Genomic DNA, 56,951 nt, shown 5'->3' with positions numbered 1-56,951 from the left:
GTCGCGCCGGCGGGCGGTGGTGCTCGGACCCGGCGGTGCGGACTCGGGGTCCGGGCGGGCCGGGAGGCGGGGCCGAGGGAGCCGGACGGATCAGAAGGTGAGCTTCCAGCTGTTGATGTAGCCGGAGTCGGTGCGGTAGACGTCCCTCACCCGCAGCTTCCAGGTGCCGGAGGCCGTCTCGGAGGAGGCGTCGACGGTGTAGGACGCCCGGACGTCGTCGCCCGAGTCCCAGCCGGAGTTCTTCAGCCGGTAGGTGCTCCCGTCCGGGGCCACCAGGTCGATGACGAGGTCACCGCGGTAGGTGTGGACGATGTCCACGTCCACCTTCAGGTCGCCGGGAGCGTTGCCGGACCTGTTCACCGTGATCGGCGACTCCACGGTGCCCGGGTCCGGGATGGCGTGGTCGTCGGTGTTCTCGAAGACGTCGCCGTCCGGCGGGGTGGTGGTGCCCGAACTCAGCGTCCACACCGCGTGGGCGGCGGCGTCGCTGTTGCGGTCCAGGGCGGTGTCGTTGATGTTGGCGGTGGTGTCGCAGGAGGAGTGGTAGCAGCGGTCGAAGGACTGCCCGGCGGTGCCGCCCCATTTCTGCGCCTGAGCGCTGGTCTTGACGCGCCCGGCACCGGTGAACAGCCCGCCGACGGGGACACCGGCGCTCTTGAACGGGGCGTGGTCGGAGCGTCCGTCGCCCTCCGTCTCGATCTCGGTCGGGACGCCCTCGGCGGCGAACCAGTCCTTGAAGACCTTCTCGATGGCCGGGTCGTCGTCGTAGACGAAGTAGCCGGCGTTCGGCGAGCCGATCATGTCGAAGTTGAGGTAGCCGTCGATCTTCGACCGTTCCGTGGAGGAGAGGCTGTTGACGTAGTGCCGCGATCCCACCAGACCCAGTTCCTCGGCGCCCCACCAGGCGAACCGCAGGTGCTTGTCGGGCTGGTACCCCGCACGGGCCACGGCGAGGGCGGTCTCCAGGACGGCGGCGGAACCGGAGCCGTTGTCGTTGATGCCGGCGCCGCTGCTGACCGAGTCCAGGTGTGCTCCGGACATGAGGACGGCGCCGGTGTCGCCCCCGGGCCAGTCGGCGATGAGGTTGTAGCCGGTGGTCCCGTTGTAGGTGAACTGCTGGAGGGACGTGGTGTAGCCGGCGGCGTCCAGCTTGCCCCTGACGTAGTCGACCGAAGCCCGGTAGCCGGGGCGGCCGTGGGCGCGGTTGCCGCCGTTGGCGTTCGCGATCGTCTGGAACTGCGAGAGGTGCGCCTTGACGTTGGTCAGCGGGATGTCCGGTGCCGCTGCGGCCGGGGCGGCCTCGGCCGTGGCCGGGGCGGTCGTCGCGGTGAGCAGTCCGGCGGCGAGCGCACCGGCGAGTCCGGCTCCGAGAACGGCGCGGCGGAAGGGGGATCTTCGGGGGAGCCGTCGTCCGGCGGGAGTGGGCATCATGCCTCCTGTGAGGGGTTGACGTGGGCATGATGTTGATAGTGCGTCAGTGCGCCGTCAAGGGCGGAATCCGGACATATGCGTTCGAATATCGGACGGTTCTGCGCTGACGTGCCACCGACTCGCGGCGCGCCTCGAAATGGCCGGTTCCGGCCGTTCCCCCCTTTGGAATTCTCTTAGGGAGGACCGGCCGGAACCGGTCAGACGGCCACGGCCGGCCTCCCGGGATCAGTTTTTCGCGGGGTCCGACGATGTGCCGGCCGCCGCCGGGTGCTCCCCCGGGCGGCCTGCTCCCCCGGGCGCCGCGCTTTTGGCCTCCGCGGCCTCCGCGGCCTCCGCGGCCCCCGCCCGCGGTGCCCGCGCGGACGCCGCCGCGGCAGCCGCCCGCAGGCGTGCCCGCGAACGGCGTGCGGTGCGCAGGGCGTCCCAGGTGAGCAGGCACAGCGCGGTCCAGACGAGCAGGAAGCCGGCCCAGCGCTCGGGCGGCATCTCCTCGTCGAAGGCCAGCAGGCCCAGCAGGAACATCGAGGCGGGCGCAAGGTACTGCAGCAGGCCGATCGTGGACAGCGGCAGCCGTACGGCGGCTCCGCCGAAGAAGATCAGCGGCAGTGCGGTGGCCAGCCCGGCGAAGGAGAGCAGCAGCGTGTGCCCGGTGCCCTCGGTGGTGAAGGTGGCCTCGCCCCGCGAACCCAGGAAGACCAGGAAGGCGACGGCGGGCAGGAACTGCACGGCCGTCTCGGCCCCGAAGCTCGCCACCCCGTCCAGCCGGACCCCCTTCTTGATCAGCCCGTAGAGCGCGAAGCTGACGGCCAGGGCGAGCGAGAGCCAGGGCAGCCGACCGTATGCGACGGTCATCACCCCTACCGCCAGCGCTCCGATGCCGACGGCCACCCACTGGGCGGGCCGCAGTCGCTCGCGCAGCAGCAGGACGCCGAAGGCGATCGATATCAGCGGGTTGATGAAGTAGCCGAGCGACGCCTCGATGACCTTCCCGGCCCCCACGGCCCAGATGAACAGGCCCCAGTTGACCGAGATCAACCCGGCCGCCAGGGCGATCAGAGCGAGCCTGCGGGGGTCGCGCAGCAGCGGGCGCACCCACGCCCAGCGGCGCAGCGCGGCCAGGATGAGCAGGGCGGTGGGCAGCGACCACGCCATCCGGTGGGCCAGGACCTCGGTGGCGCCGGCGGGCTCCAGCAGCGCCCAGTACAGCGGTAGCAGGCCCCACATCCCGTAGGCGGCGAAGCCGAACAACAGTCCTGTGCGCTGCTCGCCCTGCGACTCCAACGTTCCTCCTCGGGGGTGGCCGGTCCGGCCGGACCGGCCTGGCTGACCGACCTCAAGACGGTAGCGCCGTACGCCCCCGCTGTCATTCCCGTTCCGACGTACGGTGCTTACGCATCGTGCTCCGTCCCGCACGCTCGGCCCACCCCGGCCGAACCCCGGCCGAACCCCGGCCGACCCCTGGCGGGGATCCCGCGTCGTCCGAACGGCCGAGAGGCCGGTCCCGCCAGGCGGAACCGGCCCCTCACATGGGCGAACGCGTCGTCAGCCCACGACTGTCCAGGTGTCGCTGCCGGCCAGGAGCGCACCGAGGTCTCCCTTGCCGTTCTGCACGACGGCCTTCTCCAACTGCTCGGCCATCAGGGTGTCGTAGACCGGGCGGCGCACGTCCCGCAGGACGCCGATGGGGGTGCGGTGCAGGGTGTCGGCGTCGGCGAGCCGGGAGAGGGCGAAGGCGGTCGTCGGGGAGGCCGCGTGGGCGTCGTGGACCAGGACGGCGTCGGTGCCCTCCGCCGTGACGTCGACCACCTTCAGGTCTCCGGTGGCCTGGTCGCGGACCACGCCCTTGGAACCCAGGCCGTCGCCTCCCCGCTCTGCTCCGAACGGCGCGCCGAAGCGGATCGGCTGTCCGTGCTCCAGCCGGATCACGGCCTCCTGGGCCTGTTCCTTGTCCTTGAGCGCCTCGAAGGCGCCGTCGTTGAAGATGTTGCAGTTCTGGTAGATCTCCACCAGGGCGGTGCCCGGGTGGTCGGCGGCCGCGCGCAGCACGCTCGTGAGGTGCTTGCGGTCGGAGTCGACGGTACGGGCCACGAAGGACGCCTCCGCGCCGATCGCCAGCGACACCGGGTTGAAGGGCGCGTCCAGCGAACCCATCGGAGTCGACTTGGTGATCTTGCCCACCTCGGAGGTGGGGGAGTACTGGCCCTTGGTGAGTCCGTAGATCCGGTTGTTGAACAGCAGGATCTTCAGGTTCACGTTCCGGCGCAGAGCGTGGATGAGGTGGTTGCCGCCGATGGACAGCGCGTCGCCGTCACCGGTGACCACCCACACCGACAGGTCCGGCCGGGAGGAGGCCAGCCCGGTGGCGATGGCCGGGGCGCGACCGTGGATGGAGTGCATCCCGTAGGTGTTCATGTAGTACGGGAAGCGGGAGGAGCAGCCGATGCCGGAGACGAAGACGATGTTCTCCTTCGCCAGCCCGAGTTCGGGCATGAAGCCCTGGACGGCGGCCAGGACGGCGTAGTCGCCGCAGCCGGGGCACCAGCGGACCTCCTGGTCGGACTTGAAGTCCTTCATGGTCTGCTTGCCGTCGGCCTTGGGGACCAGGGAGAGCGCCTCGAAGGCGGGCGCCTGCGTCGTGGTCTCAGCCATCGATGGCCTCCTTCAGAACGGTGGCGAGTTGCTCGGCCTTGAACGGCAGGCCGGTCACCTGCGTGAACGACTGGGCGTCGACCAGATACCTCGCCCGCAGCAGGGTGGCCAGCTGTCCGAGGTTCATCTCGGGGACGACCACCTTGTCGTAGCGCTTCAGCACCTCGCCGAGATTGCCGGGGAAGGGGTTGATGTGGCGCAGATGGGTCTGGGCGACCTTCTCGCCCGCGGCGCGCAGGCGGCGCACCGCGGCGGTGATCGGCCCGTAGGTGGAGCCCCATCCCAGCACCAGCACCCTCGCCTCGCCGGTGGGGTCGTCGACGAGGGCGTCCGGCACCTCGACGCCGTCGACCTTGGCCTGACGGGTGCGGACCATGAAGTCGTGGTTGGCCGGGTCGTAGGAGATGTTGCCCGTGCCGTCCTGCTTCTCGATGCCGCCGATGCGGTGCTCCAGGCCCGGCGTGCCCGGGACGGCCCAGGGACGCGCCAGGGTCTGCGGGTCGCGCTTGTACGGCCAGAAGACCTCGGTGCCGGCCTCGGTGGTGTGGTTCGGTCCGGACGCGAACCGCACCCGCAGGTCGGGCAGCTCGTCGGGCTCAGGGATCCGCCACGGCTCGGAGCCGTTGGCCAGGTAGCCGTCGCTCAGCAGGAAGACCGGGGTGCGGTACGTCAGCGCGATCCGGGCCGCGTCCAGCGCCGCGGTGAAGCAGTCACCGGGGGTGGCCGGGGCGACGATCGGCACCGGCGCCTCGCCGTTGCGCCCGTACATCGCCTGGAGCAGGTCGGCCTGCTCGGTCTTGGTCGGCAGGCCCGTCGAGGGGCCGCCGCGCTGGATGTCCACGATCAGCAGCGGCAGCTCCAGGGAGACCGCCAGCCCGATCGTCTCCGACTTCAGCGCCACCCCGGGGCCGGAGGTGGTGGTCACCGCCAGCGCCCCGCCGAAGGCGGCGCCCAGCGCGGCGCCGATGCCCGCGATCTCGTCCTCGGCCTGGAAGGTGCGCACGCCGAAGTTCTTGTGGCGGCTCAGCTCGTGGAGGATGTCCGAGGCCGGGGTGATCGGATAAGAGCCCAGATACAGCGGAAGGTCCGCCTGCTGAGACGCGGCGATCAGCCCGTAGGACAGCGCCAGATTGCCGGAGATGTTGCGGTAGGTGCCCGGGGGGAAGGCGGCCGACGCCGGGGCGACCTCGTAGGAGACGGCGAAGTCCTCGGTGGTCTCGCCGAAGTTCCAGCCCGCCCGGAAGGCGGCCACGTTCGCCTCGGCCACCTGCGGCTTCCTCGCGAACTTCCTGCGCAGGAAGGACTCGGTGCCCTCGGTGGGCCGGTGGTACATCCAGCTCAGCAGGCCCAGCGCGAACATGTTCTTGGCCCGCTCGGCGTCCCGGCGGGCCAGACCGGAGTCCTTCAGCGCCTCGATCGTCAGCGTCGTCAGCGGCACCGGATGCACCCGGTATGCGTCCAGCGAGCCGTCCTCCAGCGGGCTGGCGGCGTAGCCCACCTTGGCCATCGCCCGCTTGGTGAACTCGTCGGTGTTGACGATGACCTCAGCGCCCCGCGGCAGGTCGGGCAGGTTCGCCTTCAGCGCGGCCGGGTTCATCGCCACCAGCACGTCCGGCGCGTCGCCGGGGGTGAGGATGTCGTGGTCGGCGAAGTGCAGCTGGAAGGACGACACCCCCGGCAGCGTCCCGGCGGGCGCCCGGATCTCGGCGGGGAAGTTGGGCAGCGTGGACAGATCGTTGCCGAAGGCCGCCGTCTCCGAGGTGAACCGGTCGCCCGTCAGCTGCATACCGTCACCGGAGTCGCCGGCGAAACGGATGATGACCCGCTCCAGCCGCCGAACCTCCTTGGCCGGTGAGCCGGGCGAGGGCTGCTGATCGGCTGGGCTACTGACCTGGCTGGTCACTGGACTGGACCTCCCTTGAGGCGGCGGCTCGTCAGCCATCGTACGTGGGTAAGGGTGACCTTCCTGAGGCTGGTCACATGGTGGACGTTCGGATGAGACGACACTCGGGGACGTGGGTATATTCCGGCGCCGCTCTGGAGCCCTTCTGGAGCCCCCGGCCGGAACCGCCGCCGGACTTACGACCTGAGGTACGTCAGCACGGCCAGCACCCGGCGGTGGTCCTCGCCGCCCGGTGCCAGGCCCAGCTTCAGGAAGATGTTGCCGACGTGCTTCTCCACCGCTCCGTCGCTGACCACCAGCTGCCGGGCGATCGCGGAGTTCGTACGGCCCTCGGCCATCAGACCCAGCACCTCGCGTTCACGTGGCGTGAGCCCCGCCAGCACGTCCTGTCTGCGGCTGCGGCCGAGCAGCTGCGCGACCACCTCGGGGTCGAGCGCCGTGCCGCCGCGGGCCACCCGGACCACCGCGTCCGCGAACTCGCGGACATCGGCGACCCGGTCCTTGAGCAGATAGCCCACGCCCCGGCCGGAACCCGCCAGCAGCTCGGTGGCGTACTGCTCCTCCACGTACTGCGACAGCACCAGCACCGCCAGAGCCGGATGACAGGCGCGCAGCCGGACGGCCGCCCGCAGCCCCTCGTCGGTGTGCGACGGCGGCATCCGCACGTCCGCCACCACCACGTCCGGCAGCTCGCCCGCGTCGGCCAGCTCGCCGACGACCTTCACCAGCGCCTCGCCGTCGCCGACACCCGCTACGACCTCGTGACCGCGATCGCCGAGCAGGCGCGTCAGACCCTCTCTGAGCAGCACCGAATCCTCGGCGATGACCACCCGCACCCTGTCCCTCACGTCCTCCACGGCTCCCCCTTGCCCCCGTCGTCCGAACGCTGTGCACGAAAATCCCGTGCACAGCATTCCAGGACCGGGGCCCGGCGGCGGAGGGGCTGTGGAAAACCGGGGGTCAGCCGTCGGCGGAATCGCGCCAGGGCAGCTCGGCGGTGACGGTGGTGGGCCCGCCGTCGGGGGAGTCCACCAGGAGGAGCCCGTCGACGGAGCCCAGACGCTCGGTGAGGCCGGCCAGACCGGTGCCGCGATCGGCGCGGGCGCCGCCGCGGCCGTCGTCGAAGACCCGGATGAGCAGGCGGTCGCCCGAGCGACGCAGATCCACCGAGGCCCGTGCGGCGCCGCTGTGCTTGCCGACGTTCTGGAGGAGCTCGGAGACGGTGAAGTAGGCGATGCCCTCGATGGCGGGCGCGGGGCGGGCCGGGAGGTCCACGGACACGGACACGGTCACGGGGCAGCGGGCGGCGACGTTGGACAGCGCGGGGCCCAGGCCGCGGTCGGTGAGGATGGCCGGATGGATGCCGCGGGCGAGGTCGCGGAGCTCGGCGAGGGCGAGCTTCACCTCGCCGTGGGCCTCGTCGACCATCCTGGCGGCGGCCTGCGGGTCCTCCAGCAGCTTCTCCCTGGCCAGGCCGAGGCCCATGGCCAGGGAGACCAGACGGGCCTGCGCCCCGTCGTGGAGGTCGCGCTCGATGCGGCGCAGATCGGCGGAGGCGGTGTCGGCCACCGTCCGCCGGCCCGACTCCAGCTCCGCGATGCGCCGCTCCAGCGCGTCCGAGGGCGACAGCAGCGCGCGCACCATCATCCGGTCCACATGGGTCAGCCCGCGGGCCAGCCACGGCAGGACGGGCCAGGCGACGAAGAGCGAGACGAGACAGACGGTGAAGGTGGCGATGCCCCAGGGCAGGCGGACGAAGGAGTAGAGCGCGTGCCGCCAGCCGACCGGGTCCTTCAGGCAGGCCCACAGCCAGGGGAAGAAGCCGCCGTGCGCCCGGTGCCGGATCGGCGTCGGCTCCTCGATCCGCATCCCGAGCAGCAGCCGTGCGCGGACCCGTTCCGCCCTGCCGAACCGGCGGCCGCCCATCAGGCCCAGCACCAGCACCGGCAGCCCCACGACGGTGACCGACAGCAGCAGGCCGCAGTAGACCCACACGGAGACATAGAGGAAGCCCACGATGTCCATCGGCAGGTTGAGCAGGAGATGCGCGATCTCCTTCCAGGTCTGCGCGCCGAGCGGGGCCCGTGGCGGGGGCAGCCGTTCGTCCTCGCGGGCCCCGGGGACGCCGGCGGCCCCTCCGGCCCCTCCGGCCCCGCCGGTCCGTGCGGTCCCTCCCACCCGTGCGGTCCCGGTGGTCAGCGGGGCGCGCGAGGCGTCCGCCGGGTCCGGGGTGTCCGATGCGCCCGGCGCACCGGGCGCATCCGGTGTTTCCGGGGGCCGGGGCGCCTCCTCGGCGGGAGGGACATGCGGGGCGTGCGGGCCGCCGGGCGCGGCGCGGCCGGAGGTCGGGGGGCTCGCGGTCATGGGCACAAGACTGCCGGGCGCGGGGGTGCGCCGCCATGGGGTTCGTGGGCGGTGGGCGGTGGGGCTAACCCCACCATCGGGCGGGGACGCGGCGAAGGCCGGGGCGCGGATGCGGTGGAGGCCCGCTTCCGTGTACGGGCCCAGGGCCTAGACTCCCCTTCCGAACGGAGCGTCGTAACCGATGCGAACACCACGGAGCGAGGGGCGGACGTGCCGGACTACTTCCACGGCTACGCGGTCGTCGGGCTGGTCGCGGTCGTCGGGGTGCTCTTCGTGGCGGTGGCCTTCGGCGCCGGGCGGCTGTTGCGGCCCGTGGTGCCGACGCCGGAGAAGCTGCTGACCTACGAGTGCGGAGTGGACCCCGTCGGCGAGGGCTGGGCGCACACCCGGATCCGCTACTACGTGTACGCCTTCCTCTACGTCGTCTTCGCCGTCGACTCGATCTTCCTCTTCCCCTGGGCGACGGTCTTCGCCGAGCCCGGTTTCGGCGGAGTGACACTGGTGGAGATGTTCGTCTTCCTCGGCTTCCTGGCCGTGGGACTGCTCTACGCCTGGAGGAAGGGCGTTCTGGCATGGACGTGAACCCCGAGACCCCCGGCACCCGCGGGACCCCCGGCCCGGCCGGCCTGCCGGAGCCCCTGCCCGAGCCCCGTCGGCTGGGCGGACTGGCCCGGCTCGCTCCCGAGCCGATGAAGGTGGTCCTCAACTGGGGCCGCCGCTACAGCCTGTGGGTCTTCAACTTCGGACTGGCCTGCTGCGCGATCGAGTTCATCGCCGCGTCGATGTCCCGCCACGACTTCATCCGCCTCGGCGTCATCCCCTTCGCCCCGGGGCCGCGCCAGGCCGACCTGATGGTCGTCTCGGGCACGGTCACCGACAAGATGGCCCCGGCGATCAGGCGGCTGTACGAGCAGATGCCCGAGCCGAAGTACGTGATCTCCTTCGGGGCCTGCTCCAACTGCGGCGGCCCGTACTGGGACTCGTACTCCGTCACCAAGGGCGTGGACCAGATCGTCCCGGTCGACGTCTATGTGCCCGGCTGTCCGCCCCGGCCCGAGGCGCTGCTCCAGGGCATTCTCAAGCTCCAGGAGAAGATCGCCGGCGAGTCGACGGCCGAGCGGTACGGGAACGCTCCCACCTCCGCCTCCGCCCCCAAAGCCGCGCCGTCGAGCCGGCCGGGCCCGTCGGGGGCGGCGCTGACCAGCGGCCTGGTCGCCCCGCCCCCGCCCTCGTCTCCGGGCCCGGCAGCGGGGGAGGGGCGCGCATGACCGGACCGAACCCGAATCCGAATCCGCCGGATCCGCGGCCGTCCCCCGTCGGATGGCTGCCCCGGCCCGCCGGGGAGGTCTTCGGCGAGGGCGCGAGCGCGGCCGAGGCGTACGGGCTGCTGACCGTCGACGTGCCGGCCGCCCGCTGGACCGAGGCGCTGACCACCGCGCGCGACGAACTGGGCTGCACGTTCTTCGACTGGCTGAGCGCCGTGGACGAGCCGGGCGAGGGTTTTCGGATCTGCGCGCACCTGGCCGCTCTGGGCACACCGGTCCGGCGGCTGCTGCTGCGGACCACCGTGCCGCACGAGACGCCCGAACTGCCCACCGCCACCGGTGTGTACGCCGGGGCGGCCTGGCACGAGCGGGAGACGCACGAGATGTTCGGCGTCTCCTTCACCGGACACCCGAACCCGGCTCCGCTGCTGCTGCCCGACGGCTTCGAGGGGCATCCGCTGCGCAAGGACTTCGTGCTGGCGGCCCGTGTCGCCAAGGCGTGGCCCGGCGCCAAGGAGCCGGGCGAGCCCGCGGAGGGCGGCCCGAGGCGGCGGCAGACGCTGCCGCCCGGCGTGCCCGACCCGAACGAGTGGGGTCCGCTCAAGGGACAGCTTCCCGCGCCGGCCGCCCGCCCGGCACGCGGCCGTGCGGCGGGCGCCGCGGGGGAGCGCCCGCCGCGGCGCTCCCGCAGCGCGAGCGCCGGTTCCGCCAGCCAGCGCGCCTCCGGAGGCGCTCCCCCGGAGGCCGCCGCGCCGCGCCGCTCCCGCAGCGCGAGCGAAGGCTCGGCCAGCCAGCGGGCGGAGGGCACCCCACCGGCCCGTAGGCCGCGCCGCTCCCGCAGCGCGTCGGAGGGATCGGCCAGTCAGCGGGCAGCCGCGGAGCCGGGGCGGCGCAGTACGGACGCCCCCTGGCTCAAGCAGCCCGGGCCGTCCGGCGAGACCTCGGACGAGGCCGCCCGCCGCGTCCACGGGACGGACGAGGGGACGGATGTCCCGCTCGGCGAGGGCGGCGGCGCCTCGGCGGCGAACGCCCCCGAGGGCGACGCCCCGGGGCCGGAGCGCGAGGCCCCCCGGAAGCCCGGCACCGGTGACAGCGACAGTGGCGACAGCGGCACCGGCAGCGGCGACAGCGACAGTGGCGGCAGCGGCGGAGCGACGGGAGGCGGTGCCTGATGGACGTGCTCGACGTCGCCTGGCGGCTGCTGGCCGTCCTGCTCGCCTTCCTCGCCCTGCCCCTGGTGGTGGGCCAGGCCGAGCACAAGGTGATGGCCCACATGCAGGGCCGGGTCGGCCCGATGTACGCGGGGGGCTTCCACGGCTGGGCCCAACTCGTCGCCGACGGCGTGAAGTTCGCGCAGAAGGAGGACGTGGTGCCGGCTGACGCCGACCGCCGGGTCTTCCAGCTCGCGCCGGCCGTCGCCCTGATCCCCTACCTCCTCGTGCTGATCGCCATCCCGGTCGGCCCGAACGGCATGGTCGGCCAGGCGATCGACGCGGGGATCTTCTTCGTGCTCGCCGTGATGGGCGTCGGCGTGCTCGGCTCGCTGATGGGCGGCTGGGCCTCGGCCAACAAGTTCTCCCTCCTGGGAGGCCTGCGCACCGCCGCCCAGCTCATGGCGTACGAGCTGCCGCTGCTGCTCGCGGCCGCCTCCGTCGCCATGGCCGCCGGGACGCTCTCGCTGCCCGGGATCCTGGAGGCGTTCGAGTGGTGGTGGGTGCCGTGGCAGATCATCGGCGCACTGGTCTTCTTCACCGCCGGGCTCGCCGAGCTCCAGCGCCCGCCCTTCGACGCCCCCATCGCCGACTCCGAGATCATCTTCGGCGCGTACACCGAGTACACGGGTCTGCGCTTCGCGCTCTTCCTGCTCGCCGAGTACGCGGGCATCGTCATCCTGTGCGCACTGACCACGGTGCTGTTCCTGGGGGGCTGGCACGGGCCGTTCGCCGCCGACCTCGGCTGGCTGTGGACCCTGATGAAGACCTCCGTCCTCGCCTTCGTCGTCATCTGGCTGCGGGTGAGCTACCCCCGGCTGCGCGAGGACCAGCTCCAGAGGCTCGCCTGGACCGTGCTCGTCCCCCTCGCCCTCTTCCAGATCGCGCTCACCGGCGTCGTCAAGGTGGTGATCCAGTAATGGCCGTTCCCGGCAGCGGCCTGGCCAAGGGCCTGGCCGTCACCCTCCGCACCATGACCCGGCGCTCGGTCACCGCGCACTATCCGGACGTCCAGCCCGAGCTGCCCGCCCGCAGCCGCGGGGTGATCGGGCTGTTCGAGGAGAACTGCACGGTGTGCATGCTGTGCGCCCGCGAGTGCCCCGACTGGTGCATCTACATCGACTCCCACAAGGAGACGGTGCCGCCCGCCGCTCCGGGAGGGCGCGAGCGCAGTCGCAACGTCCTGGACCGCTTCGCCATCGACTTCTCCCTGTGCATGTACTGCGGTATCTGCATCGAGGTCTGCCCCTTCGACGCGCTTTTCTGGTCACCGGAGTTCGAGTACGCCGAGACCGACATCCGCGATCTCGTCCACGAACGGGACCGGCTGCGCGAGTGGATGTGGACCGTGCCCGCCCCGCCGCCGCTCGACCCCGCCGCGGAGGAGCCCAAGGAGATCGCCGCCGCCCGCAAGGCCGCCGAGAAGCAGCTCGCCGCCGAGGCCCGCGACCGCGAGGCCGGGCAGCCGGGGACCTCGCGGCCGGAGACGGAGCGGCCGGAGACGGAGCGGCCGGAGACGGAGCGGCCGGAGACGGGCCGGCGGGACGGTGACGCGTGAGCGCCACCGTGAGCCTCGCCGCCGCCTCCGCCGTCTTCACCGTTTCCGGCACCTCCACCGCCTCCGGCACCCCCGGCTTCCTGTCGCCCACCGGCGTCGAGATCCTCTTCCTGCTCGTCGGCCTGCTCACCCTCGGTGCCGCGATCACCGCCGTCACCACCCGGCAGCTGGTGCACGCCGCCCTGTGGCTGGTGGTGGCACTGGGCGGGATCGCCGTCGAGTACCTGCTGCTGTCCGCCGAGTTCATCGCCTGGGTGCAGGTCCTGATCTACGTCGGGGCCGTCGTCGTGCTCCTCCTGTTCGGGCTGATGCTCACCAGGGCGCCCATCGGCCGCTCGCCGGACGCCGACTCCGGCAACCGCCCGGTCGCCCTCGCGGTCGCCGTCACCGCCGCCGCCGTCCTGGTCACCGTCGTGGTGGACGCCTTCCGCACCACCTGGATCGACCTGGAGAGCGGCGCGCCGCAGGGCACCACCGACGTCACCGGCAGGATCCTCTTCCAGCACTGGGTGCTCCCCTTCGAGGCCCTCTCCGTCCTGCTGCTCGCGGCCCTCGTCGGAGCGATCGTCCTCTCCCGCCGGGGAAACGGACGGAACGGGAACGGCGGCGACGACAGCGACGGCGGCGACGGCGGTGCCGCCGGCGCCGAGCACGGAACCGGGGCCGCGGACGGGGGAGAGCGCTGATGCATCTGGCCTACCCCGCCGTCCTGGCCGTCCTCCTCTTCTGCACCGGTCTGTACGGAGTCCTCGCCCGGCGCAACGCGATCCTCGTACTGATGTCGGTCGAGCTGATGCTCAACGCCGTCAACCTCAACCTCGTCGCCTTCGACGTCTGGCTCCGCGACACCCTCCACGCGGGCCAGGCCCTCACCCTCTTCACCATCACCATCGCCGCCGCCGAGATCGGCATCGGCCTCGCCATCGTGCTGCTCGTCCACCGCAACCGGGGCACCTCCCACATCGACCGGCTCCGCGAGCTCGCGGAAACCGGCGGAACCGACAGAACCGCCGGAACCGACAGAACCGGCGGGACCGCTGCGGACAGTGACGATCCAACTGTGGCAGGCACCACTGACAACCCCGCGGACACGCGCCTGACCAGGGGAGAGGCCACCGCGTGAGCACCACGACCCTCGCCGTCCTCGTCCCACTGCTGCCCTTCCTCGGCGCCCTCGCCGGGCTCCTCCTCGGCCGCCGCGCCCCCGCCTACGTCCGCCCCCTGGCCGTCCTGCCCACCCTCACCTCCGCCGTCCTCGCCGCGGCCGTCGCCGTACGCCAGGGCGGGGAGGGCGCCCTGACCGGCGCGACCCGGCTGACCCCCACCGGCGACGACGCCCTCCCCGTCGAGCTCGCCCTCCACCTCGACGGCTTCGCCGTCCTCGTGGCCGTCCTGGTCGCCGCCGTCGCGTCCTGTGTGCAGATCTACTCCACCGGCTATCTGCGCGACGACCCGCGCTACCCCTCCTACGCCGCGCTGGTCTCCCTCTTCACGGCCGCGATGCTGCTGGTCGTCTACAGCGACGACCTGATCGTGCTGCTGGTCGGCTGGGAGGTCATGGGCATCTGCTCGTACTTCCTGGTCGGCCACTACTGGGAGACGGCCGCCGCGCGCTCCGCCTCCCTCAAGGCGTTCCTCGTCACCAAGCTCGGCGACGTGCCGTTCGTCATCGGCATCCTGGCGCTGGCCTCCCAGGCCGGCACCTTCCGGATCAGCACGATCGTGACCCGGCTGACCTCCCCGCTGTCCGGCTTCGAGCTGGAGCACCCCACCGTCATCGCACTGCTGCTGCTCGCGGGGGTCGCGGGCAAGTCCGCCCAGTTCCCGCTGCACACCTGGCTGCCGGACGCGATGGCGGGCCCGACTCCGGTCTCCGCGCTGATCCACGCCGCCACCATGGTCGCGGCCGGGGTGTACTTCGTCGCGCGGCTGCTGCCCGTCTTCACCTCCTCCGCCGCCGCGCTCGCCGTCCTGGCCGCGATGGCGGCGGTCACCATGGTCGGCTCGGCGCTCGCCGCCCTCGCCCAGGACGACGTCAAGCGGGTCCTGGCCTACTCCACCGTCGGCCAGCTCGGCTACATGACCGGCGCCCTGGCCGTCGCCGACCGCGGCGCGGCCGTCTTCCACCTCATCTCCCACGGCGTGTTCAAGGCGCTGCTCTTCCTCGCCGCGGGCGTGCTCATTCACGCGGCCGGCACCAACTCCCTGGCCGCGATGTCCCGCACCGGCGGTCTGGGCAGGCGGGCGCCGGACGCCTACTGGACGATGACCGTCGCCCTGCTGGCGCTGGCCGCCGTGCCACCCTTCGCCGGTTTCTTCTCCAAGGAGGCCGTCCTCGCCGCGGCCGAGCACGCCGCCCTCGACCCTGCCGGCGGGGCCGCCCACGCCGTTCCCGCCGCCGTGGGCTGGACGGTCCTGCTCGCCGGGTTGCTGACCGCCGCGCTCACCGCCGCGTACGCCACCCGGCTGTGGCTGCTGGCCTTCCACGGCCGCGGCTTCGCCGCGCCCGGCGAGAACACCGCACCCGACCGCGCCGGACAGCCCGACCGCGCCGGACAACCGGTCGTCATGAACGCGGTGCTGTGGGCGCTGGCCGGGCCGACCATCGCCGTCGGACTGCTCTACGGCGCCCTGCCCGACTGGTTCGACGGCCGCTCGCTGGCCCCCACCCTCACCACCTCCGTCCTGGGCACCGGCCTGGCCGCCGCCGGCATCGTGGTGATGTACGCGGCCTGGCGGCACAGCACCGCCACCGCCGCCGCCCGTGCCCCGCTCGGTGCCGTCGCCGCCCACCCGGAAGCCGAGCCGGCGGTCTCCGAGGCCGAGGCCATCGCCACCCACCGGGCGGCCTACGGCGACATCGCCGCCGCCGACGACCCGGCCGACCCGGGCCGGCTCCTGCTCGGCCCGCTGCACCGCCACGCCGCCCGCGGCTTCCACCTCGACGCCCTCTACGCGGCCGTCGCCGTACGCCCGGTCCTGGCCGCGGCGCGGCTGGTGCGCTTCCTGGACCGCGAGGTCGTCGACACCTACGTGCGCGGCGCCACAGGCACCGCGCGGCTGCTGGGGGCGGCCGTGCGCCGAGCCCAGACCGGCAACGTGCAGACCTATCTCGGCCTCCTGCTCGCCGGTTCCCTCGTCCTGGCCGTGGCCGCCGCCCTCGTCGCCGCCGGAGCGTGACCAGTGATCCCCCTGAACGACACCGCGATGCGGCTGCTCCTGGCGGCCGTCGTCGTCCTGCCTCTGCTCGGCGCGGCCGCCGCCCTGCTGCCGGCCCCGCCCGGGCTGCGGGGCAGGAGTCCCGAGCAGGCCGTGCTGCGCCACGGGGTCACCGTCACCGGCGCCGTGCTGGCCGCCACCGCGGTGCTCGCGCTCGGCTTCGACCACGACCGGCCCGGCACGGTGCAGGCCGAGACCGACATCGCCTGGATCCCGGCGCTCGGCGTCCGTGTCCACCTGGGCACCGACGGCGTCTCACTGCCCCTGCTCGTCCTGACGGCGCTGCTGACCTTCCTGTGCGCCCTGTACAGCTACCACCGGCCCCCCGAGGGCCCGCGCCCGCAGGCGTTCGTCGCGCTCGTGCTCCTGCTGGAGGCCGGCACCCTGGCGACCTTCGCCGTGCTGGACCTGATGCTGTTCTTCCTGGCCTTCGAGACGGTCCTGATCCCGATGTACTTCCTCATCGCACGCTGGGGCGGCGCGGGGCGGGAGCGGGCCGCGTGGAAGTTCGTCCTCTACACCCTGCTCGGCTCCGTGGTGATGCTGCTGGGCCTGCTGCTGGTCGGACTGGGCGCCGAGGGTGGCCCGACGTTCGACATGACGGTGCTCGCCGAGGACGGTGGCCGGGGGCTGACCCACACCACCCAGGTCGTGGCCGCCCTCGCCATCGGCACCGGCCTGGCCGTCAAGACGCCGATGTGGCCGCTGCACAGCTGGCTCCCGGACGCCCACACCGCCGCCCCGACCGTCGGCTCGGTGCTGCTGGCGGGCGTCCTGCTGAAGATGGGCACCTACGGCTTCGTCCGGATCGTCCTGCCGGTCGTCCCCGACGGCATCCACACCCTCGCGCCGTATCTGGCGGCCTTCGCGGTCACCGGCATCGTCTACGGATCGCTGGCCTGCCTGGCGCTGGCCCTTCCCGGAGCCAGGGGCGACCTCAAGCGCCTCATCGCCTACTCCTCGGTGGGCCACATGGGCTTCGTGCTGCTGGGCGTCGCCACCCTCACCCGCACCGGCGTCAACGGCGCGCTGTTCGCCAACATCGCCCACGGCCTCATCACCGGACTGCTGTTCTTCCTCGCCGGTGCGGTCAAGGACCGCACCGGCACCACCGACCTGGACCGCCTCGCACTCGACGGCGCAGGAAAGGACGACGGGGGCGCGGCGTTGTACGGGCGCGCCCCCCGGCTCGGCGGGCTGCTCGCCTTCGCCGCCGTCGCCTCCCTCGGCCTGCCCGGACTGGCCGGCTTCTGGGGCGAGATGCTCGCGCTGCTCGGCGCGTACCACCCCGCCGACGGGCTCAGCCGGCCCGCGTACCTGGTCTTCATGGCCCTCGCGGCCCTCGGCACCCTGCTGACCGCCGCCTATCTGCTGGTGGTCGTGCGCCGGGTCTGCATGGGGTCGCCCTCCACCCCGGGTGCCGCCTCCGCCCCGGGCACCGCCTCCGCCCCGGGCGCCGTCCCCGCCCCGGGCGCGACCCTGCCGGACGTACGCGGCCACGAGTTCGCCGCCTGGATCCCGCTCGTCGTCCTCACCGTCCTGGCCGGACTGTGGCCCGCGATCCTCCTGGGGCTCACCGATCCGGCCGTGCAGAACCTCCTGCCGGGAGTCAGCCGATGAACGCGCTCGCCCAGGACCCCGTCCGGTCGGTCGTCCAGTCCGTCGACTGGATCGCCATCGCCCCGCCCGCCCTCGCCGCACTGGGCGCGCTGGCCGTCCTGGTCGCCGACCTGTTCCTGCCCGAGCGCCGCAAGCCGCTGCTCGGCCCGGTCGCCGTCGCCGTCCTCGCGCTCGCCGCGCTCGCTCTGCTGCCCCTCCTGGACGGCGACCGCACCACCTTCTGCCTCACCGCCGACCCGGCGGTGTGCTCCTACGTCGCCGACCCGTTCACTCTGGCCGTCCAGTTCCTGGTGCTGGGCGCCGCCCTGATCGCCGCCCTGCTGTCGATGACGGCCGTACGGGACGACGCGCTGCCGGGCGGCGAGTACTGGTTCCTGCTGCTGGCCTCCGCCGCGGGAGCGGCGCTGCTGCCCGCCGCCCGCGATCTGGCGACCCTGATCGTGGCGCTGGAGGTCGCATCCCTGCCGTCCTTCGCCCTGGTCGGACTGCGCCGCGCGGACGGACGCTCCTCCGAGGCGGCCCTGAAGTTCTTCCTCTCCTCGGTCACCGCCACCGCCGTCAGCCTGATGGGCGTCAGCTTCGTCTACGCCGCGACCGGCTCCCTGCACCTGGACCGGGTCGCCGAAGGGCTGCGCGAGACCGCCCCCGGCCTGGAGACCCTGGCCGCCACCGGAGTCGCCCTCACCCTCGTCGGCTTCGCGTTCAAGACCGCGGCCGTCCCCTTCCACTCCTGGGTGCCGGACACCTACGTGGGCGCCCCCTTGCCGGTGGCCGCCTACCTTTCGGTGATCGGCAAGGCGGTCGGCTTCTCCGGGCTGATCCTGGTGACCGTCGAGGCCTTCCCCTCCTACGGCCACGTCTGGGGACCGGCGCTCGCCGTCCTGGCCGCCCTCACCATGACCGGGGGCAACGTGGCCGCCCTGCGGCAGCGCCCGGAGCGCCCGCACAGCGCGGTACGGCTGCTGGCGTGGTCCTCCGTCGGCCAGGCCGGCTACCTGCTGGTGCCCATCGCCGCGGCGGCGTACGCCGCCGAGCCGGGGCGGGCCGTCGGCGCGACCGTCGCGTACGCCCTGATGTACGCCGCCGTGAACCTCGGGGCCTTCGCCGTGGCCGCCCATGTCGGCCGGAGCGCCGCAGCCAACCGGATCACCGACTACCGCGGCCTGTACGCCGCCCACCCCCTGGCCGCCCTGGCCCTGGCCTTCTTCCTGCTCTGCCTGGCCGGGCTGCCGCCGGGGATCATCGGCCTGTTCGCCAAGGTCGCGGTCCTCTCCACGGCCGTGGACGCGGGACTGGGCTGGCTCGCGGCGGTGATGGCGGTGAACGTCGTGATCGCCCTGTACTACTACCTGGCGTGGACGGCGCAGATCTTCCGGGCCCCCGTACACGCGCCCGCCGCACACGCGCGCGTGCGCGTCGCCGCGCCGCTCACGGCCGCGATCGCCCTGACGGGGCTGCTCGCCGTCGGCCTTTCGGGTGCTCCCCAGCTCGCCCTGCGCTTCGCCGCCGACGTGCTGCTTTAGACGGGGGGCGGCCCGGGAACCCGGCGCCTTCACATGGCGTTGACCTCACAGGAAGGGTCCACGAATCCGCCTTCGGACGGAGGCACCGCCGCAACGAAGGGCCACACGGGGGATCCCCCCTGCCGCACCACCTGGAGGGCGTACCGTGCACCGCCGGCACAACGGGCTGAAGACCGCCCTGCTACTCGGGGGCCTGTCCGCACTCATCATCGTCATCGGCGGTTTCTTCGGCCGCACCGGGCTGGTCGTCGCGGTCGTCCTGGCACTGGGCACCAACGCCTACGCCTACTGGAACAGCGACAAGCTCGCCCTGCGAGCCATGAGAGCCCGCCCGGTCAGCGAGTTCGAGGCCCCGGGCCTGTACCGGACGGTCCGCGAGCTGTCCACGGCCGCCCGCCGGCCCATGCCCCGCCTGTACATCTCACCCACCCAGGCGCCCAACGCGTTCGCCACCGGCCGCAACCCGCGCAACGCCGCCGTCTGCTGCACCGACGGCATCCTGCGCATCCTGGACGAGCGTGAGCTGCGCGCCGTCCTCGGGCACGAGCTGAGCCACGTCTACAACCGCGACATCCTCATCGCCTCCGTCGCGGGCGCACTGGCCTCGGTGGTGATGTTCCTGGTCAACTTCGCCTGGCTGATCCCGATCGGCCGCTCGGACGACGAGGAGGGCCCCGGTCTGGCCGGGATGCTGCTGATCATGCTGCTCGGTCCGCTCGCCGCGTCCCTGATCAGGCTCGCGGTCAGCCGCTCCCGGGAGTACGAGGCGGACGCCTCCGGCTCCCAGCTCACCGGCGACCCGCTGGCCCTGGCCTCGGCCCTGGCCAAGCTGGAGGCCGGCACCAAGCAGCTCCCCCTGCCCCCCGAGCCCCGGCTGGAGACCGCGAGCCACATGATGATCGCCAATCCCTTCCGTCCCGGAGACGGCCTGTCCAGGATGTTCTCCACCCATCCCCCGATGGCCGAGCGCATCGCCCGGCTGGAGCGCATGGCCGGGAGGCGGCTGTGAGGACGCTCCTCAACATCCTGTGGCTGGTCTTCTCCGGCCTCTGGCTGGCCCTGGGGTACGTGGTCGCCGGTCTGATCTGCTTCCTGCTGATCGTCACGATCCCGTGGGGCATCGCCTGCTTCCGGATCGCCGTCTACGCCCTGTGGCCCTTCGGGTACACCGTCGTCCAGCGGCCCGGCGCGGGCGCGGCCTCCGCCGCGGGCAACATCGTCTGGCTGGTCTTCGCCGGGATATGGCTCACCCTGGGACACATAGCCGCGGGCATCGGCTTCTTCCTGACGATCATCGGCATCCCGTTCGGCATCGCCCACTTCAAGATGATTCCGGTCTCCCTGATGCCGCTGGGCCGTGAGATCGTCCGCAGCGACGCCGCGTACCCGTCGTACCGCTGGAACGCGGCTCCCCGTTAGGACGCCCCACCGGGCGTCGAAGGTCCCGGAGGCCTCTCAGGACCGGGCGGTCCCCTCGTCGTGCAGACCGTCGTACACGCCCTCGTGCGGGCCCTCGCGCCGCCCGCCGTACGGATCCGCCCCGGCCGGCGGCTCGCCCGCGCCCTCCCAGGGGGCCGGTCCGGTGCCGTCGCTCCAGGCGGCCAGCGCGTGCCGGTCGAAGCACAGGATGCCGCACTGCCGTGCGTACTCGGCGGCGGGCGCGGTGAAGTCGCCGGTGGTGACCACGGCCGCCACCTGGGCCTCGTGGACGGTGTAGCAGGTGCCGCCGAAGCGCTGCACGTCCTGCGAGCCGACCTTGTTGGTGTCGCTGTAGCGCTTGCACTGGATGACCACACGCCACCCGTCCGGGGCGGTGGCGACGACATCGGCGCCGAGGTCGCCCGCGCCGCCGACGACCTCCACGTCCCGGCAGCCGTCCCGCTCGCACAGGGCCGCGACCGCCTGCTCGAACTCCTCCGCCTCCATGGCCTCGTAATCCGGGCGGCCGGGACGGTCGGGACAGTCGGAGCGGGCCGTGGCGGTCCCGGCCCCGGCCGGTTCCGCGTACCGGACGGCCTCCGATCCCTCCACCGGTCCGGGACGCTCCGCGTGCTCACCGCTCTCCGGCCCGTCGCCCGGGACCTCCTCCTCCAGCGTGTCCAGCGCTGTCTCGGCCGCCTCGGTCAGGACCGTGGCGGCCCGCCGCGCGGCCCTGGACGCCCGGAAGCGGCGCCCGCCGCGCAGACCGGCCACGGCGGCCGGCACGGCGATCAGGCAGACGGCCACCGCCGCGACCGGATGCCGCCCGGCCGCCTCCAGCACCACCCGCCCGGCGAACCACACACCCAGCAGGACGACGGCGGCCAGCACGAAGGCCAGGGCCGTCACACGCAGGTCGAAGACGGGCCTGCCGTCCGGCGTACGCCTCCGGCGCGCGGATATGGCCATCGGTGCTGATCCCCCCTGGCGGTTCGGCGTGGAACATCACTGCTCGCTACTGCCGTCTGCCCCGCCTCCCCGTTTTCAACGGGCCGCCGGGAGGGGCCCGCCGGGAGCGAGTCGCCGGGAGGGGCCCGCCGCACCGAGGTCAGCAGCCGACGCCGATGCAGTCCTGCCGGAAGACCTCCTCGCCGTCCACCGTGCCGACGACCGTGAAGCCCTCGAGCGTGACGCCGCCCTCCGTCTCGATCCGGGGGTCGCTGCCGGCGTCGGCCACCATCCGGGCCTCCCCGCCGTCCACGGTGGTGCCCTCGCAGGTGACCCTCAGATCCTCCCCGGTGCCCTCGTCGGTGCAGGCGAGGTCGCCGTCGATCTCGTTCCCGGCCTGGTCGAAGGCGAGTTCGCCGGCCTCGGCCGCACTGTTGCGGGCGAGGGTCCCGGAGATCTCCTCCCCGGTGCCGCCGTCCCCGCAGCCCGAGAGCAGAAACGCGCCGCACAGCAACGCGGCCGGCAGAGTGGCCCGCCCGGTCTTCTTTCCCATACGTCCTCCTGGGCCCGTACGCGTGGAAGATTCCGTGTCCGGGTGCCCGACGCGCGGTGCCGCCAACCTTCCGGGCGCCTTCCCCACCGCCGCGGAGGACGGAGGACGGAGGGGCACCCGCCGGCGGCGGGTGCCCCTCCGTCCTCGGCCGGCGCCCACCGCCGGCCCCGTGCTCAGCGGTAGTTGGTGAACTGGATCGCGAAGTCGAAGTCCTTGCCCTTGAGCAGGGCGATGACCTCCTGCAGGGCGTCCCGGCTCTTGTGGCTGACGCGCAGCTCGTCACCCTGCACCTGGGCCTTGACGCCCTTGGGGCCCTCGTCGCGGATGATCTTCGCGACCTTCTTGGCGTTGTCCTGGGAGATGCCCTCCTGGATCGACGCGAAGAGCTTGTACTCCTTGCCGGACACCTGGGGCTCCCCGGCGTCCAGGGACTTCAGGGAGATGCCCCGCTTGACCAGCTTGGTCTGGAAGATGTCGAGGATGGCCTTGACCCGCTCCTCGGAGTTGGCCCGCATCTCGATCTTCTCGCCCGACCAGGCGATGGAGGCCCCCACGCCCTTGAAGTCGAAGCGCTGGGAGATCTCCTTGGCTGCCTGGTTGAGGGCGTTGTCGACCTCCTGCCGCTCGACCTTCGAGACGATGTCGAAACTGGAGTCGGCCATCGTGGATTGGCTCCTCGTGCGTAGATCCGTCAGGGTGCGGTCCGGCCCGGTCCGGCTCGGTCCGCGCCGTCAGCCTAGTCATCCGCCGCGGTGATCCACCGCCGGACAACGAGGTGGCGGACCACCCCCCACCATCGGGTATGGTTGTGCGCGTTGCCAGGGAGCGAACGCCCCCGAGGCGGCAATCCCAGGCGGTGTGCCCGAGTGGCCAAAGGGAGCAGACTGTAAATCTGCCGGCTCAGCCTTCCTAGGTTCGAATCCTAGCGCCGCCACACGAGGGAAACGGCCCCCCACCGGTCCACCGGTAGGGGGCCGTTCGCCGTTTCGCCCGGCGTCCTGTCCGGCGCGGAGCCTAGGCCCTGTCTGACAAATCCCGCCTGCTCCGCGGCGTCTGGCACGCACGCTCGCTGCGTTGTCGATCGTCGGCGCAGCACGCTGCGCTCTCCTCCTCCGCCTTGCGATCGCACGCACCAGACGCCGCGGAGCCCGCCCTTCGGGCGGACAGCGCTATTTGTCAGACAGGGCCTAGTCCGGCACCTCCGTCGCCTCCGAGCCCAGTTCCGCGATCGCCTGGTCGACCGGGACATCTCCGGAGACCAGCTCCAGCGTCACCCGCGCCGCGCGCGGATCGTCCAGGAGGGCGAGGAGGACGGCGGCCACGTCGTCGCGGGAGATCTCGCCGCGGCCCGTGCGGGGCTCCAGCCGCACCCGTCCAGTGCCGGGGTGGTTGGTGAGACGACCGGGGCGCAGGATCGTCCAGTCCAGGTTGACGCGCCGGCGGATGTCGTCGTCCGCGGCGCCCTTGGCGCGCAGGTAGGCGGCGAAGACGGGCTCCATGTCCGCGGGGGGCTCGTCGTCCGCCCCCATCGCGGAGATGACCAGGAAGCGGCGTACTCCGGCGAGTTCGGCGGCGTCCGCGAAGAGGACCGCGGCCGCGCGGTCCACCGTCTCCTTGCGGGCCGTGCCGCTGCCCGGTCCCGCCCCCGCCGCGAAGACCGCGGCGTCGGCGTCCCGCAGGTGCCGGGCGACCTCCTCCGCGGACGACGACTCCAGGTCGCAGACGACCGGCTCGGCCCCTGCCGAGCGCAGGTCGTCCGCGTGCTCGGGCCGCCGGATGAGCCCGACGACCTCCTCACCGCGCGCGGCGAGCAGCCGCTCCAGCCGCAGTGCGATCTGACCGTGTCCTCCAGCGATGACTGTGCGCATACTCCGACCGTACGCCGCCGGGGCCGCCCTCCGCGGTGTACGCCGTCGTGTACGCCGCCGTCAGCGCTGCGACTGGCGGGGAAGCCCCAGTTCGGCGGCGGGACCGCCCGGTTCCGCCGCCGCCGTGTCCGCCGGGCCGCCCGGGTCCGTGGCGTCGCAGTACTCGCGCACCGCGCTGGTGCGGGCCACCACCCGGCCGCGGTGGACGACCAGGCGGCTGTACGCCAGCGAGAGCGTTCCGGTGAGCGTGCGGCCGCGTACGGCCAGCAGTTCCGCCGGGAAGCCGGCCTCGATCCGCACCCGCGGCAGTCCCATGGCCTCCCGCGCCCGCGCGCTCACCGCCTCGTAGGCGTCCTCCGGGCCGGCCTGACCGTGCGAGGCCAGCAGGTAGGCGGCCTCCAGCGGGTCGCCGCGGCCCACCGGGTTGGCCGTGTCGCGCAGGGCGCCGCTGCCCGCGGCGACCCGTACCCCCGCCGCCCGCAGCAGCCGTACCGGCGCGGCGTAGGGGCCGTCGGCCGTCCGCGGCGGCAGACCGCAGCCGCCCTGGGGCAGGCAGACCACCGTGATCCCGGCCGCCGCGAGGGACTCGGCCGCCCGGGCCGCGGTCTCCCGCGGCAGCCGGGACAGTCCGTCGCACGGGCCGATGGCCACTTTGGGCCGCAGCCCGCCGGCCACCGAGGCGAGACGGGACAGCCGGACCGGGTCGGAGCCGTCGGTGTGCAGGTCCACCGCGCAGCCGTGCTCGGCCGCCACCTCCAGCACGGTTTCCGTGTAGCCGACCGGATCGGGGTCGAGGTCCGGGCAGCCGCCCACCGCCGCGGCCCCCATGTCCACCGCTTCGCGCAGCATCGCCAGGCCGTCGGCCCCCGCCGCGCCGGTCAGCAGCCGGGGTACGGCGACGGCGGTGAGGTCGGCCAGCCCGTGCAGGGCGCTGCGGGCCCGCAGCACGGCCCGCAGGGCGCGCAGCCCGGCGACGTCGCCGACGCGCACATGGGTGCGCACCGCGGTCGCTCCGTGGCCGAGCTGGAGCAGTGCGGCCTCGGCGGCGCGGCGCTGGACGCGTTTGGGGTCGTACGGGTCCCGGGGGCCGTAGGGGGAGGCGCCGCAGGCGCCGGGCACGTCACCGTCCGCCGTCAGCGCGGTGTCGTAGTGGGCGTGGGGCTCGGCCGGTGCGGGCAGCAGCAGATAGCCGGTGAGGTCGATCCGGGTGGCCCGCAAAGGGGCGGGGCAGGAGAGGCTGCCCGCGGTCCCGACCGCCTCGATCCGCCCGCCGCCGATCCGCACGTCCACGGTGCGGCCGTCGGCGAGCCGGGCGCCGCACAGGAGGAGCGCGGCCGGCGCCGGGGACGGGGCGCCCCCCGGAGCGGCGCCGGGGGCGGTGCCGGAGGGGCCGCCCGGCGGATCCGGGGGACCGGAGGGACCGGACGGACTCGGGGGAGGCGGTGCGTCGCGATCGGGCTGCGCCGGTTCCTGCGGCTGGCTGTCGGGCATGGGGCTCCCGCGTTTCGCTCATGATCGCTGGGTGCACCGAAGCCTAGGACCAGGCCGGTTCCGGGGTGTGCCGCCATCACGTGGGAGCCCAATAGTCGTACCGGTGGCCGCTCCACTACGCCGGAAGGAGGGCGCGGGGTCCCGGCCGGCACGGCCGTACGGAGGTGTGGCCGATACGGATTTCACGTTCGGCGCCCTGAGCGTGTAATGTCTTCATCGCTCGCCCCAATAGCTCAGTCGGCAGAGCGTCTCCATGGTAAGGAGAAGGTCTACGGTTCGATTCCGTATTGGGGCTCTGATGTGTGAGGCTCCCCGTCGAGAGACGGGGGCCGCCCGCATCGCGGCGGTGTAGCTCAGTCGGTAGAGCAAACGGCTCATAATCGTTGTGTCACCGGTTCGAGTCCGGTCACCGCTACCAAACCCAGTAGCCGATTGCGGGGTCGGTCCTCCGATCGGCTACTCTTTCTGCGTTAAACCCGTCCCAGCCGTCAAGGAGCACTCACGTGGCTGCCACCGACGTCCGCCCGAAGATCACGCTGGCCTGCGTGGAGTGCAAGGAGCGGAACTACATCACCAAGAAGAACCGGCGAAACAACCCGGACCGTCTTGAGATGAAGAAGCACTGCCCGCGCTGCAACGCGCACACCGCGCACCGCGAGACGCGATAAACGCCGCGACCGGCCAGGCCGCCGCGCAAGACAGGCAAAGCCGTGAGGCCGTCCCCGTTCGCGGGGACGGCCTCACGGCTTTGCGCCGTCCGAGCCGTCCGATCAGCAACCACCAGCAAGCCGTATGGAGGTACCGGGCCATGGCGCTCGACCAGTCCTTCGTGGGGCGGAGCTATCCGCCCACCGCGCCGTACGAGGTCGGCCGGGAGAAGATCCGCGAGTTCGCCGAGGCCATCGGTGACGCCCACCCCGCGTACACCGACCCGGAGGCGGCCGGTGAGCTCGGTCACCCCGACGTGATCGCCCCGCCCACCTTCGTCTTCGCCATCACCTTCAAGGCGGCCGGAGAGGTCGTCGCGGACCCGAGGCTGGGGCTGGACTACAGCCGGGTGGTGCACGGCGACCAGAAGTTCGCCTACACGCGGCCGGTGCGCGCCGGCGACCGGCTCACGGTGACCTCCACCATCGAGGCGGTCAAGTCCATGGCGGGCAACGACATCCTGGACATCCGCGGCGAGGTGCGCGATGAGGCGGGCGAGCACGTGGTGACGGCCTGGACCAAGCTGGTGGCCCGCGCGGCGGACGACGCGGCGGACGACGCTGCCGGGAAGCAGGGGGAGTGAGGCGGATGACGGCGAGGATCGCGTACGCGGACGTCGAGGCCGGCACCGAGCTGCCCGCACGGAGCTTCCCCGTGACCCGCGACACGCTCGTGCGGTACGCGGGCGCCTCCGGCGACTTCAACCCGATTCACTGGAACGAGCGGTTCGCACGTGAGGTCGGCCTCCCCGACGTCATCGCGCACGGCATGTTCACCATGGCCGAGGCCGCCCGCGTGGTGACCGACTGGACCGGCGACCCGGGCGCGCTCGTGGAGTACGGCGTGCGCTTCACCAAGCCCGTCGTCGTCCCCGACGACGACAAGGGCGCCGTGATCGAGGTTTCGGGCAGGGTCGCGGCCAAGCTCGACGACGAGGCTCGCACCGTCCGGGTGGACCTCACGGTCACCAGCTCCGGACAGAAGGTGCTGGGCATGTCCCGCGCGGTGGTCCGGCTCGCCTGAGCGCGCCGCCGCGCCGCCGGGCCGGCGCCGCGGGCACACGCCGGGCGGGAGCGGCCGTACGGATGCCCGTACGGCCGCTCTCGTACCCTTGGCGCGTGCAGGAACTCCACGACGCGCCCCTCGCCCCGCTGACCACCTTCCGCCTGGGCGGCCCCGCGGCCCGCCTGGTCACGGCCACCACCGACGAGGAGGTGACCGAGGCGGTACGGACCGCCGACGCCGGCGGCACCCCGCTGCTGCTCGTCGGCGGCGGCAGCAACCTCGTCATCGCCGACGAGGGCTTCGGCGGAACCGCCCTGCGCATCGCCACCACCGGCTTCCGCCTGGAGGGCACCCGGCTGGAACTGGCGGCGGGCGAGAACTGGTCCGAGGCCGTCGCCCGTACCGTCGAGGCCGGACTCGCGGGCGTCGAGTGCATGGCCGGCATCCCCGGATCGGCGGGCGCCACACCCATCCAGAACGTCGGCGCGTACGGCCAGGAGGTCTCCTCCACGGTCACCGAGGTCGTCGCCTACGACCGCCGGTCCGGCGAGACCGTCACCATTCCCGCCGCCGAGTGCGGCTTCTCCTACCGGCACAGCCGCTTCAAGGCCGACCCCACCCGCTTCGTCGTGCTGCGCGTCCGCTTCGAACTGGAGGACGCGGGCGGCCTCTCGGCACCCCTGCGCTACGCCGAGACCGCACGGGCGCTGGGCGTGGAGACCGGCGAGCGGGTGCCGGTGGAGCGGGCCCGCGAGACCGTTCTGAAGCTGCGCGCGGGCAAGGGCATGGTGCTCGACCCGGAGGACCACGACACCTGGTCGGCCGGCTCCTTCTTCACCAATCCCGTCCTCACCGAGGCCGAGCACGCCGCCTTCCTCGCCCGTGTCGCCGAGCGGCTGGGGCCGGACGCCGCCCCGCCCGCCTACCCGGCCGGGGACGGCCTGGTGAAGACCTCCGCCGCCTGGCTGATCGACAGGGCCGGCTTCGCCAAGGGCTACGGCGACGGCCCGGCCCGGATCTCCACCAAGCACACCCTCGCCCTGACCAACCGGGGCTCGGCCACCACCGCCGACCTCCTCGCCCTGGCCCGCGAGGTCCGCGACGGCGTGCACGAGGCCTTCGGCGTGACGCTGGTCAACGAGCCGGTGACCGTCGGCTGCTCGCTCTGAGGGTCCGCCCCGGACGGACCCGGGAGAGCCGGTCCGGGAAAGCTGATTCAGGAGAGCTCCGGGGACTCAGGAGAGTCCCCGGGACGGGACCTGCTCCGGCTCCTCCACCAGCCAGGCGTCGATGTCCGCCAGGATCGCCTTCCGGACGTCCTCCGGAGCGCGCGAGCCGCGCACCGACTGGCGGGCCAGCTCCGCCAGCTCATCGTCCGTGAAGCCGTGGTACCGCCGCGCGATCTCGTACTGCGCGGCCAGCCGGGAGCCGAACAGCAGCGGGTCGTCGGCACCCAGCGCCAGCGGCACCCCCGCCTCGAACATGGCCCGCAGCGGTACGTCCTCGTGCCGGTCGTACACCCCCAGCGCCACGTTGGAGGCCGGGCAGACCTCGCAGGTGACGCCCTGCGCGGCCAGCCGCGCCAGCAGCCGCGGGTCCTCGGTGGCGCGCACCCCGTGCCCGACGCGGCCCGCGCGCAGGTCGTCCAGGCAGTCGGCGACGGACTGCGGCCCCGACAGCTCACCGCCGTGCGGGGCCGCCAGCAGGCCGCCCCGGCGCGCGATGGCGAAGGCCCGGTCGAAGTCCCGGGCGAAACCGCGCCGTTCGTCGTTGGACAGACCGAAGCCGACCACGCCGCGGTCGGCGTAGCGCACGGCCAGCCGGGCCAGGGTGCGGGCGTCCAGCGGGTGCTTCATCCGGTTCGCGGCGACCAGCACGCGCATGCCGAGCCCGGTCTGGGCGGAGGCGCTCTCCACCGCGTCCAGGATGATCTCCAGTGCCGGGATCAGCCCGCCCAGGCGCGGCGCGTAGGAGGTCGGGTCCACCTGGATCTCCAGCCAGCGCGACCCGTCCCGCACGTCCTCCTCGGCGGCCTCGCGTACCAGCCGCCGGATGTCGTCGGGCGTACGCAGGCAGGAGCGCGCGGCGTCGTACAGCCGCTGGAAGCGGAACCAGCCGCGCTCGTCGGTGGCCCGCAGCTTCGGGGGACGGCCGCTGCTCAGCGCGTCCGGGAGGTGGACGCCGTGTCTGTCGGCGAGCTCCAGCAGTGTGCCGGGGCGCATGGACCCGGTGAAGTGCAGATGGAGATGGGCCTTCGGGAGCTTGCGGACGTCACGAGCGTTTTCCATCCGAAAATTTTGCCGCACTCGCGACACGCCCGGAAGTCACCACCACGATCGGGGGCGGGCCGGAACATGCGAGCGGGCCCGCGCAAGCACTGCTTCCGCGGGCCCGCCCCTGTGTGCTCCGGGCCGGTTCAGGCCGGTTCAGGCCGGTTCAGTCTGGTTCAGGCCTTGGCCTCGGCCAGCAGCTTCTGGATCCGGGAGACGCCCTCGACCAGGTCCTCGTCGCCCAGCGCGTAGGACAGCCGCAGATAGCCCGGGGTGCCGAACGCCTCACCGGGGACGACCGCGACCTCGGCCTCCTCCAGGATCAGCTCGGCCAGCTCCACGCTCGACCGGGGGCGCCGGCCGCGGATCTCCCGGCCCAGCACGCCCTTGACCGACGGGTAGGCGTAGAAGGCGCCCTCCGGCTCGGGGCAGGTGACGCCGTCGATCTCGTTCAGCATCCGCACGATCGTCCTGCGGCGGCGGTCGAACGCCTCGCGCATGCGCGCCACGGCCTCCAGGTCGCCGGAGACGGCGGCCAGCGCGGCGGCCTGGGCGACGTTGGAGACGTTGGAGGTGGCGTGCGACTGGAGGTTGGTGGCGGCCTTCACCACGTCCTTCGGGCCGATGATCCACCCCACTCGCCAGCCGGTCATGGCGTACGTCTTGGCCACGCCGTTGACGACCACGCAGCGGTCGGCCAGCTCGGGCACGACCACCGGCAGCGAGGAGAACTCGGCGTCGCCGTAGACCAGGTGCTCGTAGATCTCGTCGGTGAGCACCCACAGACCGTGTTCGGCCGCCCAGCGGCCGATCTCCTCGACCTGGGCGCGGGAGTAGACGGCGCCGGTCGGGTTGGAGGGGGAGACGAACACCAGCACCTTGGTGCGCTCGGTGCGGGCCGCCTCCAGCTGCTCCACCGAGACCCGGTAACCGGTGGTCTCGTCGGCGACCACGTCCACGGGGACGCCTCCGGCCAGCCGGATCGACTCGGGGTAGGTGGTCCAGTACGGCGCGGGGACGATGACCTCGTCGCCCGGGTCGAGGATGGCGGCGAAGGCCTCGTAGATGGCCTGCTTGCCGCCGTTGGTGACCAGCACCTGGGAGGCCTCGACCGAGTAGCCGGAGTCGCGCAGCGTCTTCGCGGCGATGGCCTCCTTCAGCTCGGGGAGTCCGCCGGCCGGGGTGTAGCGGTGGAAGCGCGGGTTCCGGCAGGCCTCCACCGCGGCCTCGACGATGTAGTCGGGGGTCGGGAAGTCGGGCTCGCCCGCGCCGAAGCCGATCACCGGACGCCCGGCGGCCTTGAGGGCCTTGGCCTTGGCGTCGACGGCGAGCGTGGCGGACTCGGAGATCGAGCCGACGCGGGCCGAGACCCGGCGCTCGGTGGGTGACTGGTTGGAAGGGGTTTCAGCGGTCATGGGGGCATCGTCGCAGACGGGGGGTCGCCCGGGCACCTGGGCCGGAGGGGGAGCGGACGGGGAGCGGACGGGGGAGAGACCCGGCGTACGGGCGGGAGGAAGGGGAGGATCGGGGCGATACGGGTTACGTGTTCGACGACGGCGCGGGAAGCACGTACACTCACCGTCGTTGGTCCCGGCCGATCACCGGCGGTCCGCGCACTCCGCGGCGCCGACCGGATGCGGTAGGTTGGGAACGGCGAAGGGTCGTAGCTCAATTGGTAGAGCACCGGTCTCCAAAACCGGCGGTTGGGGGTTCAAGTCCCTCCGGCCCTGCTTCACGCATCTGAACCAGGGATGCGTGCACGTGTACGTAACTGGACGCACCGCCGTACGGCCGGGCCGGACGCGGCACGGCACGCGGCCAGGACCCGGATCAGGTGAGGACGAGTGGCGGAGATCACGGACTCCATCGAGGTCCCCGAGCCCGGGCGGTCGCAGGACGACAACAAGCCCCGGCGCGGTGGCAAGCGCGCGAAGAAGGGCCCGCTGGGCCGTCTCGCACTGTTCTACCGGCAGATCATCGCCGAGCTGCGCAAGGTCGTCTGGCCCACCAAGAAGCAGCTCTCCACCTACACGACCGTGGTGATCATCTTCGTCCTCGTCATCATCGGCCTGGTGACCGTGATTGACTGGGGGTTCACCGAGGTCGTCAAGTACGTCTTCGGCTGATACGCCCGCGGAGTGCCCCTCCGGGGCACCTTTCCGCATGTTCGACCCCCTTGAAGCCAGGAAGAAGCAGCCACCGTGTCTGACCCGAACCTCAACGACGCCGTCGACCCCGTCGAGGGTGACGACACCGCGCCCGACGCCGTCGAGACGGCGGACAAGGCGGCGGCGGACGGCGTCGACCAGGCCGAAGCTGCCGACACCGCCGGGGACGAGTCGGCCGAGGCGGCGGCCACCGCCGGCGAGACCGAGGCCGTCGGCGAGACCGAGACCGAGGCCGAGGCCGCACAGGAGGAGCCGGTCGACCCGGTCGCCGCCCTCCGCGACGAGCTGCGTCATCTCCCCGGCGAGTGGTACGTCATCCACACCTACGCGGGCTACGAGAAGCGCGTGAAGGCCAACCTGGAGCAGCGCGCCGTCTCGCTGAACGTCGAGGACTTCATCTACCAGGCCGAGGTCCCCGAGGAAGAGATCGTCCAGATCAAGAACGGCGAGCGCAAGAACGTCCGCCAGAACAAGCTCCCCGGCTATGTGCTGGTGCGCATGGACCTGACGAACGAGTCCTGGGGCGTCGTGCGCAACACCCCGGGCGTCACCGGCTTCGTGGGCAACGCCTACGACCCGTACCCGCTGACCCTGGACGAGGTCGTCAAGATGCTCGCCCCCGAGGCGGAGGAGCGCGCCGCCGCGGAGGCCGCCGCCGAGGCCGGCCTGCCGGCGCCGAGCCGCAAGGTCGAGGTCCAGGTGCTGGACTTCGAGGTCGGGGACTCCGTCACCGTCACCGACGGTCCGTTCGCGACGCTCCAGGCGACGATCAACGAGATCAACCCGGACTCGAAGAAGGTCAAGGGCCTCGTCGAGATCTTCGGCCGCGAGACCCCGGTCGAGCTGAGCTTCGACCAGATCCAGAAGAACTGACGAGGTTCTTCCGGTCACCGATTTCCGGCCAGGTCGGGCAGCCCTGAGGGGCCGCCCGGCCTGGCCGGTTTCCGACCGCACCGCGATACGGGCTATCGTTGTGCGGTATGCCTCCGTACGGGTGGATCAGCCCGCCGGAGGATTCGACACCTCTCACCAGGACCCGGAGAGAACATGCCTCCCAAGAAGAAGAAGGTCACGGGGCTGATCAAGCTCCAGATCCAGGCCGGTGCCGCGAACCCGGCCCCGCCGGTCGGCCCCGCGCTGGGTCAGCACGGCGTGAACATCATGGAGTTCTGCAAGGCCTACAACGCCGCGACCGAGTCGCAGCGCGGCTGGGTCATCCCGGTGGAGATCACGGTCTACGAGGACCGCTCCTTCACCTTCATCACCAAGACCCCGCCGGCCGCGAAGATGATCCTCAAGGCCGCGGGCGTGGAGAAGGGCTCCGGCGAGCCCCACACCAAGAAGGTCGCCAAGATCACGCGCGAGCAGGTGCGCGAGATCGCCACGACCAAGATGCCCGACCTCAACGCCAACGACCTGGACGCCGCCGAGAAGATCATCGCCGGCACCGCCCGGTCGATGGGCGTCACCGTCGAGGGCTGAGCGGCTCCGCTCGCGGTACCCGCGAGGTGCGCCCGGCTCCGCTCCTTCCCTGGGGGCGGGTGAGCCGGACACGCGCGCCGAGCACAGACAGATGGAAGTGGCAGGGTCAGGCGCTGGCCCCCTGGACCACGACTCCGTACACCAGAAAACTGGAGCAGAAGTGAAGCGCAGCAAGGCTCTCCGCAACGCGGACGCCAAGTTCGACCGGACGCGGCTCTACGCCCCGCTGGAGGCCGTCCGTCTCGCCAAGGAGACCTCCCCGACCAAGTTCGACGCGACCGTCGAGATCGCCATGCGCCTGGGTGTCGACCCGCGCAAGGCCGACCAGATGGTGCGCGGCACCGTGAACCTCCCGCACGGCACCGGCAAGACCGCCCGGGTCCTGGTCTTCGCGACCGGTGAGCGTGCCGCGGCCGCGGAGGCCGCCGGCGCCGACATCGTCGGCTCCGACGAACTGATCGACGAGGTCTCCAAGGGCCGCCTGGACTTCGACGCCGTCGTCGCGACCCCGGACCTGATGGGCAAGGTCGGCCGCCTCGGCCGTGTGCTCGGTCCGCGTGGTCTGATGCCGAACCCGAAGACCGGCACCGTCACCCCGGACGTCGCCAAGGCCGTCACCGAGATCAAGGGCGGCAAGATCGAGTTCCGCGTCGACAAGCACGCGAACCTCCACTTCATCATCGGCAAGGTCTCGTTCGACGAGAAGCAGCTGGTGGAGAACTACGCGGCGGCGCTGGAAGAGGTCCTGCGGCTGAAGCCGTCCGCGGCCAAGGGCCGGTACATCAAGAAGGCCGTCATCAGCACCACGATGGGCCCCGGTGTCCCCGTCGACCCCAACCGCACCCGGAACCTCCTCGCCGAGGAGGACGTCGCCGCCTGATCCGGCGCGCGACCCCGCGAGAGCGGTCCAGCACGGTGGCCGGGCCCCGCTTCCTGTTCGGAGGCGGGGCCCGGCCCTTTGCGCGGGCGGTGCGGGGCGTGGGGCACGGGGCGGCCGGGGTGGGAGTGCCGACGGAGTCCGGTGGAGTCCCATCACCGGATTTGCCTGTCGTGACGGCGTTCGCGTACGCTTCCACCGAAGCCAAAGACCGCTGGTCGTTGCCGTGCTCCCAGATCTCCCGCAGATCCGGGGCCGGTGGCCGAAGGATCCGCTTGGAGCGGGCGACCTGCGCAGGTGACACTGGAGGACTCCCGGCGTGTGTGCCGGTCGAGTCACGCCCCGTGCGCCTGCGCCGGGGCGTTTCGTTTTGTGCAAAACCCCTTCCTCGTGCGCCCGACGTGGGCGGTCCGGCGTCATGACCTGCCGAAAGGCACGGTCGAGGATCGCATCACCCGGAAAGGAGGGCCGAGGCTCATGGCGAGTCCCGACAAGGTCGAAGCTGTCGAGGAGATCAGGGAGAAGTTCCAGAACTCCAACGCCGCCGTTGTGACCGCGTACACCGGTCTCAGCGTCGCTCAGCTCAAGGACCTGCGCCGTTCTCTCGGTGAGAACGCTCAGTACCGTGTGGCGAAGAACACGCTCACCAAGATCGCGGCCAACGAGGCCGGGGTCACCGAGCTCGACGAGTTCTTCGTCGGCTCCACCGCCGTCGCCTTCGTCACCGGTGACCCGGTCGAGGCGGCGAAGAGCCTGCGTGACTTCGCCAAGGACAACCCCCAGCTCGTCATCAAGGGCGGTGTCCTCGAGGGCAAGTCGCTCAGCGCCGACGAGATCAAGAAGCTCGCGGACCTCGAGTCCCGCGAGGTGCTGCTCGCCAAGCTGGCCGGCGGCATGAAGGCGTCCATGGCCAAGGCCGCGGCGACCTTCCAGGCCCCGCTGTCGAAGTTCGTCCGCACCGCGGACGCCCTTCGCGCCAAGCAGGAGCAGGGCGGTGCCGGTACGCCGGCTCCCGCCGAGGCCGAGTAACCCACTCCAGGCGCACTCGGTCGCAGCGGGCCCCAGTACGCCCGCCGACATGAACCCCCCGGCACCAGCCGACTTAGTGGAAGGACCGCCACCATGGCGAAGCTCAGCCAGGACGAGCTGCTCGAGCAGTTCAGCGAGATGACCCTCATCGAGCTCTCCGAGTTCGTGAAGGCCTTCGAGGAGAAGTTCGACGTCGAGGCCGCCGCCCCGGTCGCCGTCGCCGCCGGCCCCGCCCAGGGTGGCCCGGCCGCCGAGGCCGAGCCGGAGAAGGACGAGTTCGACGTCATCCTCACCGGCGCCGGCGACAAGAAGATCCAGGTCATCAAGGTCGTGCGCGAGCTGACCTCCCTCGGCCTGAAGGAGGCCAAGGACCTGGTCGACGGCACCCCGAAGCCGGTCCTGGAGAAGGTCAACAAGGAGGCCGCGGACAAGGCCGCCGAGTCCCTCAAGGGCGCCGGCGCCTCCGTCGAGGTCAAGTGAACCGAGTGACCCAGGTCACCGAAGGAGTCCGCTGACTCCTCTCCTTCCGAGGGCGATCACCCATGCGGGTGGTCGCCCTCGGTCGTTTCCGCGACGGCCGTATCGCCTGGCGAGGGCCTGCGGGTATGGTGATCAACGCTGTCCGGCCGTACGCTCCCTGTGGTCCCGGAAGAGGGTGGGGCCTTGACGAACCGCACGTAGCGCGCAATTCTCAGGACGCGTCGTCACACCGATCCACAATCCGAGGCATGGATCGCGGGCGAAGTGGGAAACCTTGCGGCAGGCGTTGAACAACTGATGAGGGGCTCGCCCCTCCGGAGGGAGAGATTGGTACCGCGTGCCGGTCTCCGGATACCGCACTGGACATCAGTGGGCCTTGTGGCTACACTGACCCTTTGCGCTGCCTATTAACTGCTCCCTGCCCGTCACCAGGGGCACGGCATGCGCGTAGTGAGTCCGAGCCCTCGGAAGGACCCCCTCTTGGCCGCCTCGCGCAACGCCTCGACCGCTCATTCGAACAACGGCGCCGGCACCGCCCCGCTGCGTATCTCCTTTGCGAAGATCAAGGAGCCCCTCGGGGTTCCGAACCTCCTTGCGCTGCAGACCGAGAGCTTCGACTGGCTGCTCGGCAACGACGCCTGGAAGGCTCGCGTCGAGGCGGCGCTGGAGCGCGGTGAGGATGTCCCCACCAAGTCCGGTCTGGAGGAGATCTTCGAGGAGATCTCCCCGATCGAGGACTTCTCCGGGTCGATGTCGCTCACCTTCCGCGATCACCGCTTCGAACCGCCGAAGAACTCGATCGACGAGTGCAAGGAGCGCGACTTCACCTACGCCGCGCCCCTGTTCGTCACCGCCGAGTTCACCAACAACGAGACCGGTGAGATCAAGTCCCAGACGGTCTTCATGGGCGACTTCCCGCTCATGACCAACAAGGGCACCTTCGTGATCAACGGCACCGAGCGTGTCGTGGTCTCCCAGCTGGTGCGCTCCCCGGGCGTCTACTTCGACAGCAACATCGACAAGACGTCCGACAAGGACATCTTCTCCGCCAAGATCATTCCGTCTCGCGGCGCCTGGCTGGAGATGGAGATCGACAAGCGCGACATGGTCGGTGTCCGCATCGACCGCAAGCGCAAGCAGTCCGTCACCGTCCTGCTCAAGGCGCTCGGCTGGACCACCGAGCAGATCCTGGAGGAGTTCGGCCAGTACGAGTCCATGCGCGCCACCCTGGAGAAGGACCACACCCAGGGCCAGGACGACGCGCTGCTCGACATCTACCGCAAGCTGCGTCCGGGCGAGCCGCCGACGCGCGAGGCCGCGCAGACGCTGCTGGAGAACCTCTACTTCAACCCCAAGCGCTACGACCTGGCCAAGGTCGGCCGGTACAAGATCAACCGGAAGCTCGGCGGCGACCAGCCGCTGGACTCCGGCGTGCTGACCGTCGACGACGTCATCGCCACGATCAAGTACCTGGTCAAGCTGCACGCCGGCGAGACCGAGACGCCCGGGGAGAACGGCCGGACGATCGTCGTCGAGACCGACGACATCGACCACTTCGGAAACCGCCGCCTGCGCAACGTCGGCGAGCTCATCCAGAACCAGGTCCGCACCGGTCTGGCCCGTATGGAGCGCGTCGTCCGCGAGCGGATGACGACCCAGGACGTCGAGGCGATCACGCCGCAGACCCTGATCAACATCCGGCCGGTCGTCGCCTCCATCAAGGAGTTCTTCGGCACCAGCCAGCTGTCGCAGTTCATGGACCAGACGAACCCGCTGTCGGGCCTGACCCACAAGCGCCGTCTGTCCGCGCTGGGCCCCGGCGGTCTGTCCCGTGAGCGGGCGGGCTTCGAGGTCCGCGACGTGCACCCCTCGCACTACGGCCGGATGTGCCCGATCGAGACCCCCGAAGGCCCGAACATCGGTCTGATCGGCTCGCTGGCCTCCTACGGCCGGGTCAACGCGTTCGGCTTCGTGGAGACCCCCTACCGCCGCGTGGTCGACGGTGTGGTCACCGACGAGGTGAACTACCTGACCGCCGACGAGGAGGACCGCTACGTCATCGCCCAGGCCAACGCGCCGCTGGGCGAGGACATGCGGTTCGCCGAGGACCGCGTCCTGGTCCGCCGCCGCGGCGGCGAGGTCGACCTCATCCCCGGCGACGAGGTCGACTACATGGACGTCTCGCCGCGCCAGATGGTGTCGGTCGCGACCGCCATGATCCCGTTCCTGGAGCACGACGACGCCAACCGCGCGCTCATGGGCTCGAACATGATGCGCCAGGCCGTCCCGCTGATCCGCGCCGAGGCCCCGCTGGTCGGCACCGGCATGGAGTACCGCTGCGCGGTCGACGCCGGCGACGTGATCAAGGCCGAGAAGGACGGCGTGGTCCAGGAGGTCTCCGCCGACTACGTCACCGTGGCCAACGACGACGGCACCTACACCACCTACCGGGTCGCCAAGTTCTTCCGCTCCAACCAGGGCACCTCCTTCAACCAGAAGGTCGTCGTGGACGAGGGCGACCGCGTGATCACCGGCCAGGTCCTCGCCGACGGCCCCTCGACCGAGCAGGGCGAGATGGCGCTCGGCAAGAACCTCCTGGTGGCGTTCATGCCGTGGGAGGGCCACAACTACGAGGACGCGATCATCCTGTCGCAGCGCCTCGTCCAGGACGACGTCCTGTCCTCGATCCACATCGAGGAGCACGAGGTCGACGCCCGGGACACCAAGCTGGGCCCCGAGGAGATCACCCGGGACATCCCGAACGTCTCCGAGGAGGTCCTGGCCGACCTCGACGAGCGCGGCATCATCCGCATCGGTGCCGAGGTCGAGGCGGGCGACATCCTGGTCGGCAAGGTCACCCCGAAGGGCGAGACCGAGCTGACCCCGGAGGAGCGGCTGCTGCGCGCGATCTTCGGTGAGAAGGCGCGCGAGGTCCGCGACACCTCGCTGAAGGTGCCGCACGGCGAGACCGGCAAGGTCATCGGCGTCCGCGTCTTCGACCGCGAGGAGGGCGACGAGCTGCCTCCGGGCGTCAACCAGCTCGTCCGCGTCTACGTGGCCCAGAAGCGCAAGATCACCGACGGTGACAAGCTCGCCGGCCGCCACGGCAACAAGGGCGTCATCTCCAAGATCCTGCCGATCGAGGACATGCCGTTCATGGAGGACGGCACCCCGGTCGACGTCATCCTCAACCCGCTGGGCGTCCCGTCCCGGATGAACCCGGGCCAGGTCCTGGAGATCCACCTGGGCTGGCTCGCCTCCCAGGGCTGGAAGGTCGAGGGGATCGAGGAGGAGTGGCAGAGGCGGCTGGCCTCGATCGGCGCCGACGAGGTCGAGCCCGGCACCAACGTCGCCACCCCGGTGTTCGACGGCGCCCGCGAGGACGAGATCGCCGGTCTGTTCACGGCGACCCTGCCCAACCGCGACGGCGAGCGGATGGTGCTGCCCTCCGGCAAGGCCCGGCTCTACGACGGCCGCTCCGGCGAGCCGTTCCCGGACCCGATCTCGGTCGGCTACATGTACATCCTCAAGCTGCACCACCTGGTCGACGACAAGCTGCACGCCCGCTCGACCGGCCCGTACTCCATGATCACCCAGCAGCCGCTGGGCGGTAAGGCTCAGTTCGGTGGCCAGCGCTTCGGTGAGATGGAGGTGTGGGCGCTGGAGGCTTACGGCGCCGCGTACGCCCTCCAGGAGCTGCTGACCATCAAGTCCGACGACGTCACCGGCCGTGTGAAGGTCTACGAGGCCATCGTCAAGGGCGAGAACATCCCCGAGCCCGGCATCCCCGAGTCCTTCAAGGTGCTCATCAAGGAGATGCAGTCCCTGTGCCTCAACGTGGAGGTGCTGTCCAGTGACGGCATGTCCATCGAGATGCGCGACACCGACGAGGACGTCTTCCGCGCCGCGGAAGAGCTCGGCATCGACCTGTCCCGGCGCGAGCCGAGCAGCGTCGAAGAGGTCTGACGGGCCGGCCGGGAAGCCGCGCCCTCCCGCCGAAGGCGGCAGGGCGCGGCCCCGGCCTCCCCGCGACCCCCGTTCAGACCACCACAGAGCTCCTCGGTCCCACCGACGCGAGGGGCACAAACCCTGAGAGGGATTGACGAGAGTGCTCGACGTCAACTTCTTCGACGAGCTGCGAATCGGCCTGGCCACCGCTGACGACATCCGTCAGTGGTCCCACGGCGAGGTCAAGAAGCCGGAGACCATCAACTACCGCACCCTCAAGCCGGAAAAGGACGGGCTCTTCTGCGAGAAGATCTTCGGTCCGACCCGGGACTGGGAGTGCTACTGCGGCAAGTACAAGCGCGTCCGCTTCAAGGGCATCATCTGCGAGCGCTGCGGCGTCGAGGTGACCCGCGCCAAGGTGCGCCGTGAGCGGATGGGCCACATCGAGCTCGCCGCCCCCGTCACCCACATCTGGTACTTCAAGGGCGTGCCCTCCCGTCTGGGCTACCTGCTCGACCTCGCCCCGAAGGACCTGGAGAAGGTCATCTACTTCGCCGCCTACATGATCACGTGGGTGGACGAGGAGCGCCGCACGCGCGACCTGCCCTCCCTGGAGGCCCATGTCTCCGTGGAGCGCCAGCAGATCGAGCAGCGCCGCGACGCCGATCTGGAGGCCCGGGCCAAGAAGCAGGAGGCCGACCTCGCGGAGCTGGAGGCCGAGGGCGCCAAGGCGGACGTCCGCCGCAAGGTGCGCGAGGGCGCCGAGCGCGAGATGAAGCAGATCCGCGACCGCGCCCAGCGCGAGATCGACCGCCTGGACGAGGTCTGGAACCGCTTCAAGAACCTCAAGGTCCAGGACCTGGAGGGTGACGAGCTGCTCTACCGCGAGCTGCGCGACCGCTTCGGGACCTACTTCGACGGCTCGATGGGCGCCGCCGCGCTGCAGAAGCGGCTGGAGACCTTCGACCTGGACGAGGAGGCGGAGAAGCTCCGCGAGATCATCCGCACCGGCAAGGGGCAGAAGAAGACCCGCGCGCTCAAGCGCCTCAAGGTCGTCTCCGCCTTCCTGCAGACCCGCAACAGCCCCAAGGGCATGGTGCTGGACTGCGTGCCGGTCATCCCGCCGGACCTGCGTCCGATGGTGCAGCTCGACGGTGGCCGCTTCGCGACCAGCGACCTGAACGACCTGTACCGCCGCGTCATCAACCGCAACAACCGCCTGAAGCGGCTTCTCGACCTCGGCGCGCCCGAGATCATCGTGAACAACGAGAAGCGCATGCTCCAGGAGGCCGTCGACGCGCTCTTCGACAACGGCCGCCGCGGCCGCCCGGTCACGGGCCCCGGCAACCGTCCGCTGAAGTCGCTGTCCGACATGCTCAAGGGCAAGCAGGGCCGCTTCCGTCAGAACCTGCTGGGCAAGCGCGTCGACTACTCGGCGCGTTCGGTGATCGTCGTCGGCCCGCAGCTCAAGCTGCACCAGTGCGGTCTGCCCAAGGCCATGGCGCTGGAGCTGTTCAAGCCGTTCGTGATGAAGCGCCTGGTGGACCTCAACCACGCGCAGAACATCAAGTCGGCCAAGCGCATGGTCGAGCGCGGCCGCACGGTCGTGTACGACGTGCTCGAAGAGGTCATCGCCGAGCACCCGGTGCTGCTCAACCGTGCGCCGACCCTGCACCGCCTGGGCATCCAGGCCTTCGAGCCGCAGCTGGTCGAGGGCAAGGCCATCCAGATCCACCCGCTGGTGTGCACCGCGTTCAACGCGGACTTCGACGGCGACCAGATGGCCGTGCACCTGCCGCTGTCCGCGGAGGCGCAGGCCGAGGCCCGCATCCTGATGCTGTCCTCGAACAACATCCTCAAGCCGGCCGACGGCCGCCCCGTCACCATGCCGACCCAGGACATGGTGCTGGGCCTGTTCTTCCTCACCACCGACAAGGTGGAGGGCGAGGTCAAGGGCGAGGGCCGGTCGTTCAACTCGGTGGCCGAGGCGATCATGGCGTTCGACGCCCGGGAGCTGTCGCTCCAGGCGAAGATCGACGTCCGCTTCCCCGTCGGCTCGGTCCCGCCCCGCGGCTGGACCCCGCCGGCCGCGGAGGAGGGCGCCGCGTCCGACGGAGGCTTCGCCTCGGGGGAGTGGCAGACCGGTGACCCGTTCCGGCTGCGCACCACCCTGGGCCGCGCGCTCTTCAACGAGCTGCTGCCCGAGGACTACCCGTTCGTCGACTACACCGTGGGCAAGAAGCAGCTCTCCGCGATCGTCAACGACCTCGCCGAGCGCTACCCCAAGGTCGTCGTCGCCGCGGCGCTGGACAACCTGAAGTCGGCCGGTTTCCACTGGGCGACCCGTTCCGGCGTCACCATCGCGATCTCCGACGTCGTGGTCCCCGAGGCCAAGAAGGAGATCATCGCGAACTACGAGGCGCAGGACGAGAAGGTCCAGAAGCAGTACGAGCGCGGTCTGATCACCAAGGACGAGCGTTCCAACGAGCTCATCGGCATCTGGACCCGCGCGACCAACGAGGTCGCCGAGGCCATGTCGGAGAACTTCCCGAAGACCAACCCGATCTTCATGATGGTCGACTCGGGCGCTCGCGGAAACATGATGCAGATGCGCCAGATCGCCGGTATGCGCGGTCTGGTGTCCAACGCCAAGAACGAGACCATCCCGCGGCCGATCAAGGCGTCGTTCCGCGAGGGTCTGTCCGTGCTGGAGTACTTCATCTCCACGCACGGTGCCCGTAAGGGTCTGGCGGACACCGCGCTGCGCACCGCCGACTCGGGTTACCTGACCCGTCGTCTGGTGGACGTCTCGCAGGACGTGATCATCCGCGAGGAGGACTGCGGCACCGACCGCGGCCTGAAGCTCGTGATCGCCTCCAAGGGCGCGGACGGCGTTCTGCGCAAGGCGGAGGACGCCGAGACCAGCGTGTACGCGCGCTGCCTCGCCGAGGACATCACCGTCGACGGCAAGGTGCTGGCCCCGGCCGGCACCGACCTGGGCGACGTGCTCATCGACGAGCTGGTGCGGCACGGCGTGGAGACGGTCAAGACCCGCTCGGTCCTCACCTGCGAGTCCGCCGTCGGCACCTGCGCCATGTGCTACGGCCGCTCGCTGGCGACCGGCAAGCTGGTGGACATCGGCGAGGCCGTCGGCATCATCGCCGCCCAGTCCATCGGTGAGCCCGGCACCCAGCTGACGATGCGCACCTTCCACACCGGTGGTGTGGCCGGTGACGACATCACCCAGGGTCTGCCGCGTGTCGTCGAGCTCTTCGAGGCCCGTACCCCCAAGGGTGTCGCCCCGATCTCCGAGGCCGCCGGCCGCGTGCGGATCGAGGAGACCGAGAAGACCAAGAAGATCGTCGTCACCCCCGACGACGGCTCCGACGAGACCTCCTACGGCGTGTCCAAGCGCGCCCGTCTGCTGGTCTCCGAGGGCGACCACGTCGACGTCGGCCAGCCGCTGACGGTCGGCGCCACCAACCCGCACGACGTGCTGCGCATCCTCGGCCAGCGCGCGGTGCAGGTGCACCTGGTGGGCGAGGTCCAGAAGGTCTACAACTCGCAGGGCGTGTCGATCCACGACAAGCACATCGAGATCATCATCCGGCAGATGCTGCGCCGTGTGACGATCATCGAGTCCGGCGACGCCGAGCTGCTGCCGGGCGAGCTGGTCGAGCGCTCGAAGTTCGAGGGCGAGAACCGCCGCGTCGTGCAGGAGGGCGGCCAGCCGGCCTCCGGCCGTCCGCAGCTGATGGGCATCACCAAGGCCTCGCTGGCCACGGAGTCCTGGCTGTCGGCGGCGTCCTTCCAGGAGACGACCAGGGTCCTGACCGACGCGGCGATCAACGCCAAGTCGGACTCCCTGATCGGCCTCAAGGAGAACGTCATCATCGGTAAGCTCATCCCGGCCGGTACGGGCCTGTCCCGCTACCGCAACATCCGGGTCGAGCCGACCGAGGAGGCGAAGGCCGCGATGTACTCGGCCGTCGGCTACGACGACATCGACTACTCGCCCTTCGGCACCGGCTCCGGCCAGGCGGTCCCGCTGGAGGACTACGACTACGGTCCGTACAACGGCTGACCGAGGCCGTACGGCCCGCCGGACGCGCTCGTGGGGCGGTCCCTCCTCGGAGGGGCCGCCCCGCGGCGTTTCTCGCCGGTGTGCGAGGTGTGTCCCGGGTGCCCGGAACTCCCCAAGGGGTGCGGACGTCATGGATGATGGGGGCAGCCCGAACGTGGGGAGGTGGAGCCGGTGTCGTACCAACAGTGGGGACAGCCGGGTCAGCAGGGCAAGTACGGCGGACCGCCCGGGCAGTCCGGGCATCATCTTCCGCATCTTCCGAACCCGCCGCATCCTCCGCGGGCCGCGCAGCCCGCGCAGGCCGCACACCAGGCGTCGCAGCTGCCGATGATGCGCGCCTCCCACGCGGACCGGGAACGCACCGTCGACGTGCTCAAGGCCGGGTACGCGGAGGGGCGGCTGAGCCACGCCGAGTACGAGCAGCGGATGGGCCGGGCCCACCACGCGCAGACGTACGGGGAGTTGCACGCGCTCATCGCCGATCTGCCGCAGGGGCCGATGGCGGTGCCCGCGCCCGCGCCGCAGTACGCGCAGCCGTACCAGCAGGCGGTGCCGCGCACCTTCCTGCCGCCCCCGCCCCAGACGAACAACTCCGCGGTGGGCGCCCTGATCTGCGGCGTCCTCACGCCGTTCTACGGGGTCACCGCCATCCCCGCGGTGATCCTGGGGCACAAGGCGCGTGCCGAGATCCGCCGCACCGGGGAGAAGGGCGACGGGATGGCCATGGCCGGCCTGGTCCTGGGCTGGCTGACGATCGGGTTCGTGGTGCTCGCGGTGCTGGGGTTCATGATGTTCGCCGCCAATTCCCCTTGAGCCGTCCCCGCGGGGCCGCCCGCCGCCGGAGAGGTGCCGGGAAGTGCCGGGAACTGCCGGGAAAGGGGCTGGAGAAGAGGAGGGGAAGGGACGGGGAAAGGAGCCGGGAGGAAGCGGTCGGCGCAGGCCGCGCGGGCCTTCGGACGCCCTTCCGCTCCCGCTTTGCGCCCACTACGGTGGCATGGGCATTTGTTTTGACCGGAGCCGATGCGGTAGGTACGCTCTGACCTTGTGCCTGGGGTATCCCCTGCGCTCTCGTGTGCGCCAATACGCCGCGGGATGTGAGGCGGGGACACCGAAATCTGCATGCTTCTCACCCAGTGGGCCCCGCATCGCGGGAGTGTGCAGCCTTCGACACACCCGACCGCGTGGGTCGGCGAGTGGCCCGGGTTAGTTGTACCGAGACTGGCACACAGAAACCGGAGAAACGGTGCCTACGATCCAGCAGTTGGTCCGCAAGGGCCGACAGGACAAGGTCGAGAAGAACAAGACGCCGGCACTCGAGGGTTCGCCCCAGCGCCGCGGCGTCTGCACGCGCGTTTTCACCACCACCCCCAAGAAGCCGAACTCGGCCCTGCGTAAGGTCGCGCGTGTGCGTCTGACCAGCGGCATCGAGGTCACCGCTTACATTCCGGGTGAGGGTCACAACCTGCAGGAGCACTCCATCGTGCTCGTGCGCGGTGGCCGTGTGAAGGACCTGCCGGGTGTTCGCTACAAGATCATCCGCGGCTCCCTCGACACCCAGGGCGTCAAGAACCGCAAGCAGGCTCGCAGCCGCTACGGCGCCAAGAAGGAGAAGTAAGCATGCCTCGTAAGGGCCCCGCCCCGAAGCGACCGGTCATCATCGACCCGGTCTACGGCTCTCCTCTGGTGACCTCCCTCATCAACAAGGTGCTGCTGCACGGCAAGCGCTCCACCGCCGAGCGCATCGTGTACGGCGCCATGGAGGGCCTGCGTGAGAAGACCGGCAACGACCCGGTCATCACGCTCAAGCGCGCGCTCGAGAACGTGAAGCCGACCCTCGAGGTCCGCTCCCGCCGCGTCGGTGGCGCCACCTACCAGGTTCCGGTCGAGGTCCGCCCCGGCCGTTCCTCCACTCTCGCGCTGCGTTGGATCGTGGGCTACGCCCGCGCGCGCCGCGAGAAGACGATGACCGAGCGTCTGATGAACGAGCTGCTCGACGCCTCCAACGGGCTCGGCGCCGCTGTGAAGAAGCGCGAGGACACCCACAAGATGGCCGAGTCCAACAAGGCCTTCGCGCACTACCGCTGGTAGTCGCTTCCCCCATCGAGAACCGAGAGAAGACTGAGCCTTATGGCTACCACTTCACTTGACCTGGCCAAGGTCCGAAACATCGGGATCATGGCCCACATCGACGCGGGCAAGACGACCACCACCGAGCGGATCCTGTTCTACACCGGTGTGAGCTACAAGATCGGTGAGGTCCACGACGGCGCTGCCACCATGGACTGGATGGAGCAGGAGCAGGAGCGCGGCATCACCATCACGTCGGCCGCGACGACCTGCCACTGGCCGCTCGAGAACGTCGACCACACCATCAACATCATCGACACCCCGGGCCACGTCGACTTCACCGTCGAGGTGGAGCGTTCGCTGCGCGTGCTCGACGGTGCGGTGACGGTGTTCGACGGGGTGGCCGGTGTCGAGCCCCAGTCCGAGACGGTGTGGCGCCAGGCGGACCGCTACGGCGTTCCTCGCATCTGCTTCGTCAACAAGCTCGACCGCACCGGCGCGGACTTCTTCCGCTGCGTCGACATGATCGTGAGCCGTCTGGGCGCACAGCCGCTGGTCATGCAGCTCCCGATCGGCGCCGAGTCCGACTTCCAGGGCGTCGTGGACCTGGTCCGCATGAAGGCCCTGGTCTGGTCGGCCGAGGCCGCCAAGGGCGAGATGTACGACACCGTCGACATCCCGGCCGACATGGCGGAGCAGGCCCAGGAGTGGCGCGGCAAGCTGCTCGAGGCCGTCGCCGAGAACGACGAGGAGCTGATGGAGCTGTACCTGGAGGGCGAGGAGCCCTCCGAGGAGCAGCTGTACTCGGCGATCCGCCGTATCACCATCGAGTCCGGCAAGGGCGAGGGCACCACCGTCACCCCGGTGTTCACCGGTACCGCGTTCAAGAACAAGGGCGTTCAGCCCCTGCTCGACGCGGTCGTGCGCTACCTGCCGTCGCCGGTCGACATCGAGGCGATCGAGGGGCAGGCCCCCTCCGACGCCGACGAGGTCATCAAGCGCAAGCCTTCCGACGAGGAGCCGCTGGCCGCGCTCGCCTTCAAGATCGCGAGCGACCCGCACCTCGGCAAGCTGACCTTCATCCGGGTCTACTCGGGCCGCCTGGAGTCCGGCACCCAGGTGCTGAACTCGGTGAAGGGCAAGAAGGAGCGCATCGGCAAGATCTACCGGATGCACGCGAACAAGCGTGAGGAGATCCAGAGCGTGGGTGCCGGCGACATCGTCGCCGTCATGGGTCTGAAGCAGACCACCACCGGTGAGACCCTCTGCGACGCGTCCGCTCCGGTGATCCTGGAGTCCATGGACTTCCCGGCCCCGGTGATCGAGGTCGCCATCGAGCCGAAGTCCAAGGGCGACCAGGAGAAGCTGGGTGTCGCCATCCAGCGTCTGGCCGAGGAGGACCCGTCCTTCCAGGTCAAGACGAACGAGGAGACCGGGCAGACCATCATCGCGGGCATGGGCGAGCTGCACCTTGAGGTGCTGGTCGACCGGATGAAGCGCGAGTTCAAGGTCGAGGCCAACGTCGGTAAGCCGCAGGTGGCCTACCGCGAGACCCTGCGCAAGGCCGTCGAGAAGGTCGACTACACGCACAAGAAGCAGACTGGTGGTTCCGGCCAGTTCGCGAAGGTGCAGATCGCGGTCGAGCCCCTCGAGGGCGACGGCTACGAGTTCGTCAACAAGGTCACCGGTGGCCGCATCCCCAAGGAGTACATCCCCTCGGTGGACGCCGGCTGCCAGGAGGCCATGGAGTTCGGCGTGCTGGCGGGCTACCCGCTCACCGGCGTGCGGGTGACGCTGCTGGACGGCGCCTACCACGACGTCGACTCCTCCGAGATGGCGTTCAAGATCGCCGGCTCCATGGTCTTCAAGGAGGCCGCCCGCAAGGCCAGCCCGGCCCTGCTGGAGCCGATGATGGCCGTCGAGGTCACCACGCCCGAGGACTACATGGGCGATGTGATCGGTGACATCAACTCCCGCCGTGGCCAGATCCAGGCCATGGAGGACCGCGCCGGCGCCAAGCTCGTCAAGGGCCTGGTTCCGCTGTCGGAGATGTTCGGTTACGTCGGTGACCTGCGCAGCAAGACCTCCGGTCGCGCGAGCTACTCGATGCAGTTCGACTCCTACGCCGAGGTTCCGCGGAACGTCGCCGAGGAGATCATCGCGAAGGCCAAGGGCGAGTAGCACACGTTTCGTGGCGCTATCCACCCATTAGGCTGGAGCACAACAAGGCCTTCGGGGTCTCCCGTCACCGGGCGCACACCGCGCGGTGACGGGGCCCCGGCAGCCCGCCCACCCAGATACGAAACGGTCAAGGTCGTCCCTCAGGGGTCCTGACCGGTTCGGCACGACCACCTGAACCCCTCCGCAGAGCGCGGGGGAGTACAGCACCAGTCCACAGGAGGACCCCAGTGGCGAAGGCGAAGTTCGAGCGGACTAAGCCGCACGTCAACATCGGCACCATCGGTCACATCGACCACGGTAAGACCACTCTTACCGCGGCGATCACCAAGGTGCTGCACGACGCCTACCCGGACGTGAACGAGGCCTCGGCGTTCGAGAACATCGACAAGGCGCCCGAGGAGCGCCAGCGCGGTATCACCATCTCCATCGCGCACGTCGAGTACCAGACGGAGTCCCGTCACTACGCCCACGTCGACTGCCCGGGTCACGCGGACTACATCAAGAACATGATCACCGGTGCTGCCCAGATGGACGGCGCCATCCTCGTGGTCGCCGCCACCGACGGCCCGATGCCGCAGACCAAGGAGCACGTGCTCCTGGCCCGCCAGGTCGGCGTCCCGTACATCGTCGTCGCCCTGAACAAGGCCGACATGGTGGACGACGAGGAGATCATGGAGCTCGTCGAGCTCGAGGTCCGTGAGCTGCTCTCCGAGTACGAGTTCCCGGGTGACGAGGTTCCGGTCATCCGCGTCTCGGCGCTGAAGGCGCTCGAGGGCGACCAGAAGTGGGCCGACTCCGTCCTCGAGCTGATGAAGGCCGTGGACGAGTCCATCCCCGAGCCCGAGCGTGACGTCGAGAAGCCGTTCCTGATGCCGATCGAGGACGTCTTCACGATCACCGGTCGCGGTACGGTCGTCACCGGCCGTATCGAGCGCGGTGTCCTGAAGGTCAACGAGAACGTCGACATCATCGGCATCAAGCCGGAGAAGACCTCCACCACGGTCACCGGCATCGAGATGTTCCGCAAGCTGCTCGACGAGGGCCAGGCCGGTGAGAACGTCGGTCTGCTGCTCCGCGGCATCAAGCGCGAGGACGTCGAGCGCGGCCAGGTCATCATCAAGCCGGGTTCGGTCACCCCGCACACCGAGTTCGAGGCCCAGGCCTACATCCTGTCGAAGGACGAGGGTGGCCGCCACACCCCGTTCTTCAACAACTACCGCCCGCAGTTCTACTTCCGTACCACGGACGTGACCGGCGTGGTGACCCTCCCCGAGGGCACCGAGATGGTCATGCCGGGCGACAACACCGAGATGAAGGTCGAGCTCATCCAGCCGGTCGCCATGGAGGAGGGCCTGAAGTTCGCCATCCGCGAGGGTGGCCGGACCGTGGGCGCCGGCCAGGTCACCAAGATCGTCAAGTGACCCGGTCCGCCTCTTGAGGCACCGCTGACCTCTCGGTCGGCGAAAGGGCCCGTACGACGTCGGTCGTACGGGCCCTTTCCGTTGCCCGCCGGTCCGCGCAGCTGTCCTGGCCGGTGAACGGGACTGCCCCCGAGGCCGTTGGCCGGGTCCGGCTGACTAGGATCGTCGGCGCGGTCCGGGAGACGCCCCGGGCGGTTTCCGATCCGCGAGGGGGAGTGGGTATGGGTATGCGCAAGGCGACCGCGGGACTGGCCCTGATCGTGTCCGGTGTGCTGCTGACGGGATGCGGCGGCGGGGACGACGGGGGAGCCGAGGGGAAGCCCGCCCCGTCGGCCTCCGGCAGCCAGGAGCCGGGCGGGGGCTCGGGTGGAGACGCGGGTGGCGGCGCGGACAAGGGCGGCGAGGTGGTGCGCGAGGTGACCCTTGAGGTCGGGGGCACCGGAAAGACGCAGATCGCCTATGTCGCGGACGGGAACAAGGCCGAACAGGTCACACTCCCGTGGAAGAAGACGGTCGAGCTCTCCCTGACCAAGGCCGAGCAGGAGGTCGGCGTCCTGGTGTCGGTCGTGCCCGGATCTGTCCCGGGCGAGGACGGCATGCTCAAGCCGGCGCCCTGCACCATCACCGTCGACGGCGAGAAGGTCGACGACAACCAGGACGGCAAGGACGTCCTGGGCTGCAAGCACACGGTGAAGTGAGGCCCCTGCCCAAGGCGGCGCCGTAAGCCGCGAACGAGTACCGGGTCTCCCGGGTGAGGGGGCCGTGCGACGGGGATAACGCCTCGGAGGAGCACAGGAGGAGGCGGCCTGGTGCGAGGTCCGGGAGGGGCTGTGATCCGTTGGACGGGCGGGAGCCGGTGAGCGCGCGGGGGCGGTCGCGCCGGGCTGGTACGAGGGCGCATATCACGGGGAAGACGGTGGCCGGAGCAGCCGTGGTGGTGCTCTGTGCCGTCATCGGGTGCTGGGCCGTCCTCAAGGGGATCGACGAGCTGCGCGACGTCTCCGCAGTCGTCGAGCGCGGTCGGTCGGTCGACGGGACCGTCCTGGCGAAGGACAAGGTGAGATCGTCTCCGCAGGGCGGCACCACCGAGAGGATCAAGGTACGTTTCACCACGGCCGACGGTACGTCCCACCAGTTCTGGGCCACCGGTGACAAGGCCGTCGGCGACACGGTCCGTGTGCGCTACCTTCCGGAGCGCCCCGGGGGGACGGCGACCGTCCACTCCACGGCGAACGACGGGATCGCGTACGGCGTGGTGATCCTCGTCGGGCTCATGATGGTGATCACCATGCTGCTGCTGGTATTCGTGTGGGTCCGGGACAATCTCGGCGCCCACCGGCGGGCGGCGCGGAGCAGTCCGGTCGCGGAATGACACTTCCGGCCCGCCGGCGGAAACCCGAAAGCCGACCCGTGCCGCACACGACGGCGGGAGGACCGCCGGCTCACACGGCCAGTGGCGGGAGCGGCGGCGCGGACGGGGTCGGCGACGACATGTTCGAACCCGTGCCCCGCATCATCACCGTCGACGGCGAGAAGGCCGATGACGACCAGGACGGCAAGGATGTCCTGTGGTGTCGCTGTGCTGGCTCACACCGCCACACCCCAGTGACGGCCGCCGACAGCGGACGGGCTTTCCGGCACACGAGGTGACCGGGCCCTTCGCCGGGATGGCCGGGCAGGGGGTTCCCAAGTCCGGTCAGAGCGCCCGCAGAGCCGCGGCGGCGGCGACCATGCCGTCTCGCTCCAGCGATCCGAGCACGTCCTCCACGGTCCCCGGCGGATTCCTCCACCTGTCCGCGATCCGGCGCACCGCCGCGTACATGGCGGCAGGGTCCAGGTCGATCTGGTCCTCGATGAAAGCGTCCGGGTGCTTGGCTTCCACGTCCCACGCCGACAGGACGTCGGAAGGGAAGTCCTTGAGGTTGAACGTGACGATGACCTGGGCTTTGGCCCGGATGGCCGCCGCGAGGACGTGGCGGTCATCCGGGTCGGGGAGCTCAAGGGCCTCGATGAGGGGCTCGTAACCCTTGACCATGCAGTCACGCACGGCCCTCATCATGGCCTCCCTGGTCCGGCCGAGCCGGACGGGATCGAGGTCGGGCCGTTTGGCCTTCAGGCTGCGGAACGTCTCATCGAGGATGCGATCGGTCCACTTGGCCTGCACGAGGCCGTCCTGTGCTATGGAGACGAGCAGATCACGCAGGGTGCTCGGGTACAGCACGTTGGCGTCGTACAGGGCAACGAAGGCCATGCTTCAGATCAGTCCCATCTCTTGGCCCAGTTGGGTGAGCTCATCGGCGGCTTGACGGCGGCGTTCGTCGTCCTGTCGCTTGTAGTCCATCAGGGAGGAGGCCGGAATCCTCCGGTGTTTGCCGACCTTGCGGTATTCGATCTCTCCGGCTTGTAGGAGCCCGATGAGGAACGGGCGTGAGACGTTGAGTAGGTCGGCTGCCTGTTGGGTGGTGAGTTCCGCGTTCTGCGGAACGATGGAGACGCTGCGGCCGGCTGCCAGGTGGGCGAGTGTGGTGGCCAGTAGCTCGACCGCTTCTCGCGGCAGTGTGAGTGGCTCGGCTCCTTCCCCCTCGACCGTGACGCCGATCCTCGGAACGTCACGGTGCCTCTCCAGGTAGCTGCGTACCCGGGACAGGGCTCGGTTGGCTGTTTCCGTCTCCTCCGGGGGGAGGCGGACGGGGTGGATGTCCGTCTTGCTCATGTGGGGCTCCCTCGGGTGCGGGTGTATGCCGGCAGGGGCCTTCTTCGACATCCTTCCATTATTCGCAGCATTCGAAACAGGCGCAACAAACGAATGGCCTGATCGTGTCCTGTACACCCATGGCCGCCAGCGAAGACGACCCGGGAATCGCTTCTTCGTGCGGACCTTGATCCCATGGGCCTCCTCTGGTGCCGGTGCGGCGCCCGTGACCCGCGCTGCACGCGGTCGTCCTCCTCGGAGTGCGTGTGAGACGTGCCGGGCTGCCGGCCGAGGCGGTCATGCGGCCAGGGGCGGTGGGGCGGCGGCCCCGGCCTCGCGGCAGTCGCGGCACAGGCCCGGGGCGGGGGAGCGGAAGGCACGGTCGCAGCCGTCGCAGTTCTGGAGCGGGTCCGGGCGCGGTGGCCGGGGCGCGGGCGGCGGCGCGGCCGGGAGGTGCGGCGGCAGCAGCGCGGTGAGGCGGTGGGCGAGCAGGGCGGCCGGGTGGCGCAGCGGCTCGGCGGGCAGGTCGGCGGCCAGGGTGCGGCGTACGGCGTCGGGGTCCGTCCCGCGTTCCAGCCAGGCCACCACGGCGGGGGCCAGGCGCGTCACGTCCCGCTCGGAGAGCAGCAGGCGGGGATCGTCGCGCCGCAGCTCGGCCAGGATCGCTGTGGCGGCCCGCTCGCGCACCGGGTTGCCGGTGGTGCGCGGCTGTGGCAGCGACGGTGGGGGCGGGGGAGGCGGCGCCACCACGGGCGCGGGTGCGGGTGCGGGGGCGGGTACGGGCGTCGGCTCGGCGGCGGGGGCCGGGGCCGGCCGGGGCTCCGGCGGGTGTACGGGCGGTCGCGGCGGCTGGAACCGCGGCCGGGACGGCCGCACCCGCTCGGCCTGCCCCGCCCGTACCGCCGCCGGGTTGTCGTAGGAAACCGTGCGGGTGACCACCCGCCCGCTCGGCAGCCGCTCCCGCTTGCGCGACAGATAGCCGTGCGCCTCCAGCTCCCGCAGGGCGGCCGCGATCCGCGTCTCGCCCTCGGCGAAGCGGGCGGCGAGGGTGCGGATGTCCACCCGCGCGCCGTCGGGCAGCGACTGGATGTGGACGGCCAGCCCGATCGCTGTCAGCGACAGCTCGTGGTGCTGGGCGAGGTGGTTGCCGACGACCGTGAAGCGCTCGGTGTGCCGGGCGGTGACGTGGACGACGCCGCCGCGCGGAACGGCGGACGGCGTGCGCGGGGGCGCGCTAGGCTGCGGTTCAGCCATCGGGAAGCCCTACTTCCTCGGTGGTCAGGCCCTCGTCCGGGATGGCCGTCCCGGACGAGGGCCGTCGCATGTCTGCGGTGGCGGCGGTGATGCGTGGTGCTCTGCGGTGTCCCGCAGGGCTCGCTGGTGCCTGTCGCGGCGAGCCTATGCCGGGGAGTCTGCCGCCACGCCGGTCCGGCCCCACGACTCACCCGTACGAGTGACGGGGTCCGGTTGGGTTGGGTGGGGTTCTCTCTCCGGTCCTTTGATGCTTCTGACGCCGTGCCCCGCCGGGTCTCCACCCACCGGAACGTGCTTTCCCGCGAGCCGGTGGACGGGCCCAGCCGGGCACACCTGTGACCGGACCGAGGAGGACGGACTGTGAACCACGCGCGGTGGAAGACCCGCCGGACCAGGAGACTCCTGGGCGAGGCGGTCGAGGAGTCCTCGGCCTACACCGAGGCCGGGCACGCGTTCGCGCTCGGCCAGGCGGTCTATGATCGGCGTACCGAACTCGGTTTCTCTCAGACCGAGTTGGCCAGGCGTGCTGGAATGACTCAGCCGCAGATCTCCACCATCGAGGGGGGCGACTCGGTGCCGACCCTGCCTTTGCTGACCCGCCTGGCCAAGGCGCTGAACGCCTCGCTGACTGTCGAGTTGAACGGTGACGAGTCGGCGTTCGTCTTCGCCCCGCGCCGCGACGGCGACGGCCCGTCCGGCGGGAACGCCCCGCCCGGCCGCTCCTCCGCCGCCTGAGCGGCAGTTTCGCGGGCGCCGCCGGGATCAGGGGCGGAGGTCGAGTTCGGCCCAGACCGTCTTGCGCGGCGGCGGCCAGCTCTCCACGCCCCAGCGGTCGGCCAGCGCCTCGACGAGCAGCAGCCCGCGCCCGCCCTCCGCCTCCTCGGACGCCGACGGGCCGGGCACGGCCGGGAGACGGTCACCGCGCGCGTCGGACACCTCGATGCGCAGCGTGACGCCACCGCCGTCACCGCCGTTCCCGGTGACGCGCAGGACCAGCCGGAAGTCCCGGCCGAGTACGCGCCCGTGCAGGACGGCGTTGCCCGCCAGCTCGGCGGTGATCTGCGCGGCCGTCTCGGTGGGCAGCCCCTGGTCGGCCAGGTGCGCGACGGTCAGGAGCCGGGCCAGCCGGGCTCCCCGGCGGGTCGAGGACAGGAGCACGGCGAGCTCCCGGGCGGGGGCGGGGGCCGGGGCGGGGCTCTCGGTGCGGGTGGTCTCTGGAGTCACGTCACCCAGCGTGTCCGCCCGTACCCGCCCCGGCCATACCTGGCTCCTGCTCAGGGGGATCCTGTTCGGCTCTTGTGCGGGCTTGTGCGGCCGGTGCGTGAGGGGTGAGCCGTCCCGCCCCGCTGTGCGCGGCATTCGACCCAGACGCCCGTCACGGGCGGAGAACCGGTTTTGCGTATCGCCCGCCCCGGCGGCCCCGCGCGGCTAGCATTCGCGGCACGAACGGCACTGCCAGGGGGGGCGGGATGACGTTGTTTCACGCTGCGCGGAACATATCGCGCGGACGGCAAGCACATGGTCGGCGGATGATCCGGAGTCTTCCGGGGCGGGGAAAGCGGGCGGGGGGCCGTGCCGCGATCCGCGGGAGGTTCATCGCCTTCGGGGTCTTCGGCGCTTTTCTGCTCGGGGCCTGCTCGGAGGCCGGCGCCGGGGCGGAACCGAAGGAGACCGTCACCGTGACGGCGACGGCGACGGCCACCGTGACGGCGGAGCCGGAGAGGATCTCCTCCCAGAAGGGCGAGGCCCTCGAAGCGGCCAGGGAGGCCGCAGAGGAGGCCGGTTACGAGGTCTCCGTCCACAACGCCAACAAGGGCGACGCCGAGCCTTCCGGGAAATGGAAGGTGTGTTTCGAGGAGATCGGCTACGGCACCGTCGACTACGGGGCCGTCCGTGAGGGCGCTCTCTGCCCGAAGAAGGACGGCGGCCCGCTCGCCTGGCCCCGGATTCCCGACGTCACCGGCAAGGTCTATGCCAAGGCCGTCAAGGCGCTGGCCAAGGTGGGGGTCGACGAGGACGACATCGACGTCGAGTCGGCGTACAAGGACGTCTCCATCTCCGCCTCCGACGTGGAGGAGGACCCGGAAGGCCACAAGGTCTGCTTCCAGTCGCCCTCGGCGGGCAAGGACGCCAAGCCGGACACCGAGGCGAAGCTGACCCTGGTCGAGGGCGGCTCCTGCCCGTCCGGCAAGGGCACCTACAAGGACCGCAAGAACGACCCCGACTACACCCCGCCGCCGCCTCCGGCCGCCAGTGGTTCCACCGGCGGCGGTTCCGGCTCCTCGGGCGGCTCGGGTGGTTCGGGCGGCTCCGGCGGTACCGCCCAGTGGAACGGCCAGTGCGAACTGACCTCCCCGGCGGGCAACTGCTACCAGGCAGGCCAGTTCTGCGCCAACAAGCACCTCGGTATGCAGACGCACAACTCCGCCGGCCGGATCATCTACTGCAAGCAGCGCGCCGACGGGCAGCGCTGGAACTACTCGTAAGGGCGTGACCCGGTAGGGGACGCCGACCGACGAGGCCCCTGTCCGAAGCGCTGGTGGACGAGTCCACCGGCGCGACGGGCAGGGGCCTCGTCGAAGTGAACCCGGAAGCCGGCAACAGTTGATCTCGGAGGCGTCGGTGCTTCCAGCGGGCGGCGGGGGCGCGTTCGGTGACGTGTCGGGCGACGGCGCCGGTGCCGTGCTCGACGCGGATGCGCCGTATCGCCGACCGAGAACGCGACGTCTCACCGCCTACCGTGCACGAGCCCGTTCGGCGGACAGTGTGCGGTTACGGTCACGGGAAGGTTTCCAGCGGAGGATGTCGAAAGTGGCAGGCGTGGGAGAACGTCGGAACGGCAGGCATGGAAGCCTGCGGAAGGCTTGCGTTGCGATTCTGCTGACAGTGGGCATCGAGGCAGCCGTCGCGGGCGCTGCGACGGCCTACACCGCACACCGTGATCCCAGCGGCCGCATCGTCGAGCACCGGGTGCCCGAGGAGGAGAGGGAGCGGGCCCGGGAGTACTGGACCGAGGAACGCATCCGGAACGCCGATCCCGCTGGACCACTCGGTATCGAGCCGGACTGACCCGGTGGCGGAGCGGGCCGACCCGCCACCCACAACGGCACGGTCCCCTCCGACAGCTCCACCGTGCGGCGGACGAAGTCGACCACCATCTCCGGGTGCTCGTCAGGCTTCGGGAACCGGCATCCACTGGACGGCCGGTGATCACCCGACTCCGAGATCAAGTACTGGCGGCTTATGGGCTCATCTCGGTGACCCTCTGAACGGGGGCTTCGCCCTCCCGTCGTCTCCGACGGAACGACTGTATGAAGTGGAATTTCCTGTTCGAGGGATTTTCTGCCGAATGAGTGCGTTAGTGAACGCTTCTCATCCTGAGCGCCAGGCGATCTCGATGGCGTGAACGGCGGCGACCGTGCGACCGATGCGGTTGGTGCTGCACCGGGCCTTGCGGAGGATCCGCCATTGCTTGAGGCGGGCGAAGGCGCGTTCGCCCGGGGCGCGCAGCCGGGCGTGGTCGCGGTTGTACTGCTGGTAGTGCTCGGGCAGGTCGCGATGACCGTAGTAGGGGGTGCGGACGGTCGCGCCGGCGCCCTGGTAGGCGCGGTCGGCCAGGACGAGGAGCTGACGGGACAGGCAGGCTTGGATCACACCGTGGGCGCGGGCTGCGGTCAGGTCGTGCGTGCGGCCCGGTGTCGCGCGGGAGAACCAGAGCGGGGTGCCGTCCGGGCGGGCGATGACCTGCACGTTCATCCCGTGGCGGCGGTGCTTCTGCGAGTAGTACGGCTCGTCCGCCGCGATGCGGTTGGTAGTGATCAAAGTGCCGTCGAGGATGACGAACCCCTCCGGCGGCAGCTCGCGCAGGGCCTCGTGCAGGCTCGGGGCGCGCTCGGCGAGGAGGTCGACCGTTTCGCTCACGTACCGGCCGGCGGTGGCGGTGGAGATGCCGAACCCCGCTGCGGCCTGGGCCAGGGTCTCGTTCTTGCGCAGGTGCACCAGGACCAGCAGGGCCTGGCGGAAGCAGCCCAGCTTCCGCCAGCGGGAGTTCAGCTCACGCCTTCGGGCGTAGATGAGCCAGGAAACGTGCTCCACGACTTCGTGGGGGACGTCGAGCATGGCACGATACGGGACCAACAGGGCTCCTGTGTCGAGACGTTGGCGAGTGAGATCACCAGCCGCAACGACCAGGAGCCCTGCCGCGTTACGGCCCCCCGACCACCAGCCGCCATCACCCACGAACCACAGGATGAGAAGCGTTCA

General features: G+C 71.0%; 52 protein-coding genes and 4 tRNA genes. 38 read left to right on the top strand and 18 right to left on the bottom strand.

All coding sequences use genetic code 11. The annotated features are described in order from the left end of the window. Positions 1-90: 90 nt before the first annotated feature. The 6 genes from CUT83_RS26390 to CUT83_RS26365 form a co-directional block, all read right to left on the bottom strand. Positions 91-1,431, bottom strand: a complete 1,341-nt coding sequence (locus tag CUT83_RS26390) for a M28 family peptidase (RefSeq protein ID WP_241524828.1) — start codon at positions 1,429-1,431, stop codon at positions 91-93. A 225-nt stretch (positions 1,432-1,656) separates the two neighbouring features. Then, a complete protein-coding gene (gene rarD, locus CUT83_RS26385) occupies positions 1,657-2,712 on the bottom strand; it encodes an EamA family transporter RarD (RefSeq protein WP_101258336.1) in 1,056 nt (351 codons plus the stop codon). A 261-nt stretch (positions 2,713-2,973) separates the two neighbouring features. Beyond that, a complete protein-coding gene (locus CUT83_RS26380) occupies positions 2,974-4,080 on the bottom strand; it encodes a 2-oxoacid:ferredoxin oxidoreductase subunit beta (protein WP_101258335.1) in 1,107 nt (368 codons plus the stop codon). Beyond that, entirely contained in the window at positions 4,073-5,983 is a 1,911-nt protein-coding gene (locus CUT83_RS26375) for a 2-oxoacid:acceptor oxidoreductase subunit alpha (RefSeq protein ID WP_420882401.1), read from the bottom strand. The genes CUT83_RS26380 and CUT83_RS26375 overlap by 8 nt, the downstream gene beginning before the upstream one ends. A 176-nt stretch (positions 5,984-6,159) precedes the next feature. Continuing rightward, on the bottom strand, positions 6,160-6,819 hold the full coding sequence (locus tag CUT83_RS26370) for a response regulator transcription factor (protein WP_277347708.1): 660 nt from the start codon (positions 6,817-6,819) through the stop codon (positions 6,160-6,162). A gap of 124 nt (positions 6,820-6,943) precedes the next feature. Next, positions 6,944-8,347 carry a sensor histidine kinase gene (locus CUT83_RS26365; protein WP_143688627.1) on the bottom strand — a complete coding sequence of 468 codons (1,404 nt, stop codon included), beginning with the start codon at positions 8,345-8,347 and terminating at the stop codon, positions 6,944-6,946. 210 nt (positions 8,348-8,557) lie between these two features. On the opposite strand from CUT83_RS26365, the gene CUT83_RS26360 reads away from it, so the two are divergent. The 12 genes from CUT83_RS26360 (at position 8,558) to CUT83_RS26305 (ending at position 20,162) form a co-directional block, all read left to right on the top strand. After that, positions 8,558-8,929: an NADH-quinone oxidoreductase subunit A gene (locus tag CUT83_RS26360; protein ID WP_101258333.1), complete on the top strand. Its 372-nt coding sequence runs from the start codon at positions 8,558-8,560 to the stop codon at positions 8,927-8,929. Continuing rightward, a complete protein-coding gene (locus tag CUT83_RS26355; protein WP_101258332.1) occupies positions 8,920-9,615 on the top strand; it encodes an NADH-quinone oxidoreductase subunit B in 696 nt (231 codons plus the stop codon). Before CUT83_RS26360 ends, CUT83_RS26355 begins: the two co-directional genes overlap by 10 nt. Beyond that, a complete protein-coding gene (locus CUT83_RS26350) occupies positions 9,612-10,784 on the top strand; it encodes an NADH-quinone oxidoreductase subunit C (RefSeq protein WP_101258331.1) in 1,173 nt (390 codons plus the stop codon). Before CUT83_RS26355 ends, CUT83_RS26350 begins: the two co-directional genes overlap by 4 nt. Continuing rightward, positions 10,781-11,743 carry a complex I subunit 1/NuoH family protein gene (locus tag CUT83_RS26345; RefSeq protein ID WP_101258330.1) on the top strand — a complete coding sequence of 321 codons (963 nt, stop codon included), beginning with the start codon at positions 10,781-10,783 and terminating at the stop codon, positions 11,741-11,743. Before CUT83_RS26350 ends, CUT83_RS26345 begins: the two co-directional genes overlap by 4 nt. Continuing rightward, complete coding sequence (locus tag CUT83_RS26340; RefSeq protein ID WP_101258329.1) at positions 11,743-12,381, top strand: NuoI/complex I 23 kDa subunit family protein; 639 nt, start codon at positions 11,743-11,745, stop codon at positions 12,379-12,381. The genes CUT83_RS26345 and CUT83_RS26340 overlap by 1 nt, the downstream gene beginning before the upstream one ends. A gap of 8 nt (positions 12,382-12,389) precedes the next feature. Continuing rightward, on the top strand, positions 12,390-13,067 hold the full coding sequence (locus CUT83_RS26335; RefSeq protein WP_101258358.1) for an NADH-quinone oxidoreductase subunit J family protein: 678 nt from the start codon (positions 12,390-12,392) through the stop codon (positions 13,065-13,067). Then, the gene (nuoK, locus tag CUT83_RS26330) at positions 13,067-13,504 is read left to right on the top strand and encodes an NADH-quinone oxidoreductase subunit NuoK (protein ID WP_101258328.1); all 438 of its coding nucleotides are present in this window, start codon (positions 13,067-13,069) and stop codon (positions 13,502-13,504) included. The genes CUT83_RS26335 and nuoK overlap by 1 nt, the downstream gene beginning before the upstream one ends. After that, complete coding sequence (locus CUT83_RS26325; RefSeq protein ID WP_101258327.1) at positions 13,501-15,561, top strand: NADH-quinone oxidoreductase subunit 5 family protein; 2,061 nt, start codon at positions 13,501-13,503, stop codon at positions 15,559-15,561. Before nuoK ends, CUT83_RS26325 begins: the two co-directional genes overlap by 4 nt. Positions 15,562-15,588: 27 nt before the next feature. Further along, a complete protein-coding gene (locus CUT83_RS26320) occupies positions 15,589-17,220 on the top strand; it encodes a complex I subunit 4 family protein (RefSeq protein WP_420882402.1) in 1,632 nt (543 codons plus the stop codon). Then, positions 17,217-18,743 (top strand): NADH-quinone oxidoreductase subunit N, encoded by a 1,527-nt coding sequence (locus CUT83_RS26315; protein ID WP_101258325.1) that lies wholly within the window; start codon positions 17,217-17,219, stop codon positions 18,741-18,743. Before CUT83_RS26320 ends, CUT83_RS26315 begins: the two co-directional genes overlap by 4 nt. A 145-nt stretch (positions 18,744-18,888) precedes the next feature. Continuing rightward, positions 18,889-19,752 carry a zinc metalloprotease HtpX gene (gene htpX / locus CUT83_RS26310; RefSeq protein ID WP_101258324.1) on the top strand — a complete coding sequence of 288 codons (864 nt, stop codon included), beginning with the start codon at positions 18,889-18,891 and terminating at the stop codon, positions 19,750-19,752. Continuing rightward, complete coding sequence (locus tag CUT83_RS26305) at positions 19,749-20,162, top strand: YccF domain-containing protein (RefSeq protein ID WP_101258323.1); 414 nt, start codon at positions 19,749-19,751, stop codon at positions 20,160-20,162. Before htpX ends, CUT83_RS26305 begins: the two co-directional genes overlap by 4 nt. Before the next feature lie 36 nt (positions 20,163-20,198). Here CUT83_RS26305 and CUT83_RS26300 read toward each other — a convergent pair whose 3' ends face one another. The 3 genes from CUT83_RS26300 to CUT83_RS26290 form a co-directional block, all read right to left on the bottom strand. Next, positions 20,199-21,131: a restriction endonuclease gene (locus CUT83_RS26300; RefSeq protein WP_101258322.1), complete on the bottom strand. Its 933-nt coding sequence runs from the start codon at positions 21,129-21,131 to the stop codon at positions 20,199-20,201. A 139-nt stretch (positions 21,132-21,270) separates the two neighbouring features. After that, on the bottom strand, positions 21,271-21,663 hold the full coding sequence (locus tag CUT83_RS26295) for a hypothetical protein (RefSeq protein ID WP_101258321.1): 393 nt from the start codon (positions 21,661-21,663) through the stop codon (positions 21,271-21,273). 173 nt (positions 21,664-21,836) lie between these two features. Next, complete coding sequence (locus tag CUT83_RS26290) at positions 21,837-22,325, bottom strand: YajQ family cyclic di-GMP-binding protein (RefSeq protein ID WP_093851491.1); 489 nt, start codon at positions 22,323-22,325, stop codon at positions 21,837-21,839. Positions 22,326-22,515: 190 nt separating this feature from the next. Here CUT83_RS26290 and CUT83_RS26285 point away from each other — a divergent pair. Then, positions 22,516-22,597, top strand: a tRNA-Tyr gene (locus CUT83_RS26285). A gap of 253 nt (positions 22,598-22,850) precedes the next feature. Here CUT83_RS26285 and CUT83_RS26280 read toward each other — a convergent pair. Together CUT83_RS26280 and CUT83_RS26275 are read right to left on the bottom strand one after the other, a co-directional pair. Continuing rightward, on the bottom strand, positions 22,851-23,531 hold the full coding sequence (locus tag CUT83_RS26280; RefSeq protein WP_101258320.1) for an NAD(P)H-binding protein: 681 nt from the start codon (positions 23,529-23,531) through the stop codon (positions 22,851-22,853). Positions 23,532-23,591: 60 nt separating this feature from the next. Beyond that, positions 23,592-25,022, bottom strand: a complete 1,431-nt coding sequence (locus tag CUT83_RS26275; RefSeq protein WP_101258319.1) for an amidohydrolase family protein — start codon at positions 25,020-25,022, stop codon at positions 23,592-23,594. A gap of 222 nt (positions 25,023-25,244) precedes the next feature. Here CUT83_RS26275 and CUT83_RS26270 point away from each other — a divergent pair. The 6 genes from CUT83_RS26270 (at position 25,245) to CUT83_RS26245 (ending at position 27,904) form a co-directional block, all read left to right on the top strand. Continuing rightward, positions 25,245-25,317: transfer RNA gene (locus CUT83_RS26270), tRNA-Thr, on the top strand. Between the two features lie 47 nt (positions 25,318-25,364). Continuing rightward, positions 25,365-25,440 (top strand) — tRNA-Met (locus CUT83_RS26265). Between the two features lie 85 nt (positions 25,441-25,525). Further along, positions 25,526-25,690 carry a 50S ribosomal protein L33 gene (rpmG, locus tag CUT83_RS26260; protein ID WP_003948671.1) on the top strand — a complete coding sequence of 55 codons (165 nt, stop codon included), beginning with the start codon at positions 25,526-25,528 and terminating at the stop codon, positions 25,688-25,690. 140 nt (positions 25,691-25,830) lie between these two features. Beyond that, complete coding sequence (locus tag CUT83_RS26255; RefSeq protein WP_101258318.1) at positions 25,831-26,313, top strand: MaoC family dehydratase N-terminal domain-containing protein; 483 nt, start codon at positions 25,831-25,833, stop codon at positions 26,311-26,313. Positions 26,314-26,318: 5 nt separating this feature from the next. Beyond that, positions 26,319-26,753, top strand: coding sequence for a MaoC family dehydratase (locus CUT83_RS26250; protein ID WP_101258317.1), 435 nt, complete (start codon positions 26,319-26,321; stop codon positions 26,751-26,753). Positions 26,754-26,848: 95 nt separating this feature from the next. Continuing rightward, entirely contained in the window at positions 26,849-27,904 is a 1,056-nt protein-coding gene (locus tag CUT83_RS26245) for a UDP-N-acetylmuramate dehydrogenase (protein ID WP_101258316.1), read from the top strand. 66 nt (positions 27,905-27,970) lie between these two features. Here the strand turns inward: CUT83_RS26245 and CUT83_RS26240 are convergent, their stop codons facing one another. After that, a complete protein-coding gene (locus CUT83_RS26240; RefSeq protein ID WP_101258315.1) occupies positions 27,971-29,023 on the bottom strand; it encodes an adenosine deaminase in 1,053 nt (350 codons plus the stop codon). Between the two features lie 158 nt (positions 29,024-29,181). Beyond that, the gene (locus tag CUT83_RS26235; RefSeq protein ID WP_101258314.1) at positions 29,182-30,420 is read right to left on the bottom strand and encodes a pyridoxal phosphate-dependent aminotransferase; all 1,239 of its coding nucleotides are present in this window, start codon (positions 30,418-30,420) and stop codon (positions 29,182-29,184) included. Positions 30,421-30,662: 242 nt separating this feature from the next. Here CUT83_RS26235 and CUT83_RS26230 point away from each other — a divergent pair. From CUT83_RS26230 to CUT83_RS26155, 16 genes are all read left to right on the top strand, one after another. After that, positions 30,663-30,735, top strand: a tRNA-Trp gene (locus tag CUT83_RS26230). A 114-nt stretch (positions 30,736-30,849) separates the two neighbouring features. Beyond that, the gene (secE, locus tag CUT83_RS26225; protein WP_093851483.1) at positions 30,850-31,131 is read left to right on the top strand and encodes a preprotein translocase subunit SecE; all 282 of its coding nucleotides are present in this window, start codon (positions 30,850-30,852) and stop codon (positions 31,129-31,131) included. 75 nt (positions 31,132-31,206) lie between these two features. Further along, entirely contained in the window at positions 31,207-32,046 is an 840-nt protein-coding gene (gene nusG / locus CUT83_RS26220; RefSeq protein ID WP_101258313.1) for a transcription termination/antitermination protein NusG, read from the top strand. Between the two features lie 174 nt (positions 32,047-32,220). Beyond that, positions 32,221-32,655, top strand: a complete 435-nt coding sequence (rplK, locus tag CUT83_RS26215; RefSeq protein ID WP_093660552.1) for a 50S ribosomal protein L11 — start codon at positions 32,221-32,223, stop codon at positions 32,653-32,655. A 160-nt stretch (positions 32,656-32,815) separates the two neighbouring features. Next, positions 32,816-33,535, top strand: a complete 720-nt coding sequence (gene rplA, locus CUT83_RS26210; RefSeq protein ID WP_093851481.1) for a 50S ribosomal protein L1 — start codon at positions 32,816-32,818, stop codon at positions 33,533-33,535. Positions 33,536-34,009: 474 nt separating this feature from the next. Continuing rightward, positions 34,010-34,561, top strand: coding sequence for a 50S ribosomal protein L10 (gene rplJ / locus CUT83_RS26205; RefSeq protein ID WP_101258312.1), 552 nt, complete (start codon positions 34,010-34,012; stop codon positions 34,559-34,561). 93 nt (positions 34,562-34,654) lie between these two features. Next, positions 34,655-35,041 (top strand): 50S ribosomal protein L7/L12, encoded by a 387-nt coding sequence (gene rplL / locus CUT83_RS26200; protein WP_101258311.1) that lies wholly within the window; start codon positions 34,655-34,657, stop codon positions 35,039-35,041. Positions 35,042-35,521: 480 nt separating this feature from the next. Next, a complete protein-coding gene (rpoB, locus tag CUT83_RS26195; RefSeq protein ID WP_101258310.1) occupies positions 35,522-39,007 on the top strand; it encodes a DNA-directed RNA polymerase subunit beta in 3,486 nt (1,161 codons plus the stop codon). A gap of 142 nt (positions 39,008-39,149) precedes the next feature. Then, positions 39,150-43,073 carry a DNA-directed RNA polymerase subunit beta' gene (locus tag CUT83_RS26190; protein ID WP_101258309.1) on the top strand — a complete coding sequence of 1,308 codons (3,924 nt, stop codon included), beginning with the start codon at positions 39,150-39,152 and terminating at the stop codon, positions 43,071-43,073. A gap of 330 nt (positions 43,074-43,403) precedes the next feature. Beyond that, a complete protein-coding gene (locus CUT83_RS26185) occupies positions 43,404-43,886 on the top strand; it encodes a DUF1707 and DUF4190 domain-containing protein (RefSeq protein ID WP_101258357.1) in 483 nt (160 codons plus the stop codon). Positions 43,887-44,316: 430 nt separating this feature from the next. Next, a complete protein-coding gene (rpsL, locus tag CUT83_RS26180; RefSeq protein ID WP_003948652.1) occupies positions 44,317-44,688 on the top strand; it encodes a 30S ribosomal protein S12 in 372 nt (123 codons plus the stop codon). A 2-nt stretch (positions 44,689-44,690) separates the two neighbouring features. Beyond that, positions 44,691-45,161, top strand: coding sequence for a 30S ribosomal protein S7 (gene rpsG, locus CUT83_RS26175; RefSeq protein WP_093660564.1), 471 nt, complete (start codon positions 44,691-44,693; stop codon positions 45,159-45,161). Positions 45,162-45,200: 39 nt separating this feature from the next. Further along, the gene (gene fusA, locus CUT83_RS26170; RefSeq protein WP_101258308.1) at positions 45,201-47,321 is read left to right on the top strand and encodes an elongation factor G; all 2,121 of its coding nucleotides are present in this window, start codon (positions 45,201-45,203) and stop codon (positions 47,319-47,321) included. Positions 47,322-47,548: 227 nt separating this feature from the next. Continuing rightward, a complete protein-coding gene (tuf, locus tag CUT83_RS26165) occupies positions 47,549-48,742 on the top strand; it encodes an elongation factor Tu (RefSeq protein ID WP_101258307.1) in 1,194 nt (397 codons plus the stop codon). Between the two features lie 227 nt (positions 48,743-48,969). Next, a complete protein-coding gene (locus CUT83_RS26160) occupies positions 48,970-49,440 on the top strand; it encodes a hypothetical protein (RefSeq protein WP_101258306.1) in 471 nt (156 codons plus the stop codon). Between the two features lie 218 nt (positions 49,441-49,658). Continuing rightward, positions 49,659-50,114, top strand: coding sequence for a DUF3592 domain-containing protein (locus tag CUT83_RS26155; protein ID WP_158239059.1), 456 nt, complete (start codon positions 49,659-49,661; stop codon positions 50,112-50,114). A 324-nt stretch (positions 50,115-50,438) separates the two neighbouring features. On the opposite strand, the gene CUT83_RS26145 is transcribed toward CUT83_RS26155, so the two are convergent. The 3 genes from CUT83_RS26145 to CUT83_RS26135 all read right to left on the bottom strand — a co-directional run bounded on the left by CUT83_RS26145 (position 50,439) and on the right by CUT83_RS26135 (position 52,688). Then, positions 50,439-50,993, bottom strand: a complete 555-nt coding sequence (locus tag CUT83_RS26145) for a PIN domain-containing protein (RefSeq protein WP_101258303.1) — start codon at positions 50,991-50,993, stop codon at positions 50,439-50,441. 3 nt (positions 50,994-50,996) lie between these two features. Further along, the gene (locus tag CUT83_RS26140) at positions 50,997-51,455 is read right to left on the bottom strand and encodes a helix-turn-helix domain-containing protein (RefSeq protein WP_093851472.1); all 459 of its coding nucleotides are present in this window, start codon (positions 51,453-51,455) and stop codon (positions 50,997-50,999) included. A 276-nt stretch (positions 51,456-51,731) separates the two neighbouring features. Beyond that, the gene (locus CUT83_RS26135) at positions 51,732-52,688 is read right to left on the bottom strand and encodes a helix-turn-helix domain-containing protein (protein ID WP_101258302.1); all 957 of its coding nucleotides are present in this window, start codon (positions 52,686-52,688) and stop codon (positions 51,732-51,734) included. A gap of 360 nt (positions 52,689-53,048) precedes the next feature. Here CUT83_RS26135 and CUT83_RS26130 point away from each other — a divergent pair, with 360 nt between their 5' ends. Further along, positions 53,049-53,423 carry a helix-turn-helix domain-containing protein gene (locus CUT83_RS26130; RefSeq protein ID WP_101258301.1) on the top strand — a complete coding sequence of 125 codons (375 nt, stop codon included), beginning with the start codon at positions 53,049-53,051 and terminating at the stop codon, positions 53,421-53,423. Between the two features lie 27 nt (positions 53,424-53,450). Here CUT83_RS26130 and CUT83_RS26125 read toward each other — a convergent pair whose 3' ends face one another. Next, positions 53,451-53,912, bottom strand: a complete 462-nt coding sequence (locus CUT83_RS26125; RefSeq protein WP_101258300.1) for an ATP-binding protein — start codon at positions 53,910-53,912, stop codon at positions 53,451-53,453. Between the two features lie 455 nt (positions 53,913-54,367). On the opposite strand from CUT83_RS26125, the gene CUT83_RS26120 reads away from it, so the two are divergent. Together CUT83_RS26120 and CUT83_RS26115 are read left to right on the top strand one after the other, a co-directional pair. Continuing rightward, complete coding sequence (locus tag CUT83_RS26120; RefSeq protein WP_158239058.1) at positions 54,368-55,174, top strand: PASTA domain-containing protein; 807 nt, start codon at positions 54,368-54,370, stop codon at positions 55,172-55,174. Positions 55,175-55,574: 400 nt separating this feature from the next. Then, entirely contained in the window at positions 55,575-55,757 is a 183-nt protein-coding gene (locus CUT83_RS26115; protein WP_101258298.1) for a hypothetical protein, read from the top strand. Positions 55,758-56,060: 303 nt separating this feature from the next. On the opposite strand, the gene CUT83_RS26110 is transcribed toward CUT83_RS26115, so the two are convergent. Then, complete coding sequence (locus CUT83_RS26110; RefSeq protein WP_101254054.1) at positions 56,061-56,807, bottom strand: transposase family protein; 747 nt, start codon at positions 56,805-56,807, stop codon at positions 56,061-56,063. Between the last annotated feature and the right edge of the window lie 144 nt (positions 56,808-56,951).

Source organism: Streptomyces barkulensis (assembly GCF_002843305.1).
Classification (GTDB): domain Bacteria; phylum Actinomycetota; class Actinomycetes; order Streptomycetales; family Streptomycetaceae; genus Streptomyces; species Streptomyces barkulensis.
The sequence above is the reverse complement of the archived record's forward strand: the minus strand, read 5'-3'. Positions and strand labels throughout refer to the sequence as shown.

What these genes read in the sequence shown, in the direction of transcription:
- CUT83_RS26390 (WP_241524828.1), bottom strand. Translation starts at nt 1,431, where the DNA reads ATGATGCCCACTCCCGCCGGACGACGGCTCCCCCGAAGATCCCCCTTC.
- CUT83_RS26380 (WP_101258335.1), bottom strand. Translation starts at nt 4,080, where the DNA reads ATGGCTGAGACCACGACGCAGGCGCCCGCCTTCGAGGCGCTCTCCCTG.
- CUT83_RS26365 (WP_143688627.1), bottom strand. Translation starts at nt 8,347, where the DNA reads ATGACCGCGAGCCCCCCGACCTCCGGCCGCGCCGCGCCCGGCGGCCCG.
- CUT83_RS26355 (WP_101258332.1), top strand. Translation starts at nt 8,920, where the DNA reads ATGGACGTGAACCCCGAGACCCCCGGCACCCGCGGGACCCCCGGCCCG.
- CUT83_RS26350 (WP_101258331.1), top strand. Translation starts at nt 9,612, where the DNA reads ATGACCGGACCGAACCCGAATCCGAATCCGCCGGATCCGCGGCCGTCC.
- CUT83_RS26340 (WP_101258329.1), top strand. Translation starts at nt 11,743, where the DNA reads ATGGCCGTTCCCGGCAGCGGCCTGGCCAAGGGCCTGGCCGTCACCCTC.
- nuoK (WP_101258328.1), top strand. Translation starts at nt 13,067, where the DNA reads ATGCATCTGGCCTACCCCGCCGTCCTGGCCGTCCTCCTCTTCTGCACC.
- CUT83_RS26320 (WP_420882402.1), top strand. Translation starts at nt 15,589, where the DNA reads ATGCGGCTGCTCCTGGCGGCCGTCGTCGTCCTGCCTCTGCTCGGCGCG.
- CUT83_RS26315 (WP_101258325.1), top strand. Translation starts at nt 17,217, where the DNA reads ATGAACGCGCTCGCCCAGGACCCCGTCCGGTCGGTCGTCCAGTCCGTC.
- CUT83_RS26300 (WP_101258322.1), bottom strand. Translation starts at nt 21,131, where the DNA reads ATGGCCATATCCGCGCGCCGGAGGCGTACGCCGGACGGCAGGCCCGTC.
- CUT83_RS26295 (WP_101258321.1), bottom strand. Translation starts at nt 21,663, where the DNA reads ATGGGAAAGAAGACCGGGCGGGCCACTCTGCCGGCCGCGTTGCTGTGC.
- CUT83_RS26290 (WP_093851491.1), bottom strand. Translation starts at nt 22,325, where the DNA reads ATGGCCGACTCCAGTTTCGACATCGTCTCGAAGGTCGAGCGGCAGGAG.
- CUT83_RS26280 (WP_101258320.1), bottom strand. Translation starts at nt 23,531, where the DNA reads ATGCGCACAGTCATCGCTGGAGGACACGGTCAGATCGCACTGCGGCTG.
- CUT83_RS26275 (WP_101258319.1), bottom strand. Translation starts at nt 25,022, where the DNA reads ATGCCCGACAGCCAGCCGCAGGAACCGGCGCAGCCCGATCGCGACGCA.
- CUT83_RS26255 (WP_101258318.1), top strand. Translation starts at nt 25,831, where the DNA reads ATGGCGCTCGACCAGTCCTTCGTGGGGCGGAGCTATCCGCCCACCGCG.
- CUT83_RS26250 (WP_101258317.1), top strand. Translation starts at nt 26,319, where the DNA reads ATGACGGCGAGGATCGCGTACGCGGACGTCGAGGCCGGCACCGAGCTG.
- CUT83_RS26240 (WP_101258315.1), bottom strand. Translation starts at nt 29,023, where the DNA reads ATGGAAAACGCTCGTGACGTCCGCAAGCTCCCGAAGGCCCATCTCCAT.
- CUT83_RS26235 (WP_101258314.1), bottom strand. Translation starts at nt 30,420, where the DNA reads ATGACCGCTGAAACCCCTTCCAACCAGTCACCCACCGAGCGCCGGGTC.
- rplK (WP_093660552.1), top strand. Translation starts at nt 32,221, where the DNA reads ATGCCTCCCAAGAAGAAGAAGGTCACGGGGCTGATCAAGCTCCAGATC.
- rplJ (WP_101258312.1), top strand. Translation starts at nt 34,010, where the DNA reads ATGGCGAGTCCCGACAAGGTCGAAGCTGTCGAGGAGATCAGGGAGAAG.
- rplL (WP_101258311.1), top strand. Translation starts at nt 34,655, where the DNA reads ATGGCGAAGCTCAGCCAGGACGAGCTGCTCGAGCAGTTCAGCGAGATG.
- CUT83_RS26185 (WP_101258357.1), top strand. Translation starts at nt 43,404, where the DNA reads ATGCGCGCCTCCCACGCGGACCGGGAACGCACCGTCGACGTGCTCAAG.
- rpsG (WP_093660564.1), top strand. Translation starts at nt 44,691, where the DNA reads ATGCCTCGTAAGGGCCCCGCCCCGAAGCGACCGGTCATCATCGACCCG.
- fusA (WP_101258308.1), top strand. Translation starts at nt 45,201, where the DNA reads ATGGCTACCACTTCACTTGACCTGGCCAAGGTCCGAAACATCGGGATC.
- CUT83_RS26160 (WP_101258306.1), top strand. Translation starts at nt 48,970, where the DNA reads ATGCGCAAGGCGACCGCGGGACTGGCCCTGATCGTGTCCGGTGTGCTG.
- CUT83_RS26145 (WP_101258303.1), bottom strand. Translation starts at nt 50,993, where the DNA reads ATGGCCTTCGTTGCCCTGTACGACGCCAACGTGCTGTACCCGAGCACC.
- CUT83_RS26140 (WP_093851472.1), bottom strand. Translation starts at nt 51,455, where the DNA reads ATGAGCAAGACGGACATCCACCCCGTCCGCCTCCCCCCGGAGGAGACG.
- CUT83_RS26135 (WP_101258302.1), bottom strand. Translation starts at nt 52,688, where the DNA reads ATGGCTGAACCGCAGCCTAGCGCGCCCCCGCGCACGCCGTCCGCCGTT.
- CUT83_RS26110 (WP_101254054.1), bottom strand. Translation starts at nt 56,807, where the DNA reads ATGCTCGACGTCCCCCACGAAGTCGTGGAGCACGTTTCCTGGCTCATC.